This window comes from Paraburkholderia sp. UCT70 (assembly GCF_050434085.1).
GTDB classification, from domain to species: domain Bacteria; phylum Pseudomonadota; class Gammaproteobacteria; order Burkholderiales; family Burkholderiaceae; genus Paraburkholderia; species Paraburkholderia tuberum.
In genome coordinates this window covers 114,539-171,871 of sequence record NZ_JBNPVZ010000004.1, presented here as the reverse complement: position 1 = coordinate 171,871, position 57,333 = coordinate 114,539, and the positions used below count along the sequence as shown (strand labels likewise).

Annotated in this window: 53 protein-coding genes, 1 tRNA gene and 1 pseudogene (2 of these 55 only partly in view); 17 read left to right on the top strand and 38 right to left on the bottom strand. The window is 64.5% G+C overall.

Annotation, left to right across the window (positions count from 1 at the left end; all coding sequences use genetic code 11):
• The 17 genes from OKW41_RS26380 to OKW41_RS26300 all read right to left on the bottom strand — a co-directional run.
• On the bottom strand, positions 1-80 hold the beginning of the coding sequence (locus OKW41_RS26380) for an NADH-quinone oxidoreductase subunit J (protein ID WP_184010205.1). 613 nt of this gene lie to the left of the window's left edge; the window shows 80 of its 693 coding nt (coding positions 1-80); it begins with the start codon at positions 78-80; the stop codon falls past the left edge of the window.
• Positions 81-272: 192 nt separating this feature from the next.
• Positions 273-761 carry an NADH-quinone oxidoreductase subunit NuoI gene (nuoI, locus tag OKW41_RS26375; protein ID WP_175150600.1) on the bottom strand — a complete coding sequence of 163 codons (489 nt, stop codon included), beginning with the start codon at positions 759-761 and terminating at the stop codon, positions 273-275.
• Positions 762-776: 15 nt separating this feature from the next.
• Positions 777-1,841: an NADH-quinone oxidoreductase subunit NuoH gene (nuoH, locus tag OKW41_RS26370; RefSeq protein ID WP_429452077.1), complete on the bottom strand. Its 1,065-nt coding sequence runs from the start codon at positions 1,839-1,841 to the stop codon at positions 777-779.
• A complete protein-coding gene (gene nuoG, locus OKW41_RS26365) occupies positions 1,842-4,175 on the bottom strand; it encodes an NADH-quinone oxidoreductase subunit NuoG (RefSeq protein ID WP_429574464.1) in 2,334 nt (777 codons plus the stop codon).
• 156 nt (positions 4,176-4,331) lie between these two features.
• A complete protein-coding gene (gene nuoF / locus OKW41_RS26360) occupies positions 4,332-5,657 on the bottom strand; it encodes an NADH-quinone oxidoreductase subunit NuoF (RefSeq protein WP_429574463.1) in 1,326 nt (441 codons plus the stop codon).
• Positions 5,654-6,139 carry an NADH-quinone oxidoreductase subunit NuoE gene (gene nuoE / locus OKW41_RS26355; protein ID WP_013088938.1) on the bottom strand — a complete coding sequence of 162 codons (486 nt, stop codon included), beginning with the start codon at positions 6,137-6,139 and terminating at the stop codon, positions 5,654-5,656. The genes nuoF and nuoE overlap by 4 nt, the downstream gene beginning before the upstream one ends.
• A 132-nt stretch (positions 6,140-6,271) precedes the next feature.
• Positions 6,272-7,525, bottom strand: a complete 1,254-nt coding sequence (locus OKW41_RS26350) for an NADH-quinone oxidoreductase subunit D (RefSeq protein WP_429452083.1) — start codon at positions 7,523-7,525, stop codon at positions 6,272-6,274.
• Between the two features lie 9 nt (positions 7,526-7,534).
• Complete coding sequence (locus OKW41_RS26345) at positions 7,535-8,137, bottom strand: NADH-quinone oxidoreductase subunit C (RefSeq protein WP_429452085.1); 603 nt, start codon at positions 8,135-8,137, stop codon at positions 7,535-7,537.
• Between the two features lie 20 nt (positions 8,138-8,157).
• The gene (locus OKW41_RS26340; RefSeq protein ID WP_006052903.1) at positions 8,158-8,637 is read right to left on the bottom strand and encodes a NuoB/complex I 20 kDa subunit family protein; all 480 of its coding nucleotides are present in this window, start codon (positions 8,635-8,637) and stop codon (positions 8,158-8,160) included.
• A gap of 62 nt (positions 8,638-8,699) precedes the next feature.
• On the bottom strand, positions 8,700-9,059 hold the full coding sequence (locus tag OKW41_RS26335; protein WP_018420012.1) for an NADH-quinone oxidoreductase subunit A: 360 nt from the start codon (positions 9,057-9,059) through the stop codon (positions 8,700-8,702).
• A 158-nt stretch (positions 9,060-9,217) separates the two neighbouring features.
• Positions 9,218-9,302: transfer RNA gene (locus tag OKW41_RS26330), tRNA-Leu, on the bottom strand.
• Positions 9,303-9,414: 112 nt separating this feature from the next.
• A complete protein-coding gene (secG, locus tag OKW41_RS26325) occupies positions 9,415-9,801 on the bottom strand; it encodes a preprotein translocase subunit SecG (RefSeq protein WP_184010188.1) in 387 nt (128 codons plus the stop codon).
• Between the two features lie 82 nt (positions 9,802-9,883).
• Positions 9,884-10,660 (bottom strand): triose-phosphate isomerase, encoded by a 777-nt coding sequence (gene tpiA / locus OKW41_RS26320; RefSeq protein WP_429452087.1) that lies wholly within the window; start codon positions 10,658-10,660, stop codon positions 9,884-9,886.
• Positions 10,661-10,827: 167 nt separating this feature from the next.
• Entirely contained in the window at positions 10,828-11,844 is a 1,017-nt protein-coding gene (locus OKW41_RS26315) for an NAD(P)H-quinone oxidoreductase (protein WP_429452089.1), read from the bottom strand.
• 150 nt (positions 11,845-11,994) lie between these two features.
• Positions 11,995-14,130, bottom strand: coding sequence for a polyribonucleotide nucleotidyltransferase (pnp, locus tag OKW41_RS26310; RefSeq protein WP_429452091.1), 2,136 nt, complete (start codon positions 14,128-14,130; stop codon positions 11,995-11,997).
• Between the two features lie 345 nt (positions 14,131-14,475).
• The gene (gene rpsO / locus OKW41_RS26305; RefSeq protein WP_008920609.1) at positions 14,476-14,748 is read right to left on the bottom strand and encodes a 30S ribosomal protein S15; all 273 of its coding nucleotides are present in this window, start codon (positions 14,746-14,748) and stop codon (positions 14,476-14,478) included.
• A gap of 205 nt (positions 14,749-14,953) precedes the next feature.
• Positions 14,954-16,378 (bottom strand): branched-chain amino acid ABC transporter substrate-binding protein, encoded by a 1,425-nt coding sequence (locus OKW41_RS26300; RefSeq protein WP_429574462.1) that lies wholly within the window; start codon positions 16,376-16,378, stop codon positions 14,954-14,956.
• A gap of 188 nt (positions 16,379-16,566) precedes the next feature.
• Between OKW41_RS26300 and OKW41_RS26295 the strand changes: the two genes are divergently transcribed.
• The 3 genes from OKW41_RS26295 (at position 16,567) to OKW41_RS26285 (ending at position 19,655) form a co-directional block, all read left to right on the top strand.
• The gene (locus tag OKW41_RS26295; protein ID WP_429452095.1) at positions 16,567-17,118 is read left to right on the top strand and encodes a hypothetical protein; all 552 of its coding nucleotides are present in this window, start codon (positions 16,567-16,569) and stop codon (positions 17,116-17,118) included.
• A 228-nt stretch (positions 17,119-17,346) separates the two neighbouring features.
• The gene (locus tag OKW41_RS26290; protein WP_018420005.1) at positions 17,347-17,982 is read left to right on the top strand and encodes a carbonic anhydrase; all 636 of its coding nucleotides are present in this window, start codon (positions 17,347-17,349) and stop codon (positions 17,980-17,982) included.
• A 110-nt stretch (positions 17,983-18,092) separates the two neighbouring features.
• On the top strand, positions 18,093-19,655 hold the full coding sequence (locus tag OKW41_RS26285; protein ID WP_429452097.1) for a SulP family inorganic anion transporter: 1,563 nt from the start codon (positions 18,093-18,095) through the stop codon (positions 19,653-19,655).
• 126 nt (positions 19,656-19,781) lie between these two features.
• Here OKW41_RS26285 and OKW41_RS26280 read toward each other — a convergent pair whose 3' ends face one another.
• The 6 genes from OKW41_RS26280 to OKW41_RS26255 form a co-directional block, all read right to left on the bottom strand.
• Positions 19,782-21,329, bottom strand: a complete 1,548-nt coding sequence (locus OKW41_RS26280) for a 2-isopropylmalate synthase (protein WP_018420003.1) — start codon at positions 21,327-21,329, stop codon at positions 19,782-19,784.
• A 368-nt stretch (positions 21,330-21,697) separates the two neighbouring features.
• Positions 21,698-22,570 (bottom strand): CDP-diacylglycerol--serine O-phosphatidyltransferase, encoded by an 873-nt coding sequence (gene pssA / locus OKW41_RS26275; protein ID WP_429574461.1) that lies wholly within the window; start codon positions 22,568-22,570, stop codon positions 21,698-21,700.
• Positions 22,571-22,594: 24 nt separating this feature from the next.
• Positions 22,595-23,233, bottom strand: coding sequence for a phosphatidylserine decarboxylase (locus OKW41_RS26270; RefSeq protein WP_115102455.1), 639 nt, complete (start codon positions 23,231-23,233; stop codon positions 22,595-22,597).
• 133 nt (positions 23,234-23,366) lie between these two features.
• The gene (ilvC, locus tag OKW41_RS26265; RefSeq protein ID WP_008920617.1) at positions 23,367-24,383 is read right to left on the bottom strand and encodes a ketol-acid reductoisomerase; all 1,017 of its coding nucleotides are present in this window, start codon (positions 24,381-24,383) and stop codon (positions 23,367-23,369) included.
• Positions 24,384-24,488: 105 nt separating this feature from the next.
• Positions 24,489-24,980 carry an acetolactate synthase small subunit gene (gene ilvN / locus OKW41_RS26260; protein WP_018420000.1) on the bottom strand — a complete coding sequence of 164 codons (492 nt, stop codon included), beginning with the start codon at positions 24,978-24,980 and terminating at the stop codon, positions 24,489-24,491.
• Between the two features lie 124 nt (positions 24,981-25,104).
• Positions 25,105-26,868: an acetolactate synthase 3 catalytic subunit gene (locus OKW41_RS26255; protein WP_184028488.1), complete on the bottom strand. Its 1,764-nt coding sequence runs from the start codon at positions 26,866-26,868 to the stop codon at positions 25,105-25,107.
• Between the two features lie 356 nt (positions 26,869-27,224).
• On the opposite strand from OKW41_RS26255, the gene OKW41_RS26250 reads away from it, so the two are divergent.
• From OKW41_RS26250 to OKW41_RS26200, 11 genes are all read left to right on the top strand, one after another.
• Positions 27,225-27,788 carry an RNA polymerase sigma factor gene (locus OKW41_RS26250; protein ID WP_090803748.1) on the top strand — a complete coding sequence of 188 codons (564 nt, stop codon included), beginning with the start codon at positions 27,225-27,227 and terminating at the stop codon, positions 27,786-27,788.
• Positions 27,785-28,216, top strand: coding sequence for a DUF3619 family protein (locus OKW41_RS26245; RefSeq protein WP_429452103.1), 432 nt, complete (start codon positions 27,785-27,787; stop codon positions 28,214-28,216). Before OKW41_RS26250 ends, OKW41_RS26245 begins: the two co-directional genes overlap by 4 nt.
• A 16-nt stretch (positions 28,217-28,232) precedes the next feature.
• Positions 28,233-29,000: a DUF3106 domain-containing protein gene (locus OKW41_RS26240; RefSeq protein ID WP_429452104.1), complete on the top strand. Its 768-nt coding sequence runs from the start codon at positions 28,233-28,235 to the stop codon at positions 28,998-29,000.
• A 20-nt stretch (positions 29,001-29,020) separates the two neighbouring features.
• On the top strand, positions 29,021-29,545 hold the full coding sequence (locus tag OKW41_RS26235; RefSeq protein ID WP_429452106.1) for an RDD family protein: 525 nt from the start codon (positions 29,021-29,023) through the stop codon (positions 29,543-29,545).
• A gap of 771 nt (positions 29,546-30,316) precedes the next feature.
• On the top strand, positions 30,317-31,258 hold the full coding sequence (locus OKW41_RS26230) for a UDP-2,3-diacylglucosamine diphosphatase (protein WP_429452108.1): 942 nt from the start codon (positions 30,317-30,319) through the stop codon (positions 31,256-31,258).
• A 48-nt stretch (positions 31,259-31,306) separates the two neighbouring features.
• Positions 31,307-32,338 carry a glycosyltransferase family 4 protein gene (locus OKW41_RS26225; RefSeq protein ID WP_184059774.1) on the top strand — a complete coding sequence of 344 codons (1,032 nt, stop codon included), beginning with the start codon at positions 31,307-31,309 and terminating at the stop codon, positions 32,336-32,338.
• A gap of 20 nt (positions 32,339-32,358) precedes the next feature.
• Positions 32,359-33,042, top strand: coding sequence for a diacylglycerol kinase (locus tag OKW41_RS26220; RefSeq protein ID WP_184059352.1), 684 nt, complete (start codon positions 32,359-32,361; stop codon positions 33,040-33,042).
• Positions 33,043-33,325: 283 nt separating this feature from the next.
• Entirely contained in the window at positions 33,326-34,051 is a 726-nt protein-coding gene (locus OKW41_RS26215; protein ID WP_018419991.1) for a TetR/AcrR family transcriptional regulator, read from the top strand.
• A gap of 2 nt (positions 34,052-34,053) precedes the next feature.
• Positions 34,054-34,641 carry a TIGR00730 family Rossman fold protein gene (locus OKW41_RS26210; protein WP_429452112.1) on the top strand — a complete coding sequence of 196 codons (588 nt, stop codon included), beginning with the start codon at positions 34,054-34,056 and terminating at the stop codon, positions 34,639-34,641.
• A gap of 65 nt (positions 34,642-34,706) precedes the next feature.
• Positions 34,707-35,453 (top strand): SDR family oxidoreductase, encoded by a 747-nt coding sequence (locus OKW41_RS26205; protein WP_429574460.1) that lies wholly within the window; start codon positions 34,707-34,709, stop codon positions 35,451-35,453.
• A 281-nt stretch (positions 35,454-35,734) separates the two neighbouring features.
• Positions 35,735-37,786, top strand: coding sequence for an ArnT family glycosyltransferase (locus tag OKW41_RS26200; RefSeq protein WP_429574459.1), 2,052 nt, complete (start codon positions 35,735-35,737; stop codon positions 37,784-37,786).
• A gap of 54 nt (positions 37,787-37,840) precedes the next feature.
• On the opposite strand, the gene OKW41_RS26195 is transcribed toward OKW41_RS26200, so the two are convergent.
• The 15 genes and pseudogenes from OKW41_RS26195 to OKW41_RS26125 form a co-directional block, all read right to left on the bottom strand.
• Positions 37,841-38,485, bottom strand: coding sequence for a DUF924 family protein (locus tag OKW41_RS26195; RefSeq protein ID WP_429452120.1), 645 nt, complete (start codon positions 38,483-38,485; stop codon positions 37,841-37,843).
• Positions 38,478-38,891 carry a group II truncated hemoglobin gene (locus tag OKW41_RS26190; RefSeq protein ID WP_429452122.1) on the bottom strand — a complete coding sequence of 138 codons (414 nt, stop codon included), beginning with the start codon at positions 38,889-38,891 and terminating at the stop codon, positions 38,478-38,480. The genes OKW41_RS26195 and OKW41_RS26190 overlap by 8 nt, the downstream gene beginning before the upstream one ends.
• Positions 38,892-38,928: 37 nt before the next feature.
• Positions 38,929-41,418 (bottom strand): ABC transporter permease, encoded by a 2,490-nt coding sequence (locus OKW41_RS26185; protein WP_429576482.1) that lies wholly within the window; start codon positions 41,416-41,418, stop codon positions 38,929-38,931.
• Positions 41,419-41,519: 101 nt separating this feature from the next.
• The gene (locus tag OKW41_RS26180) at positions 41,520-42,131 is read right to left on the bottom strand and encodes a DUF4126 domain-containing protein (protein ID WP_090805650.1); all 612 of its coding nucleotides are present in this window, start codon (positions 42,129-42,131) and stop codon (positions 41,520-41,522) included.
• Positions 42,132-42,363: 232 nt separating this feature from the next.
• Positions 42,364-42,684 (bottom strand): quaternary ammonium compound efflux SMR transporter SugE, encoded by a 321-nt coding sequence (gene sugE, locus OKW41_RS26175; protein ID WP_184072024.1) that lies wholly within the window; start codon positions 42,682-42,684, stop codon positions 42,364-42,366.
• A gap of 102 nt (positions 42,685-42,786) precedes the next feature.
• Complete coding sequence (kdpE, locus tag OKW41_RS26170; RefSeq protein WP_429574458.1) at positions 42,787-43,485, bottom strand: two-component system response regulator KdpE; 699 nt, start codon at positions 43,483-43,485, stop codon at positions 42,787-42,789.
• The gene (locus tag OKW41_RS26165; RefSeq protein WP_429574457.1) at positions 43,478-46,372 is read right to left on the bottom strand and encodes a DUF4118 domain-containing protein; all 2,895 of its coding nucleotides are present in this window, start codon (positions 46,370-46,372) and stop codon (positions 43,478-43,480) included. Before OKW41_RS26165 ends, kdpE begins: the two co-directional genes overlap by 8 nt.
• A 151-nt stretch (positions 46,373-46,523) precedes the next feature.
• Positions 46,524-47,102: a potassium-transporting ATPase subunit KdpC gene (gene kdpC / locus OKW41_RS26160; protein WP_429574456.1), complete on the bottom strand. Its 579-nt coding sequence runs from the start codon at positions 47,100-47,102 to the stop codon at positions 46,524-46,526.
• Between the two features lie 39 nt (positions 47,103-47,141).
• Positions 47,142-49,253: a potassium-transporting ATPase subunit KdpB gene (kdpB, locus tag OKW41_RS26155; protein ID WP_429574455.1), complete on the bottom strand. Its 2,112-nt coding sequence runs from the start codon at positions 49,251-49,253 to the stop codon at positions 47,142-47,144.
• A gap of 93 nt (positions 49,254-49,346) precedes the next feature.
• Positions 49,347-51,153, bottom strand: a pseudogene (kdpA, locus tag OKW41_RS26150) (potassium-transporting ATPase subunit KdpA).
• Entirely contained in the window at positions 51,150-51,242 is a 93-nt protein-coding gene (gene kdpF / locus OKW41_RS26145) for a K(+)-transporting ATPase subunit F (protein WP_013088901.1), read from the bottom strand. Before kdpF ends, kdpA begins: the two are co-directional and overlap by 4 nt.
• Positions 51,242-51,352: a potassium ABC transporter ATPase gene (locus OKW41_RS26140; protein WP_429574454.1), complete on the bottom strand. Its 111-nt coding sequence runs from the start codon at positions 51,350-51,352 to the stop codon at positions 51,242-51,244. The genes kdpF and OKW41_RS26140 overlap by 1 nt, the downstream gene beginning before the upstream one ends.
• A 180-nt stretch (positions 51,353-51,532) precedes the next feature.
• Positions 51,533-52,507 carry a quinone oxidoreductase family protein gene (locus OKW41_RS26135; protein WP_429574453.1) on the bottom strand — a complete coding sequence of 325 codons (975 nt, stop codon included), beginning with the start codon at positions 52,505-52,507 and terminating at the stop codon, positions 51,533-51,535.
• 46 nt (positions 52,508-52,553) lie between these two features.
• Positions 52,554-52,943 (bottom strand): methylglyoxal synthase, encoded by a 390-nt coding sequence (locus tag OKW41_RS26130; protein ID WP_013088898.1) that lies wholly within the window; start codon positions 52,941-52,943, stop codon positions 52,554-52,556.
• An 86-nt stretch (positions 52,944-53,029) separates the two neighbouring features.
• The gene (locus tag OKW41_RS26125; protein WP_429472201.1) at positions 53,030-53,809 is read right to left on the bottom strand and encodes an SDR family oxidoreductase; all 780 of its coding nucleotides are present in this window, start codon (positions 53,807-53,809) and stop codon (positions 53,030-53,032) included.
• A gap of 214 nt (positions 53,810-54,023) precedes the next feature.
• Between OKW41_RS26125 and upp the strand changes: the two genes are divergently transcribed.
• The 3 genes from upp to purD all read left to right on the top strand — a co-directional run.
• On the top strand, positions 54,024-54,674 hold the full coding sequence (gene upp / locus OKW41_RS26120) for a uracil phosphoribosyltransferase (protein ID WP_026225693.1): 651 nt from the start codon (positions 54,024-54,026) through the stop codon (positions 54,672-54,674).
• Between the two features lie 597 nt (positions 54,675-55,271).
• Positions 55,272-56,000 carry a YebC/PmpR family DNA-binding transcriptional regulator gene (locus tag OKW41_RS26115; RefSeq protein ID WP_018419973.1) on the top strand — a complete coding sequence of 243 codons (729 nt, stop codon included), beginning with the start codon at positions 55,272-55,274 and terminating at the stop codon, positions 55,998-56,000.
• Positions 56,001-56,104: 104 nt separating this feature from the next.
• Positions 56,105-57,333, top strand: the 5' portion of a protein-coding gene (gene purD, locus OKW41_RS26110) for a phosphoribosylamine--glycine ligase (protein ID WP_429452136.1). The gene runs 55 nt beyond the window's last position; 1,229 of the gene's 1,284 nt are visible here — the first part of the coding sequence; its start codon is at positions 56,105-56,107; its stop codon lies off the right edge, out of view.

Sequence of the window (57,333 nt, the reverse complement as noted above, 5' to 3'; positions counted from 1 at the left end):
TTGCGCGAGGTGATCACCTTCAGCCCTGAAACCACCAGGAGCAGCGCGAAGATGTAGAACAGTACGGTCGTGAATTCCATGATTACCGGTTCATCGTTAGGCCATCGTCAGGCATTGTTCTTTGGCACGCGTGGTTAGCAAAAGCGGACGAAACCGCCAGAACCGCCACACAGGTGCGCCGTGCCGCGGCGTTCAGGCCGCGGCGGTCGGCCCGACAGCAGGCCGTGTTACTGATTTTATTGCCGCAATTAATGCATCAGCGGGAAAGCGCTTCAACGATACGGTGCGTCGGCTGCCTTGTTGGCGGCGATTTCTGCTTCGTAGCGGTCGCCAACGGCCAGCAGCATGTCCTTCGTGAAGTAAAGGTCGCCGCGCTTCTCGCCGTGATACTCGAGAATGTGCGTCTCGACGATCGAATCGACCGGGCAGCTTTCTTCGCAGAAACCGCAGAAGATGCACTTGGTCAGGTCGATGTCGTAGCGCGTCGTGCGGCGCGTGTTGTCCGCGCGCGTTTCCGATTCGATTGTGATCGCGAGCGCCGGGCACACTGCTTCGCACAGCTTGCACGCGATGCAGCGCTCTTCGCCGTTTTCATAGCGGCGCAGCGCATGCAGACCGCGGAAACGCGGCGAGATCGGGGTCTTCTCTTCAGGGAACTGCACGGTGACCTTGCGCTGGAACGCGTAGCGTCCGGTCAGCGCGAGGCCTTTCAGCAGTTCCGTGAGGAAGAAAGTCTTGAAGAAGTTTTGGATTGCGGTCATAGGTTCATCCGCCCTTTATTTCCAGATGTTCAACGGCGACATGATCCAGAAGCCGACCACCACGAGCCACACCACGCAAACCGGAATGAAGATCTTCCAGCCGAGACGCATGATCTGGTCATAGCGGTAGCGCGGGAACGTGGCACGCGCCCAGATGAACACCGACAACAGGAAGAAAACCTTGGCGACGAGCCAGACGATGCCCGGGATGAACGACAGGAACCCGAACGGTGCGCTCCAGCCACCGAGGAACAGAGTTGCAGCCAATGCCGAGATGACGATCATGTTGATGTACTCGGCGAGGAAGAACAGCGCGAACGCCATACCCGAGTAATCGATCATGTGGCCCGCGACGATTTCCGATTCGCCTTCCACCACGTCGAAAGGGTGGCGGTTCGTTTCGGCGATGCCCGAGATGAAGTACACGACGAACATCGGCAGCAGCGGCAGCCAGTTCCAGGAGAGGAAGTTCAGGCCGTGCGAGGCGAAGAAGCCCTGCTCCTGCGAGCCGACGATGCCCGACAGGTTCAGCGTGCCGGCCGTCATCAGCACGACCACCAGCGCGAAGCCCATCGAGATTTCGTACGAGACCATCTGCGCGGCGGCGCGCATCGCGCCGAGGAACGCGTACTTCGAGTTCGACGCCCAGCCGGCCAGAATCACGCCATACACGCCGATCGACGAGATCGCCATCGCGTATAGCAGACCCGCGTTGATGTCACCGAGCACCGCGCCCGCCTGGAAAGGAATCACCGCCCAGACCGCGAAGGCCGGCACCACCACCATGATCGGCGCGATCAGGTAGATCCAGCGGCTTGCCTGGGCGGGCTGGATCACTTCCTTCAGCAGCAGTTTCAGCACGTCGGCGATCGGCTGCAAGAGCCCGGCGGGACCGACGCGGTTCGGACCGAGACGCACATGCATCCAGCCGATCAGCTTGCGCTCCCACAGGATCAGGTAAGCGACGCACAGCAGGATCGCGACGGCCACCACCAGGATGCGCACGAGCGCCCACACCGTGGGCCATGCCACACCGAGAAGTTGGGCGCCGCCCGAGTTGATCGTATCGAACAAGCTCATTTACGCCTTCTCCACCACCAGTTCACCGAACAGGCTGCCCAGCGCTGCACCGGCAGGCGTAGCCGCCGATACGCGGACGACCGTCTCCGCAAGATTCGCATCGCGCACGGCCGGCAACTGCACCGCTTGCTCGCCCTGACGAACGCGCACCGCGTCGCCCTCTTTCAAACCCAGTTTGTCGAACAGCCCAGCCGGCAGGCCGACCGAATTCGCCGTACGGGCCGCCGCGGTCAGATGCAGCGACTCCGCGCGACGCACGAGCGCATCGGCATGATAGATCGGCACGTTCGCGAGACGCTCGAACTTGCCTTCCGCCGCCTTCGCGGCCTGGCCGCGCGTCACCGCGACGCTGGTGCGGTTCGATAGACGCGACTTCATCTCGCCGTCGCCGAGCGCGGCCGCACGCACTTCTTCGACCGTGTCATATTCGAAGCCCGGCGCGCCGAGCAAGCTGCCCAGCACGCGCAACACCTTCCAGGCCGGACGTGTGTCGCCGAGTGGCCGCACGACGCCGTTGAACGCCTGCACCGTGCCTTCGGCGTTGACGAACGTACCGCCCGATTCGGTGAATGGCGCAATCGGCAGCAGCACGTCGGCGTAGTCGGCGCCGGTCTGGAACGGCGACATCACGACGACCATTTCGGCCTGCTTCAGCGCCGCAAGCGCCCGCGCCGGATTGGCCGTGTCGAATTCCGGCTCGAGATTCAACAGCAGATAGCCTTTGCGCGGCTGCTCGAACACTTCGCGCGCGTTCAGACCGCCTTCGCCCGGCAGTGCGTTCACGAGGTGCGCGCCGACCGTGTTGGCCGCTTCGGTCAGGAAACCGAGCGTTGCACCGGTTGCCTCGGCAATCCATTGCGCCGCGGCGTGGATCGCCGCGAAGTCCGGATGACGGACCGCTTCGTTACCGAGCAGCACGACGCGGCGCTCGCCGGTAGTCAGCGATTTCGCTATCTGCTTGTGCGCGTCCGTCGGCTGCGTGCCCGCGAATGCTTCCGGCAGCGCGACGCCCTTCGCTTCGCCCACCGCGCCGGCGATGCCTGCCAACACCTCGAGCCATGCCGACGGCGCCGCGACCACGCGTTGCGCCTGAGGGATCATCGCGTCGTCGTTGGTGGCCTGGAGCAGCGTAAGTGCCGAACCGCCTCGTGCGACCTGGCGCAAACGCGCGGCGAACAGCGGATGGTCACGGCGCAGATCCGAGCCGATCATGAGCGCCGCATCGACATTCGACAGATCGGCGATCGTGCCGCCGAGCCACGGCGCGCCAGTAACGGGCGCCGAGAAATCCGACTGACGCAGACGGAAGTCGACGTTCGGCGTGCCGACCGCTTGCGCGATCTGCTTCAACAGGAACAGTTCTTCGACGGTGCTGTGCGCGCTCGACAGCGCGGCAAGGGCGTTCGCGCCGTGGTCACTCTTGATGCCCTTCAGACCCTTGACCACGTATTCGAGCGCGGTCTGCCAGTCGGTTTCGACCCACTGGCCGCCTTGCTTGAGCATCGGTTTGGTCAGACGCTCGGGGCTGTTCAGGCCTTCGTACGAGAAGCGGTCCTTGTCCGAGATCCAGCACTCGTTGATCGCTTCGTTTTCGAACGGCAGAACGCGCATCACGCGATTGTTCTTCACCTGCACGATGAGGTTCGCACCGACGGAATCGTGCGGGCTCACCGACTTGCGGCGTGACAGCTCCCACGTACGGGCGCTGTAGCGGAACGGCTTGCTCGTGAGCGCGCCGACCGGGCACAGGTCGATCATGTTGCCCGACAGTTCGGAGTCGACCGTCTTGCCGACGAACGACGTGATTTCCGAGTGCTCGCCGCGGCCCAGCATGCCGAGTTCCATCACGCCGGCGATTTCCTGGCCGAAGCGAACGCAACGCGTGCAGTGAATGCAGCGCGACATCTCTTCCATCGAGATCAGCGGGCCCACGTTCTTGTGGAACACCACGCGCTTTTCTTCGCTGTAGCGCGACGACGACTTGCCGTAACCAACGGCCAGATCCTGCAGCTGGCATTCGCCGCCCTGGTCGCAGATCGGGCAATCGAGCGGATGGTTGATCAGCAGAAATTCCATCACGGCTTGCTGGCCCTTCACCGCCTTGTCCGACTTGGTGCGCACGATCATGCCGGCCGACACCGGCGTCGCGCACGCGGGCACGGCCTTCGGCATCTTTTCGACATCGACCAGGCACATCCGGCAATTGGCCGCAATCGACAGCTTCTTGTGATAGCAGAAGTGAGGAATGTAGGTGTCGACCTTATGCGCAGCCTGGATCACCATGCTGCCTTCAGGCACCTCGACTTTCTTGCCGTCTATTTCCAGTTCAACCATGATGGTCAATCTTCCTTAACCTGTTACCGCTCAATCGTTCGCCTGTTCATCGCCCGCTTCGGGCCATGAATCCTGCGGTTGAGGTGTTCGTCTGGTAGTTATCCGTCAGCCGAACCTGGCGGGCCGACTCAGGCAGCCACCGTCAGGCAGCCACCGTCAGGCAGCCACTGTTTCGAGCGCCGCCGTGCCGGCATGACCGCCGACGAGGCAATGCTTGTGGGCGACGTGATATTCGAATTCGTCCCAGTAGTGCTTGAGCATGCCCCGAACCGGCATAGCGGCCGCGTCGCCGAGCGCGCAGATCGTGCGGCCCATGATGTTTTCCGCGACGGAGTTCAGCAGATCCAGATCTTCCTGGCGGCCGAGACCATGCTCGATTCGATGCACGACGCGATACAGCCAGCCCGTGCCTTCACGGCAAGGCGTGCATTGACCGCACGACTCTTCGTAATAGAAGTACGACAGGCGCAGCAGCGAGCGCACCATGCAGCGCGTCTCGTCCATCACGATCACTGCGCCTGAGCCAAGCATCGAGCCGGCCTTCGCGATCGAGTCGTAATCCATGTCGGTCTGCATCATCATCTCGCCCGGAATCACCGGCGCCGACGAACCACCAGGAATCACAGCCTTGATCTTCTTGCCGCCGCGCATGCCGCCGGCGAGTTCCATCAGCGTCGCGAACGGCGTGCCGAGCGGAATTTCGTAATTGCCCGGACGCTCGACGTCGCCCGACACCGAGAAAATCTTCGTGCCGCCGTTGTTCGGCTTGCCGATTTCAAGGTAATTCTGCGGGCCGATGGCGAGCAGGAACGGCACCGCCGCGAACGTTTCGGTGTTGTTGATCGTGGTCGGCTTGCCGTACACGCCAAAGCTCGCCGGGAACGGCGGCTTGAAGCGCGGCTGCCCCTTCTTGCCCTCGATCGATTCGAGCAGCGCGGTTTCTTCGCCACAGATGTACGCGCCGTAACCGTGATGCGCATGCAGCTGAAACGATAAGCCAGAGCCCATGATGTTGTCGCCGAGGAACCCGGCGCGGCGAGCTTCTTCCAACGCTTCTTCGAAGCGCTTATAGACTTCCCAGATTTCGCCGTGAATATAGTTGTAGCCGACCGTGATGCCCATCGCGTACGCGCCGATCGCCATACCTTCGATCAGCGAATGCGGATTGAAGCGCAGAATGTCGCGATCCTTGAACGTACCCGGCTCGCCCTCGTCCGAATTGCAGACGAGGTACTTCTGGCCCGGGAACTGACGCGGCATGAAGCTCCACTTCAGACCGGTCGGGAAGCCCGCGCCGCCGCGGCCGCGCAGGCCCGACGCCTTGACGTCGGCGATTACCTGCTCGGGCGCGATTTTTTCTTCCAGGATGCGGCGCAGCTGCGCGTAACCGCCGCGCGCAACGTAGTCTTCGAGATGCCAGTTGTCGCCGTTCAGGCCGGCGAGAATCAGCGGTTTGATGTGACGATCGTGTAAAGACGTCATTTCGAAAGTTCCTCGAGCAGCTGGTCGATCTTCTCGCGGCTCATGAAGCTGCACATGCGTTGGTTGTTCACCAGCATCACCGGCGCGTCGCCGCACGAACCCATGCATTCACCTTCTTTCAGCGTGAATTTGCCATCGGGCGTGGTTTCGCCGAAGTCGATGCCGAGCTTCTGCTTCAGGTATTCAGCGGCGCTTTCGGAACCGCCGTCCGGGCCGAGCTGGCACGGCAGGTTCGTACAGAGCGTGATCTTGAACTTGCCGACCGGCGAGGTCTCATACATCGTGTAGAAGGTCGCTACCTCCTGCACGGCGATTGCCGGCATGCCGAGATAATCCGCGACGAACTGCATGAGTTCGGGCGACAGCCAGCCATGCTCCGTTTGAGCAGTGGCCAACGCCGACATCACGGCGGACTGTTTCTGATCGGCGGGGTACTTTGCGACCGCACGATCGATTTCTTTCAGGCCTTCAGCTGAGATCATTTTCAGACACGACTCTTTCAATTCCTACCGAACGAAAACCCGTCGCTGACGTCATACTGCGACAGACCCGGCGTTCCTTTACTTGACGCGCTGGCGGTGCGATGACCGCAGACACGCGTCGATGAATACGTCCTAGCGATCTATTTCGCCGAACACGATGTCCTGCGTGCCGATGATCGTTACTGCGTCGGCGATCATGTGACCGCGCGCCATTTCATCGAGCGTGGACAAGTGCGCATAGCCCGGTGCGCGAATCTTCAGGCGATACGGCTTGTTGGCGCCGTCCGAGATCAGATAGATGCCGAACTCGCCCTTCGGATGTTCGACTGCGGCGTACGCCTCGCCTTCCGGTACATGGAAGCCTTCGGTGAACAGCTTGAAGTGATGGATCAGATCTTCCATGTTCGACTTCATGCCGACGCGCGACGGCGGCGCAACCTTGTGATTGTCCGTCATCACCGGGCCGGGATTTTTGCGCAACCACTCAATGCACTGTTTCGCGATACGCGTGGACTGACGCATTTCTTCGACGCGCACCAGATAGCGGTCATAGCAGTCACCATTCACGCCGACCGGGATGTCGAAGTCGAGCTTGTCATAAACTTCGTACGGCTGCTTCTTGCGCAGGTCCCACTCGATGCCAGAGCCACGCAGCATCGCCCCGGTCATGCCGAGTTGCAGCGCGCGTTCCGGGCTCACCACGCCGATGCCGACCAGACGCTGCTTCCAGATCCGATTGTCGGTGAGCAGCGTTTCGTATTCGTCGACGTACGTCGGGAAACGCGTGAAGAAGTCGTCGATGAAGTCGAGCAGTGAACCCTGCCGGTTCTCGTTCATCCTCGACAACGCTTTCGCATTGCGAATCTTCGATGCCTTGTATTGCGGCATTGCGTCAGGCAGATCGCGATAGACGCCGCCCGGACGATAGTAAGCCGCGTGCATCCGCGCACCCGACACCGCTTCGTACACGTCCATCAGGTCTTCGCGCTCGCGGAACGCGTAGAGGAACACCGCCATCGCGCCGACGTCGAGCGCGTGCGAGCCGATCCACATCAAGTGATTCAACACGCGCGTGACTTCGTCGAACAGCACGCGGATGTATTGCGCGCGCAGCGGCACGTCGATGCCGAGTAGCTTTTCAATGGCCAGCACATAGCCGTGCTCGTTGACCATCATCGACACGTAGTCGAGACGATCCATGTACGGCACCGACTGGATGAACGTCTTGCTTTCGGCGAGCTTTTCAGTCGCGCGATGCAGCAGACCGATGTGCGGATCGGCGCGTTGGATCACTTCGCCGTCGAGTTCGAGCACGAGACGCAGCACACCGTGCGCTGCCGGGTGCTGAGGGCCGAAGTTGAGCGTGTAGTTCTTGATCTCTGCCATGACGTTCTCTTAATGTTTCAGACCGCCATAGCGATCCTCGCGGATCACGCGCGGTGTGATTTCCCGCGGCTCGATCGTCACCGGTTGATAGACGACGCGCTTCTCTTCCGGGTCGTAACGCATCTCGACGTAGCCGGAGACAGGGAAATCCTTGCGGAACGGATGACCGATGAAACCGTAGTCGGTCAGAATGCGGCGCAGGTCCGGGTGACCTTCGAAGACGATGCCATACAGGTCGAACGCTTCGCGCTCGTACCAGTTGACCGAATTCCAGATGTCGACGACGGACGGCAGGATCGGCATGTCGTCATCCGGTGCGAACACGCGCAGACGCAGACGCCAGTTGTTTTGTACCGACAGAAGATGCAGCACGGCCGCAAAACGCGGACCGTCGTAAGCGCCTTCGGCGTAGGTCTGATAATCGACGCCGCACAGGTCGACACACTGCTCGAAACCGAGCGAGCGGTCGTCGCGCAGACGCTTTGCCACGTTGAGGTAGTCGCCTACCTTGACGACGATCGTCAATTCACCGACCGACTCGGTCACGCTCAACAGGAGGCCGCCAAAGGCCGCCTCGAGGTTCGCTTTCAGGGTCTCGAGTTTGCTTGCCATATTGTGGGGAGGCGTTGGCCTTATTGACGGGCGATGGTGTTAGTGCGGCGAATCTTGGCTTGCAGCTGGATCACGCCGTATACCAGCGCTTCCGCCGTGGGCGGACAACCCGGCACGTACACGTCGACCGGGACGATCCGGTCGCAGCCGCGCACCACCGAGTACGAGTAGTGGTAATAGCCACCGCCGTTCGCGCATGAGCCCATCGAGATCACCCACCGCGGCTCCGCCATCTGGTCGTAAACCTTGCGCAGAGCGGGCGCCATCTTGTTGCACAGCGTGCCGGCGACGATCATCACGTCCGACTGACGCGGACTCGGACGAAACACCACGCCGAAACGGTCGAGATCATAACGGGCAGCGCCCGCATGCATCATCTCGACCGCGCAGCACGCAAGACCGAACGTCATCGGCCACAGCGAGCCGGTGCGCGTCCAGTTGATCAGTTTGTCCGCCGTAGTGGTGACAAACCCTTCCTTCAAGACCCCTTCGATACTCATTTGCTTTCCACTCCAGACGGGGCGACAAGCCTGGCCACCCACGCAAACCGGCGATTAATCCATCATTCCCAGTCGAGGCCGCCCTTCTTCCAGATGTAGGCAAAGCCAAGCAGGAACTCGAGCAGGAAAATCATCATTGCCGTGAACCCAGCCCAGCCGATGTCACGCAACGCCACGCCCCACGGGAACAGGAACGCGGTCTCAAGGTCGAAAATGATGAAGAGAATGGCGACGAGGTAGTAGCGCACGTCGAATTTCATGCGCGCATCTTCGAATGCTTCGAAGCCGCACTCGTACGGTGCGTTTTTCTCGGTGTCGGGCTTGTTGGGACCGAGGAGCTTGCCAATACTGACCAGTGCTACGCCTAAACCGGTGCCCACAATAAGGAACAGCAAAACGGGGAAATAGGCTGCGAGGTTCAAGACAATCCTCAATCGGTTGGTTCTGAGTGCCGTCAGGAGCATAGCACCCCTGACGCGAAATCACTTCCTCAACGCGCATGACGTAAGCCGTACAGCGATACGCCAGAAGTGAAAATGCCAGCCGAAGCGAAGCAAACGGCTGGCATTTAGATAACATTTGGTGCCGACGGCGAGACTCGAACTCGCACAGCTTTCGCCACTACCCCCTCAAGATAGCGTGTCTACCAATTTCACCACGTCGGCACTATATGCAATCCGGGAAAACAACTTGCAAAACCCGCGAATCGCTTCAAGACTTGAATTGTAACTTGCTTAAGCAGATTGTTCAACGCACAAGACCACGTCCACCGAAAATTTATTTCGGCACGCCCGTCGCCGGAACCGACGCAGGCGAAGCCGGCGCTGCAGGCGATGCCGCCACCGGGGCCGAGCCCGCAGCCGGCGCCGAAGCCGCGACCGGCGCAGTAGCTGCCGCGCCCAGCACGCCTGCCGACGGCTTCACGTGATACGCACCAAGGTAAGTGAGTGCCAGTGTCGTGGCAAAGAACAGCGCTGCGAGCACTGCCGTGGTACGCGACAGGAAGTTCGCCGAACCCGTCGCACCGAACAGGCTACCCGACGCGCCGCTGCCGAAAGCCGCGCCCATATCGGCACCTTTGCCGTGCTGCAGCAACACAAGTCCGATGACCCCGAACGCCGACAACAACTGAACGACGATAATCAATGTTTTCAAATACAGCATCACACTCACCTGAGTCTTTATTTAACCGCGCCGCACACTGTGTGTTGCGCGAAATGGAGTCATCCTCGCCGAGACGCCCAGCTTAACCAGCCACGCTGGTCGCAGCGGCCGCCTTGCAGATCGCCAGGAAATCCTGATCTTTCAACGACGCGCCGCCGATCAGGCCGCCGTCGATATCGAGCTGACGGAACAGTTCTTCCGCGTTGTCCGGCTTAACGCTGCCGCCGTATAGCAACGGCACGTCCGCCGCACCCTTGGCCGCGAGACGTGCGCGCAGGAACCCATGCACGGCCTGCGCCTGTGCCGCCGACGCGCTCTTGCCGGTGCCAATTGCCCACACCGGCTCATATGCGACGACGAGGCGAGCCGCTTCCTGAGCCGACAGCTTCGCGAGCACCTCATCGAGCTGACCGCCGACGACCTGCTCGGTCCAACCCGCTTCGCGTTCTTCGAGCGTTTCGCCGACGCATACGATCGGCGTCAAACCCGCCTCGAGCACACGCTGCGCTTTCACCGCGACCAGTTCGGCGCTTTCGCGGTGATACGCGCGGCGCTCCGAGTGCCCGACGATTGCAAACGTGGCGCCGAAGTCCGTCACCATCGGCGCAGCCACTTCGCCGGTATAGGCGCCATGCGTGAACGCGGACACGTCCTGCACGCCCCACACGACCGGGCTGCCTTCGAGCAGCGACTGAGTCTGCCCGAGATAGAGGCTCGGCACGCACACACCGACGCGCACGTCGGCCGGCAATTCACTGGCGCCCTGTGCCACTGCCTGCAGCAACGCGGCGTTCGCGGCGAGCCGCCCATGCATCTTCCAGTTACCGACTACCAGTTTGGCTCGTTGTTGATTCGACATCGTCTTGTATTGTCCTGTCTTGCCAGTCCGGCCTGCTCTACCGGCGGACTTCGCTCGCGCCTCGCTGCAGTTTGTTCCTGCGCTCGCGGCCCGCCCGTTGGATTGATCCGGCGCGCGCAAAACGCGCAATTTTACTGCGTGGGGTGGATCGGGTCAAACCGATGACGTCAACCCTCCTGACCCCACGCCAACACGATCTTGCCGACGTGCGTACCGCTTTCCATCAGCGCATGCGCGTCGGCAGCCTGGGCGGCCGGAAACACGCGATGCACGACCGGCTTGATGCGCCCAGCTTCGAGATGCGGCCACACGCGCTCCTTCAGTTGCGCGGCGATCTGCGCCTTGAACTCGATCGGCCGTGGTCGCAGCGTCGAACCGGTCACCGTCAGACGGCGGCGCAGCACTTCGTTCAGGTTCAGCTCCGCCTTCGCGCCGCCGAGCAGCGCAATTAGTACGATACGGCCACCATCGGCGAGAGCCGACAATTCACGCGGCACGTAGCTGCCTGCCACCATGTCGAGGATCACGTCCACGCCGCGATCGTTGGTCAGCGACTTGATGACTTCGACGAAATCCTCAGTCCTGTAGTTGATCGCGCGTTCGGCGCCGAGCGTTTCGCACGCGCGGCACTTTTCGTCCGAGCCCGCGGTCGCGAACACACGCAAGCCGAGCGCGTGCGCAATCTGGATCGCCGTCACGCCGATGCCGCTCGAACCACCCTGCACGAGCAGCGTTTCATTCGCACCGCCCTCGCCCTGGCCGAGTTGCGCGCGATTGAAGACGTTGCTCCACACCGTGAAAAAAGTCTCGGGCAGCGAAGCCGCTTCGATATCCGACAACCCCGCCGGCACCGGCAGGCATTGCAGCAGCGGCGCGGCCGCAAATTCCGCGTAGCCGCCGCCCGCGAGCAGCGCGCACACGCGATCGCCGATCTTCAGACCGAACGGGTTGTTCTTCGCGTCGATCGTGCCGCCGACGATCTCGCCCGCCACCTCCAGCCCCGGCAGATCCGACGCTCCCGGCGGCGGCGCATAGCCGCCCTTGCGCTGAAACACGTCCGGACGATTGATGCCGGATGCCGCCACCTTGATCAGCACCTCGCCAGCCTTGAGCTGCGGCGTCGGACGCTCCGCCAGCTTGAGGACTTCCGGCGCACCGAATTCAGTGATTTCGATCGCTTTCATCTGCGTCAACTCCAAGATTGGATTGCGTTACCTACCCGTTGCTGCCGTCTGCCGTAGCGCCGCGCTGCGATTTGAATGCGCAACGCAATCCATCCTGCATGAAAAACGGCCGGCGCGCATGACACGGCCGGCCGTTTGTCCGCTACCGCCTTACTGCGGCGTCGGCTCGCCTTGCGGCGCGTCGTTCAGCAATGCCTTCGCCGACAGACGCACACGACCCTTCTCGTCCGTCTGGATGACCTTGACCTTCACCTGCTGGCCATCCTTCAGATAGTCGTTGATGTCCTTGATGCGCTCGTTCGCGATCTCGGAGATATGCAACAGACCATCCTTACCCGGCAGGATGTTCACGATCGCGCCGAAGTCGAGCAGCTTGAGCACGGTGCCTTCGTACACCTGGCCCACTTCGACTTCCATCGTGATCGCTTCTATACGACGCTTCGCTTCGGCCATGCCTTCGCTGTTCGTGCTCGCGATCGTGACGACGCCGTCATCCGAAATGTCGATCGTCGTGCCGGTTTCTTCGGTGAGCGCGCGGATCACCGAGCCGCCCTTGCCGATCACGTCGCGAATCTTTTCCGGGTTGATCTTGATCGTGATCATGCGCGGTGCGAACTCCGACAGTTGGGTGTTCGCGCCGGCCACGGCCGAGGTCATCTTGCCGAGGATGTGCATGCGGCCTTCCTTCGCCTGCGCGAGCGCGACCTGCATGATTTCCTTCGTGATGCCCTGAATCTTGATGTCCATCTGCAGCGCGGTCACGCCTTGCTCCGTACCCGCGACCTTGAAGTCCATGTCGCCAAGGTGATCTTCGTCGCCGAGGATGTCGGTCAGCACCGCAAAGCGATTACCTTCGAGGATCAGGCCCATCGCGATACCGGCGACGTGCGCCTTCATCGGCACGCCGGCGTCCATCAGCGCGAGGCAGCCGCCGCACACCGAAGCCATGGACGACGAACCGTTCGACTCGGTGATTTCCGACACGACGCGGATCGAGTAGCCGAATTCGTCGGCGCTCGGCAGGCACGCGACGAGCGCGCGCTTGGCGAGACGGCCGTGACCGATTTCACGGCGCTTCGGCGAACCGACGCGGCCCGTTTCGCCCGTCGCGAACGGAGGCATGTTGTAGTGGAGCATGAAGCGTTCGCGGTACTCGCCTTCGAGCGCGTCGATGTTTTGCTCGTCGCCCTTCGTGCCGAGCGTCGCGACCACCATCGCCTGCGTCTCGCCGCGCGTGAACAGCGCCGAGCCGTGGGTACGCGGCAGCACGCCGGTGCGGATTTCGATCGGGCGCACGGTGCGCGTGTCGCGGCCGTCGATACGCGGCTCGCCGTTCAGGATCTGCGTACGGACGATCTTCGCTTCGATGTCGAACAGCACATTGCCGACCGACGCCTTGTCGGCCGCCACGGTGCCCGCTGCCGCCGCTTCTTCCTCGAGCTTCGCCGAGGTCGCCGCGTAGACTTCCTTCAGCTTGGTCGAGCGAGCCTGCTTGTCGCGGATCTGGTACGCGGCGAGCAGATCGGCTTGCGCAAATTCGGTCACACGCGCGATCAGCGCTTCGTTCTTTGTGGCCGGCTGCCAGTCCCACTCGGGCTTGCCGCCTTCGCGGACCAGTTCGTGGATCGCGTCGATCGCGGTCTGCATCTGTTCATGACCGAACACGACGGCACCGAGCATCACTTCTTCGCTCAGTTGCTGCGCTTCCGATTCGACCATCAGCACCGCGCGTTCCGTGCCGGCGACGACGAGGTCGAGCGCCGATTCCTTCATCTGCGGACGCGTCGGGTTCAGCATGTATTCGTTGTTGATGTATGCCACGCGCGCCGCGCCGACCGGGCCGTTGAACGGCAGACCTGACACCGCGAGCGCCGCCGAGGCGCCGATCAGCGCAGGGATGTCGGCGGGGATTTCCGGATTCAGCGACAGCACGTGAATCACGACCTGCACTTCGTTGTAGAAGCCTTCCGGGAAGAGCGGACGCAGCGGACGGTCGATCAGGCGCGAGATCAGCGTCTCGCCTTCCGACGGACGGCCTTCGCGGCGGAAGAAGCCGCCCGGGATCTTGCCGGCGGCGTAGGTCTTTTCGATGTAATCGACGGTGAGGGGGAAGAAGTCCTGGCCCGGCTTCGCGGTCTTCGCGCCGACCACGGTGGCGAGCACCACGGTATCTTCGACGTCGACGATCACCGCGCCGCCCGCCTGGCGAGCGATTTCACCGGTTTCGAGGCGAACGTTGTGCTGCCCCCACTTAAACTCTTTGACGATCTTATTGAACATAGTCATTGCTTTTCCTCATCTTAATGCCGCGCGGACCGGAGCGGCGCGGCAACGCCAGGGCCGGCGCCGCATGGGAAGAGTCGTGCTATGCCATTCCAGAGGGTCACGTGCTGCGACTGCGCGCGAACCGCTGGAATGACACAAAACTCTGCCCTGAAGCCCAGCCTTGTTCCTGTTACTGCTTCTTCTACTGCTGTTCTGCTACTGCTACTGCGCTTGCCCGTGGACGCCGCGCGAACCGGCATACGCCGCGGATCACAGGCGGTGCGCGTTACACGAAGCGCGCCGCGCAAAAACAAAATGCCTGTATCAGCGAAACTGACACAGGCATCTTGCTGAACGACTGGCCGATTACTTACGCAGACCCAGCTTCTCGATCAGGCTGCGGTAACGATCCGCGTCCTTACCCTTCAGGTAGTCGAGCAGCTTGCGACGGCGGCTCACCATGCGCAGCAGACCGCGGCGGCTGTGGTGATCCTTCGTGTGCTCCTTGAAGTGGGAGGTCAGTTCGTTGATACGGGTCGTGAGCAGCGCGACCTGAACTTCGGGGGAGCCGGTGTCGTTGGCTGCGCGTGCGAATTGCGCGACGACTTCGGACTTCTTGCTTGCTTCAACTGCGGACATGTCAATTTCCTTGATAACTGGACAGGCGGTCACGGAAGAAAGGCCGTGCCGTGGGATACCCGTTTCACAATTTACTGAGTCCCGTTCGTGGCTGAATTAACTGAATCAGAACCCAGCGCCAACAACGGGACGCGTATTGTAGCACAGCCGATTCCGGCCGCGAACCCCGGGCCAGCAAGGCGGATTGAGTGTCGCTCGCGGGCGCTCAGGGACGCCGCATCCGGCAGACCGTCGGCAATAGTGTGCGCTCGGCTGGTAGCGCCAGCACCGTGCGAAAGCCATAGCCCGACCCTTCGTTATCGAAATGCACGCCGGGTGTGCCGGCTTTGTCCATCTGCATCACGTAGAGGGGCTGGATCAGCTGATGGTCATCGGCGCGCATCCACGATGCGTGAATACCGTTGTCGAAGCGGATGCCCTCGAGCGCTTTCGCGACCGCCGTCGGATCGGCGCTGCCGGCGCGGGTCATCGCGGCAGCGAGCGTTTCGATCATCAGTGGCATACGCAGCACCGGATAGTCGTCCTGGGCGGCCGGAAAGCGCGCGCGGAACGCCGCGTACCACGCGTCGGAGGCCGCGCCACCGACATTCGGATGCCACTCGGCCACCGCGATCACGTGACCCACGCCTGCGTCGCCAAGCGCGGCCGGCGCGCCGAGGCTGTTGCCGTAGAACGTGTAGAACTTCGCGTCGAGGCCCTGCTCGCGCGCCGCCTTCACGAGCAGCGTCAGGTCGTTGCCCCAGTTGCCGGTGATCACGGCGTCCGCGCCGCTCGCGCGGATCTTCGCGATGTACGGCGCGAAATCCTTCACGCGGCCGATCGGGTGAAATTCGTCGCCGACCACCGCGATGTCGGGACGCTTCGCCGCGAGCGTCGAACGCGCGAGGCTGCTCACGTCGTGTCCGAAGCTGTAATCCTGGTTCAGCAGGTACACCTTTTTCACCGCCTTGTCGCGCTCGATCACCTCGGCGAGCGCGGCCATCCGCATGCCGGCGTGCGCGTCGAAGCGGAAGTGCCAGAAGCTGCAGTCCGCGTTGGTGAGCGCGGGGTCGTCGGCGGAGTAGTTGAGGAACAGTTCGCGGTTGTCCGGCTCGCGGCTGTTCTGCTTCTCGATCGCGCCGATCAGCGCCGCGGCGACCGCCGAGCTATTGCCCTGCAGGATGTAGCCGATATGGCGATCCGCGGCCGCGCGCAATTGCGTCAGCGCTTCCTCCGTGCTGCCCTTGCTGTCGAGCACGACGAGTTCGAACGGATGCGCGCCGTCCGCGAGCTCCACGCCGCCGTGCGCGTTGACCTGCTCGACACCGAAACGCAGATTGCGCTCGACTGCCGCGCCCGCGTTCGCGAACGGGCCGGACATGCCTTCGATCAGCGCGAGCTGGATTGGCGTACCGGTGAGTTTGCCGGCCGGCAGGCTCGCGGACTTGCTTGCGTGATTACCGGCCGGGCTTGCCGCCAGCGTGGCCGCGCGGCTCCCCGGCTTGCCGGTGGGCGGAACGGTCCCCTGCGCGGACGCCTGACTCGCGCCCGTCGAGGCCGGATTCGCCGCCTCAGCCACGCCAACTCCCGCCACCGCCATCGAAATCGCCGTCAGCGCGACCGCCGCCGCCCCTCGCCACATCGCCGTCATGGTCGTCCCCGCCTGAATCTTCGAAGCGCGGATCATAGGATGACGCGCACGGAATAGGCAAGCCGGCGCATCCGTTACCGTTTGGTGGCGACGCACGTTCAGGCAACGTCGTTCTTTCGCCACAGCGCGTGTCAAAATAGTGCGTTTCGATGATAAGAACCGCTATTCAAACGCCATCGGAGGAATACATGCCGAACCGCCACCACCCCACGGCGGCTGCTATCACAGCCCCGGCCGGCGCCAGTCTGCGCCGCGCCGCGCTCGTTTGCCTGTGCGTGCTCGCGCTCGCCGGCTGCGCCCAGCCGTGGCAGCAGTATCAACAGGGAGCGGACGCATCGACGGTCATCGCGCGCCTCGGTCCGCCGCGCGAAACTTATGATCTGCCCGACGGCGGCAAGCGTCTGATGTGGCCGACCCAACCGATGGGCGAAACCACCACCGCCGCCGACATCGACGCGGGCGGCAAGATCATCAACATGCGCCAGGTGCTGCAGCCCAACGAGTTCTACCGCGCCGAGATCGGCAAATGGACGCGCGGCGACGTGCTGGTGAACTTCGGCCGCCCGGTCGAAACGTCGTACTTCCCGATGATGAGGCGCGAAGTCTGGACCTATCGCTATCTCGAAGACAACGTCTGGTACATGATGTACAACTTCTACTTCGATGACCAGGGCATCTTGCGCCTCACGCAGAAGACCCCCGACCCGCTGCACGACCCCGACCGCCGCAACCTGTTCTGAGCACTGAGCGCCCTCTTCGGAAGAAGTACCAAATCTCAAAAAAGCCGCCTTCGATAGGCGGCTTTTTTATTGCTTAAGCATAAAACAGAATTTTATCCTGTTTACGTCACCAATTTTGCGAAGGAAAGGTTATTGTAAACACCATTCGGGCACCGGCTCGCAATCGACCGTGCAGGCGCGGTTTCGGTCCGGTGCCAGGTCAATTGCCTCTCATACGGAGTTGCTACGATGAACCGACCCAAACACCTGCTGGTCGCCAACGTCGCGTGGGCCCATGAAACCGCGACGCGTAATCCGGCATTTTTTCGCGACCTGATGCGCGGACAGAATCCACACATTCTGTGGATCGGCTGCGCGGACAGCCGCGTGCCCGCCGAAACGATCACGCATTGCGAGCCCGGCGATCTGTTCGTCCATCGCAACATCGCCAACCTGTTTCATCCCGGCGACGACAACGTCGCAAGCGTCCTTGAATACGCGGTGCGGGTGCTCAAGGTCGGCCATGTGATCGTCTGCGGCCACTATGGCTGCGGCGGCGTGCGCGCCGCGCTGCTGCCGCCGGACCCCGCGCTGCCCCATGTGAACCGCCGTATCGCGCCGCTCTGCGCACTCGCCAAAACGCATCACTCGGAGCTGGACGGCGCGGCGACCGAGCCGGATCGCGTCAATCGCCTCGCCGAGCTGAACGTGCTCGAACAGGTGCGGCAGCTACGGGCGAGCCCGATCGTGCACGAGGCTGAGCCGGCGCCGCTCGTGCATGGCTGGATCTTTGCGCTCGACGACGGGCGCATCAAGGTTCTCACCTCCGGCTATACCGCCGACGACGCGATGACCTGCACGACCGCGGCGCACAGCGCGGCCTAGCGAAGCGCGTCGGCCGTCCCATTCGAACCGCGGGACGGAGCCGACAGCGGAATCGTCATCGGGCCATACCTGTTCGTCGCCCATCGTCCCACCTCTCGCTCTTCGACACCATGGATAATCAAACCTCTTTCTCCGCGCTCCAGAGCGACGTGCTCGCCGGAACGGCCGTTTTTCTGGTGGCCCTGCCGCTTTGCCTCGGCATTGCTCACGCATCGGGCGTCGACCCGTTTGCCGGACTGGTGTCCGGCATCATTGGCGGGCTCGTGGTTGCCGCGCTGAGCGGCTCGCGTCTGAGCGTGAGCGGCCCGGCCGCGGGCCTCGTCGTGATCGTCGTCGACGGCATCGCACGGCTTGGCGGCTTTTCCGCTTTCCTGCTGGCCGTACTGCTGTCGGGCGTCATCCAGTTCGGCTTCGGCATGCTCAAGGCCGGCCGGTTCGCCGCCTACGTGCCGTCGCCGGTGATCAAGGGGATGCTCGCGGCCATCGGCGTGCTGTTGATCCTCAAGCAGCTCCCCGTTGGGCTGGGGCTGTCCGGCACCGCCGACTCCGGCCAGTCGGCGGCGGCGGTCGCAACGCCGCTCGGCCCAATCTCACTGACCGCCGTGCTGATCACACTGCTGTCGCTCGCGATCCTCGCCGGCTGGGAGACGCGCGCGCTGCGCCGCTTCGCTGTCGTGCGCATCATGCCCGCGCCGCTTGCGGTGGTGCTGCTCGGCATCGGCGCGACGCTCGCCCTCAATCTCGTCGCGCCATCGTTGGCACCGCCCGCCGAAGGGCGGGTCGCGTTGCCGTCGCTGGAGTCGTTCGCGGCACTGCAGGCCGTGCTCGCGTCGGCCGACTTCGGCCCACGGTTCGCCCAGCTCATCAATCCCGACATATGGCGCGTTGCGATCACGATCGCCATCCTCGCAAGTCTCGAAACGCTACTGAGCCTCGAAGCGGTCGAACAGATCGATCCGGAGCGCCGCCGCGCGCCTCCCGATCGCGAGCTGAAGGCGCAGGGCGTGGGCAATCTGATCGCGGGTGCGATCGGCGGCCTGCCGATCACCGCGGTGATCGTGCGTAGCTCCGCGAACGTCCATGCCGGCGCAAAAAGCCGACTCTCGGCGATCGTTCACGGCGTGTTGCTTCTCGTCAGCGTGTTCGCGCTCACGAGCGTGATCAACCTGATCCCGCTCGCCTGCCTTGCCGCGATCCTGATCTTCACCGGGTTCAAACTCGCCAAGCCGTCGTTGTTCGCCGGGCTCGCGCGGCAGGGATTCGCGCCATTCGCACCATTTATCGTCACAGTCGTCGGTGTGCTCGTCACCGATCTGCTGATCGGTATCGTGCTCGGCATCCTGTGCAGCATGCTGTTCGCGCTGTACGCAAACCTGCGCGGCCCGATCGTGCTCGCGCAGCATGGCGATCACTACCTGCTGTCGTTTCGCAAGGACGTGTCGTTTCTCGGCAAGGTGCCGCTCAAGCACTATCTGCAGCAGATTCCGGATGGCGCCACCGTTATCGTCGATGCGACACGCGCCGATTTCGTCGATCACGACGTGCGCGAACTGCTGGACGCGTTCGTCGCCGATGCGCCTCGCCGTGGGATTACCGTCGACGTCAGATTTCAAGTCCGCGAGCAGGCCCGCGCAACGCGCGGCTGGTCGCTGCGGCGCACGACGGCGGAGTAGTTTCGTCATATCGCGCCGCCGCAGCTGCGCGATGACGGCAGAAAAAAGCCCCGTGTGCCGAGCACCACGGGGCTTCTCCTCCGATCCACACAAGCGATCGCGCGCTACCGGCGCGCCATGCTCGCGTTACTCCGAGCGCTGCGGATTCACCTTGTCCGCATTCGAATACAGCTTGTTGAGCGCCGAAAAATATGCCTTCGCGGATGCCGCGACGATATCCGGATCAGTGCCCGTGCCGTTGACGATGCGCCCGCTCTTCGACAACCGCACGGTCACTTCGCCCTGCGCCTGCGTGCCGGTCGTGATCGCGTTGACCGAGTACAGCAGCAGCTCGGAGCCGCTGCCCACTTCCGTTTCGATCGCGTTGAGGGTGGCGTCGACCGGTCCGTTGCCGCGCGCTTCGCCGGTGATCTCTTTACCCTCTACCGAGAACACGACCTTCGCGTGCGGCTGCTCGCCGGTTTCGGAATGCTGCGACATCGACAGAAACTTGTAGTGCTCCTTCTCGTGCGCTTCCGCCGATTCCTCGTTGACGATGGCGATGATGTCTTCGTCGAAGATCTCCGCCTTGCGATCGGCGAGTTCCTTGAAGCGCGCGAACGCGGTGTTCAGTTCGGCTTCGCTGTCGAGCGCGATGCCAAGCTCCTGCAGACGCTGTTTGAACGCATTGCGGCCCGACAGCTTGCCGAGCACGATCTTGTTCGCGGCCCAACCCACGTCTTCCGCGCGCATGATTTCGTAGGTATCGCGCGCCTTCAGGACGCCATCCTGATGGATGCCCGACGCGTGCGCGAAAGCGTTCGCGCCGACCACGGCCTTGTTCGGCTGCACGACGAAGCCAGTGATCTGCGACACGAGCTTCGAGGCCGGCACGATCTGAGTCGTGTCGAGGCCGACGTCGAGTCCGAAGTAATCCTTGCGGGTCTTCACCGCCATTACGATTTCTTCGAGCGACGTATTGCCCGCGCGCTCGCCGAGACCGTTGATCGTGCATTCGACCTGGCGCGCGCCGCCAATCTGCACGCCGGCGAGCGAATTCGCGACCGCCATGCCGAGGTCATTGTGGCAATGCACGGAGAACACCGCCTTGTGCGAGTTGGGAATGCGCTCGCGCAGCGTCTTCACGAGTTGGCCATAGAGTTCCGGCACGCCGTAGCCGACGGTGTCCGCGATGTTGATCGTGGTCGCGCCTTCGGCGATCACCGCTTCCAGCACACGGCACAGGAAGTCCAAATCCGAGCGGCTGCCGTCTTCCGGCGAGAATTCGACGTCGTCGGTGAACTTGCGCGCGAAACGCACCGCAAGCCTGGCCTGCTCGAATACCTGCTCGGGCGTCATCCGCAGCTTCTTCTCCATGTGCAGTGGCGACGTTGCGATGAACGTGTGGATGCGGAAATGATCGGCCGGCTTCAGTGCGTCGGCGGCCTTCTGTATGTCCTTGTCGTTCGCGCGCGCAAGCGAGCAGATCGTGCTGTCTTTCACGAGGCCGGCGATCGTATGGATCGCGTCGAAGTCGCCGTTCGAGCTGGCCGCGAAGCCCGCTTCGATCACGTCGACTTTCATCCGTTCGAGTTGTCTGGCGATGCGGATCTTCTCTTCCTTCGTCATCGACGCGCCGGGCGATTGCTCGCCGTCACGCAGCGTGGTGTCGAAAATGATCAGTTTGTCGGACATGTCGGGCCTCCTCGGGAGTCGTTCAGATGTGGGACTTGGTTTTGGAATGAGACGATGGGCGCCGCCGCTGGCAAGGTAGGGCGATCACGATGATCGCGGCCGGTGCGGACGGAATGCAAAAACGCATAAGGGCGTGAACGAAACATGATGGCGCGGCGCAGCAAATGGCCTCGCCGACACGGCAAAATCGGCCACGCCCACGCACTGATCCGACGACTATAGCGGCATTCCAGCCACCGCGCAATGCACGCCGGGGCGGCCTGCGGTGCTGTCCGAAGCGACCTCGTGACGGCACCAACCAACGAAAAACGGCAGCCCGTAGGCTGCCGTATTTCGTACATCGCTGCGATGCAGCACGCTTCAAATCCTCAGCGGTCGTGCGACATCGAACGCGCCGGATTGGCCCGGCCGCGCACCGCCTGATACGCCCAGAACACGTAGCCGGACAGACCGTACAGCACGAACAGACCGAACAGCATCAGCGGCGGATCGGACGACACAAGCACGAAGCCGACCACCACCAGCAGGATCACGCCGAACGGCACGCGATGCCGTACGTCGAGCGCCTTGCCGCTATAGAACGGCGCGTTCGACACCATCGTTACGCCCGCGTAGATGGTCAGCACGAAGGCGACCCACGGCAGCCACACGAGCTTCAGCGGCACGCGGTTGTCGGTGGCGAGCCACACGAAACCGGCGATCAGTGCCGCCGCTGCCGGGCTCGGCATGCCCTGGAAAAAACGCTTGTCGACCACGCCGATATTCGTGTTGAAACGCGCGAGCCGTAGCGCCGCGCCGGAACAATAGACGAACGCAGCGAGCCAGCCCCACCGGCCGAGGTCCTTCAGGATCCACTCGTACATCACGAGCGCGGGCGCAACACCGAACGACACCATGTCCGACAGGCTGTCGAACTGCTCGCCGAACGCGCTTTGCGTATGCGTCATGCGCGCGACGCGGCCGTCCATGCCATCGAGCACCATCGCGACGAAGATCGCGATCGCTGCGATCTCGAAGCGCACGTTCATCGCCTGCACGACGGCGAAGAAGCCGCAGAACAGCGCGGCCGTGGTGAACGCGTTCGGCAGCAGGTAGATGCCGCGTTTTCTGAGGAACTGCTGACGCTGCGCGCGCCGGCTGTCGGCGGCGGGCGACTCCATGACCACCGGCGGCTTGTTGCGACGAAACGGCCGCGGCAGCGGTCCACTGCTGCGGGGTCGACGCGGTTTGAATGCGGCCATTCGGACAACCTCCTGTATGCCGCTTTACAGCTCGGCAAGGATCGTGGACGACGCCGACACCTTCTCGCCGATCGACACGCGCGGACGGCTGCCCACCGGCAAATACACGTCGACGCGAGAACCGAAGCGGATGAATCCGTAACGCTGGCCGCGGGTCAGCGGCTCGCCTGCACGGACGTAGCAAAGAATCCGCCGCGCGATCAGCCCGGCAATCTGCACCGACGTGACCGTCTGGCCGCCGGCCATTTCGATCACGACCGCGTTGCGCTCGTTTTCGAGCGAGGCTTTATCGACCGCCGCGTTCAGATAGGCGCCAGGAAAGTATTCGACTTTCGAGATCGCACCGTCGACGGGCGAGCGCTGCGAGTGCACGTTGAATACGTTCATGAACACGCTGATCTTCAGCGCTTCGCGATTCGCATAAGGATCATGCGCGGTTTCTACCGCGACGATACGACCGTCGGCAGGACACAGCACCGCGTTGGCCTGCGTCGGAATCGGACGCGCCGGGTCGCGGAAGAACTGCACGACGAAGATCAGGATCAGCCAGAACAGCCACGCAAAGCCGAACCCCGCGAAGGCGTGAACCAGTAATGCAACGACGGCCGCGATGGCGATGAACGGCCAACCTTCTCGCGCGATGATCGGATGAGGGTAATTCATGGATGGCTTCTGTATTTTTGTAAAACCGTAGGATAGCAAAAGCCGCCCAGGGTTCAGCACCCTTGGACGGCTTTTTGACTGGTCCGGGCCGCCGCGCCGAAGCGCCGCGCCGGAACTCGTTACGTCAAGACGCTTAGTTCTTCGACTGGTCGACTAGCTTGTTCTTCGCGATCCACGGCATCATCGCGCGCAGCTTCGAGCCAACCTGTTCGATCTGGTGCTCGGCCGTCAGACGGCGACGCGATTGCAGCGTCGGTGCGCCCGCCTTGTTCTCGATGATGAAGCTCTTCGCGTATTCGCCGGTCTGGATGTCGGTCAGCACGGCCTTCATCGCCTTCTTCGTTTCAGCGGTCACGATGCGCGGCCCCGTCACGTACTCGCCGTACTCGGCGTTGTTCGAGATCGAGTAGTTCATGTTCGCGATGCCGCCTTCGTAGATCAGGTCGACGATCAGCTTCAGTTCGTGCAGGCACTCGAAGTACGCCATTTCTGGCGCGTAACCCGCTTCGACCAGCGTTTCGAAGCCGGCCTTGATCAGGTCGACGGTACCGCCGCACAGCACAGCCTGCTCGCCGAACAGGTCGGTTTCGGTTTCTTCGCGGAAGTTCGTTTCGATGATGCCGGCCCGGCCGCCGCCGTTAGCCGCTGCGTACGACAGCGCGATGTCGCGCGCCGCGCCCGACTTGTCCTGCGCAACCGCGATCAGGTGCGGCACGCCGCCACCTTGGGAGTAGGTGCCGCGAACCGTGTGGCCCGGCGCCTTCGGCGCGATCATGATGACGTCGAGGTCGGCACGCGGGATCACCTGGCCGTAGTGAACGTTGAAGCCGTGCGCGAACGCGAGCGCTGCGCCCTGCTTGATGTTCGCGTGGACTTCCTTCGCGTACACGTCGGCGATCTGCTCGTCCGGCAGCAGCATCATGACGACGTCCGCGCCCTTCACCGCTTCCGCGACTTCCTTCACTTGCAGGCCGGCGTTTTCAGCCTTGCTCCACGATGCGCCGCCCTTGCGCAGACCGACCGTGATGTTCACGCCGCTTTCCTTCAGGTTCAGCGCGTGCGCATGACCTTGCGAGCCATAGCCGATGATGGTGACCTGCTTGCCCTTGATGAGGGAGAGATCGGCGTCCTTGTCGTAGAAAACTTTCATGTCGGTTCCTTGGCTAGATTCGATGATTCAGAGAAATTCAGGTACTGCGAATGTTGTTATTGCCAGCCGGGCGATACCGCGTTGCCCGGCCTTGCGATCGCGACGTCAGACCTTCAGAATGCGCTCGCCGCGACCGATGCCCGAGCTGCCCGTGCGGACCGTCTCGAGAATCGCCGTGGAATCGAGCCCCTCGATGAAGGCGTCGAGCTTGTCGCTCGCCCCCGTCAATTCGATCGTGTAGGTCTTTTCGGTGACGTCGATGATGCGGCCGCGGAAAATGTCCGCCATCCGCTTCATCTCCTCACGTTCCTTGCCGACCGCCCTCACCTTGATCAGCATCAGCTCGCGTTCGATGTGGGCGCCCTCGGTAAGGTCGACCACTTTCACCACCTCGATCAGGCGGTTCAGATGCTTCGTGATCTGTTCGATCACGTCGTCCGAGCCAACGGAGACGATGGTCATGCGCGACAGCGAACGGTCTTCGGTCGGAGCCACCGTCAAGGTTTCAATGTTGTAGCCGCGTGCGGAGAACAGACCCACCACGCGCGACAGCGCGCCTGGTTCGTTTTCCAGCAAGACGGAAATGATGTGTCTCATGTTTCGCTTCTTCCAGATGATGTGTCGATGCCTGCGAGCGGAGCGGCGCCGCTTCGTCTGCCCTCGCCTTTTTTGAAGGCGCGCATCACGAAGCCGGCGCTGGAGTTATCCAGACGCTCCGTCGTTAAAGATCTTCCGAACCCATGAGCATCTCGGTGATGCCCTTGCCGGCCTGAACCATCGGCCAGACGTTTTCGGTCGGATCGGTCTGGAAGTCGAGAAACACCGTACGATCCTTCAGGCGCAGCGCTTCCTTCAGCGCCGGTTCCACATCGGCCGTGCGCTCGATGCGCATGCCCACGTGTCCGTACGCTTCGGCGAGCTTCACGAAGTCCGGCAGCGCATCCATGTACGAATGCGAATAGCGTTTGCTGTATTCGATCTGCTGCCACTGGCGCACCATGCCCAGATAGCGGTTATTCAGCGAAATAATCTTGATCGGCAGGTCGTACTGCTTGCAGGTCGACAGCTCCTGGATGCACATCTGGATCGAGCCTTCGCCCGTGATGCACAGCACGTCGTCGTCCGGATGGGCCATCTTCACCCCCATCGCGGCCGGTAAGCCGAAGCCCATCGTGCCGAGGCCACCGGAATTGATCCAGCGACGCGGCTTGTTGAACTTGTAGAACTGCGCGGCCCACATCTGGTGCTGGCCCACGTCGGAGCACACGAACGCGTTGCCGTCGGTCAGCTCCCACGCCTTTTCGACCACGTACTGCGGCTTGATGATGTCGCTCTTGCGGTCGAACTTCAGGCAATCTTTCGCGCGCCAGCCTTCGATGTCCTTCCACCAGTCGGCGAGCGCCGCGGCGTCGGGGCCATGCTCGGCCGTCTGCAACTGCTCGATCAGTTCCTTCAGCACTTCCTTCACGTCGCCGACGATCGGAATGTCGACCTTGACGCGCTTGGAAATGGAAGAGGGATCGATGTCGATATGGATGATCTTGCGCGGCCGCGACGCGAAGTGGCTCGGATCGCCGATCACGCGGTCGTCGAAGCGCGCGCCGATCGCGATCAGCACGTCGCAGTGCTGCATCGCCATATTGGCTTCGTACGTGCCGTGCATGCCGAGCATGCCGAGGAATTTCTTGTCGCTCGAGCGGTAGCCGCCCAGACCCATTAGCGTATTGGTGACCGGATAGCCGAGAAGATCGGCGAACTGGTTCAATTCACGCGACGCATCCGCGAGCACGATGCCGCCGCCGGTGTAGATATACGGACGCTTCGCCGACAGCAGCAGCGACACCGCCTTGCGGATCTGACCGGAGTGGCCCTTCGTGACCGGGTTGTATGAGCGCAGCGAAACGCTCTTGATCGGCTCGTATTGGCACGGCGTCTTCGACACGTCCTTCGGAATGTCGATCAGCACTGGGCCGGGACGGCCGGTACGGGCGATGTAGAAAGCTTTCTTGACGGTGGCGGCGAGATCGCGCACGTCCTTCACGAGGAAGTTGTGCTTTACGCAGGGACGCGTGATGCCGACCGTGTCGCATTCCTGGAATGCATCCTGACCGATCGCGGCAGTCGGCACCTGGCCGCTGATCACAACCAACGGGATCGAATCCATATAGGCGGTCGCGATGCCGGTCACCGCGTTGGTGACGCCGGGGCCGGAGGTCACGAGACACACGCCGACCTTGCCGGTGGAGCGCGCGTAGGCGTCCGCGGCATGCACGGCGGCCTGCTCGTGGCGCACGAGCACATGCTGGAACTTGTCCTGCTTGTACAGCTCGTCGTAAATGTAGAGTACCGAGCCGCCGGGATAGCCCCAGATGAACTCGACGTCTTCGTCGGCCAGTGCCTTCATGAGCACGGTGGCGCCGATAGAGTCTGCTTCGTGATGGGGGGTCGTATCCGACGTGGAGAATTCCGCGCTGGGCATATTCATTGATTCACCTTTCGAATTTTCGGCAAAAAATTGATCGGGTGCTCTCTGCCGGGCTTGTGGCTCGGGTTCAAGCGGCGCGTCCAGTTGACAGGCGGGCTTCTTGGGCCACACCTCAATTGAGACAACTCACTTATGTTGCGAACCAGCGACGATAGCTTCAGACGCGCTCGTGGTCAAGAAAATATTGCCGTTGGCTCGCGCGTAGGAGCGCGCGACCGGACGGAATGTCGACTGTCATGCAAATGCAAGCTTGAGCAGGTTTCACCCCTTTCGGAGCAAAAGTTTGTTAGCATCCGCGAGTTTTACGACATTTTTCGACCGATTACGCGCACGCTTGCTGCGCCGACCCCAACCGGATGGCATCAGACAAGGAACTCGCCGATTTTCTGGCGGGCGTCGAAAGGCGCGCATTCAAGCAGACGGTCTACGCCGTGCGGGACGACGATGCGTCCCTCGACATCGTGCAAGACGCGATGATCAAGCTCGCCGAGAAATACGGCGACCGTCCGGCGGCCGAGCTACCGCTGCTGTTTCAGCGTATTCTGCAGAATGCGACGCACGACTATTTCCGCCGTGCCAAAGTACGCAACACCTGGGTTAGTCTATTCTCGTCGCTCGGCAACGCCGACGACGACGAGTTCGATCCGCTGGAAACCTTCGAGGCCGAGGCGGGTTCGGCTGGCGCCGAGAGCAACGAACAGAAGCTCGAACGAGAGCAGGTCCTGCAGTCGATCGACAACGAGATCCAGAAATTACCGGCACGTCAACGGGAGGCGTTTCTCATGCGTTATTGGGAGGATATGGATGTCGCCGAGACTGCCGCCGCAATGGGCTGCTCCGAAGGCAGCGTGAAAACGCACTGCTCCCGGGCCACTCACACGCTGGCGCAAGCGCTCAAGGCGAAAGGAATCACGCTATGAGCTCCCTTGAAAACACAGAACTCGAGTTTGCGCGTCAACTGCGCCGCGCGCTCGACGAAAACACCGCCAGCCTCCCTCCGGCCACCGTCGGCCGGCTCGCTGCCGCGCGTCGTGCCGCGTTGGCGCGCAAAAAGCCCGAAGCCGTCAGCGCGCCGGGGTTCGTGCCTGCGTTCGCCGGCATACCGGCCGGGATAGCGGGGCTACCACAGGGAGGCTTCGAGCCGCGCCGCCGCTGGCCGCTGCGCCGCTTCGCGCTAGCGTGGCCGCTGGCCGCGCTGGTCGTGAGCCTGATCGGCATCGCGTACTGGGAAGATCACCAGCGCACCGCCGAACTTGCCGATATCGATGCCGCCATGCTAAGCGACGACCTGCCGCTCAATGCCTATCTCGACCACGGCTTCAACGCGTATCTTTCACGCGCCCACTGAGCGGGAGATTCCTCGGGTGAGTTACAAGCGCGGCCTGGCCGTTGTTTTCGGATGCGCGATCGCGGCCCTGGTGTCGTTTGTCGCGACCTATCCGCGCTTTCATCCGAGCCCATCGTCGGCGGGCAATCCGTCGCCCGGCGTCAACGTCGCCGCGCCCGCGCCCGCCCCGGCACTTTCCGTCGAATTGCCCGGCCTGCCGGGCAGCAATAGCCCCCTCGCGTGGTCACGCCTGAGCGCCGCCGACCACGCCGCGCTGGCCCCATTCGCATCGCAATGGGATTCGTTTAGCGACGAACGCAAGCGAAAGTGGATCAAGATTGCGTCGCGATACGCAAAGATGTCGCCGGATGCGCAAAAGCGTCTGCATGAGCGCATGAGTGAATGGGTGCGCATGACGCCCGATCAGCGCCGCATCGCGCGCGAAAACTACCAGGTTTCGAAGGAGTTGCCGCGCGAAGCGCGCCAGAACGCGTGGAAAGCGTACCAACAACTGCCCGAAGAAACGAAGGAGCGACTCGCCGCGAGCGAACACAAGCGTCGCCCCAGCGTCGTCAGCGCGCCGCCATCGGCTCGCAACGAGATCAAGGGCATCGACCGGTTCGTGAATGCGCGCGAGCACGGCGCCAGTGCTGCCGCGGCGGCGAGCGCCGCGCCGGCTGCCTCCGCGCCGGCCACGGCCTCGCTGCCGGCAACGCCTGCGATTCCGGCGGCGGGCAGCTTCGTACCGGCGACGCCGGTGCCCGTGTCGCCTGCCGAAGCGCCGGCAATCTTCCACGGCTCCTGATTCCGACCCGAACCCATTACGTGTCCCAGCCGCTCGCCACCCCCACCCTGGCTGCCGCCGCACCCGGCGGCACGGCGCCCACCGTCCGGCGACGGCTCGCGGCACTGCTCTACGAAGCGGTCATTCTGTTCGGCGTCGTGTTTCTCGCCGGCTATCTATTCAGCACGCTGACGCAGCAGCGTAACGGGCTCGCGCATCACAACCTGCTCGCCGGCTGGATCGGCCTCGTGGTTGGCGTGTACTTCGTCTGGTTCTGGACGCACGGCGGCCAGACGCTGCCGATGAAAACCTGGCGATTTCGGGTTGTTGGCGCTGATGGCGCGCCGGTTTCGGTTGGGCGGGCGATTGCGCGGTATGTGTTCGCCTGGTTGTGGTTTTTGCCGCCGCTGGCGTTGCATCCACTTCTTGGGTTGCGGGTGCCGCAGACGCTTGTTATTGCGGGCGTCTGGTTCGCGGTGTGGGCCGCGAGTGGGCGTTTTGATCCGCAGCGGCAGTTTTTGCATGATCGGCTCGCGGGGACGCGGGTGGTAGCGGTTGGGCGCTAGCGCGCGTGGGCGATGGGCCGAATGCGTTGCTCTCCTTGGGCGGGGTGAGGCCGGGGCTTTTTTCGTTGTTCTGGCTTTGTTGGCCTTTCCTTGTTGGCTTATCGGTCTATTAGCGTTGCCCCTGTGCGGGGCGGCACCTACTTTCTTTGCTGCTGCAAAGAAAGTAGGCAAAGAAGACAGCTAAAACCGCAAACTCTTAAGCGGGTCCTCGGTCTGCATGAGGTAGTGGTGCATCTGGAATCCGTGCTCCCGCACATTCGGCGCCAGTGACAAGGCCGTCATTCTTCCGGCAGCGCTACGCGCGCCGAAACCCCTTTTCAAAAAACCACCGGTTGTTGCGGCGCATCGCCGAGGCGCAGCCGAGGGTCCCCGCTGCGCGGGCAAAACCATTGGTTTCCCAGGCAGACCCGTCCGCGACGCACGTAGTGCGGAGTGGGAGGGATGACGGCTTTGTCACGAACGCGGAATGTGCGGAAGCCCGGATTCCAGATGCACCACTACCCCTTCCAAGCCAGGGGACCCGCTTAAGAGTTGGCGGTTTTAGCTGTCTTCTTTGCCTACTTTCTTTGCAGCAGCAAAGAAAGTAGGTGCCGCCCCGCACAGGGGCAACGCTAATAGACCGATAAGCCAACAAGGAAAGGCCAACCAGGCCAGAACAACGAAAAAACAGGCCCCGCCAAGGCCCCTCCGTAATAAGAACTTCTCATGACTGTCACGCCGAAGTCACGCGCACCCGGCCCAATACGGGCACCGCCACTCGACGCGTGAGCCATGGACCCCAATACGTCCGCGACTTCCCTGTTTCGTCAAACCGGACCAAGCGTCGACCCCGTCGCGTTCCGGCCCGCTCCGGGTTCTACTCATCACGGCCTGCCGCAGCCCGCGACGCCATCACTCGATGCCCGCGCCGATCATCCCGATGACGGCCACGACGATCCGCATCGCTATCGCACGATCTGGCTCTCGGATATCCATCTCGGCTCGAGCGGCTGCCAGGCGGGATATCTGCTCGACTTCCTGCGCCACAACGAATCGGAGTACCTGTACCTCGTCGGCGACATCATCGACGGCTGGCAGTTGAAGAAAGGCTGGTACTGGCCGCAGGCGCACAACGACGTCGTGCAGAAAGTGCTGCGCAAAGCGCGCAAAGGCACTCAGGTCATCTACGTGCCCGGAAATCACGACGAAGCCGCGCGCCAGTTCTGCGACCTCGCGTTCGGCGACATCCACGTACGCGGCGAAGCGTTCCACACGACGCTCGCCGGCAAGCGGCTGTGGATCGTGCACGGCGATCTGTTCGACGGCGTGATCCAGCACGCGAAATGGCTCGCCTATCTCGGCGACACGCTGTACACGATGATCCTCGTGCTGAACCGCTGGTTCAACCGCATTCGCAGCAAGCTCGGATTTCCGTACTGGTCGCTGTCGCAATACCTGAAGCATCAGGTCAAGAACGCGGTCAACTTCATCTCGTCGTTCGAACGCGTAATGACCGACGAAGCGCGTCGCCGCGGCTGCGACGGCGTTGTCTGCGGCCACATCCACAAGGCAGAGATGCGCGAGATCGATGGCGTGCTCTATTGCAACGATGGCGATTGGGTCGAGAGTCTGTCGGCGCTCGTCGAGACTTATGAAGGCGAGCTCAAGGTGATCTTCTGGACTGCGCTGCGCGCGCCCCAGGCGGGCACGCAAAAAGCCCGCGCCACTGCCTGAGCACTTCCACTCTCCACTTCCACAGGGCCCGCAGCGATGAACAACGCGATGAAGATCATGATCGTCACCGACGCATGGGAGCCGCAGGTCAACGGTGTCGTACGCACGCTGAAGAACACCCGGCGCGAACTCACCGCGCTCGGCCATCAGGTCGATCTGCTGACGCCGCTCGAATTCCGCACCATCCCGTGCCCGACTTACCCGGAGATACGGCTGTCGTTGCTGCCGCGCCGCCGGCTGCGCGAGCGCATCGACCGTTTCGCGCCCGACGCGTTGCACATCGCGACCGAAGGTCCGCTGGGCATGGCCGCGCGCGCGTATGCGCTCGAACACAAGCTGCCGTTCACGACCGCGTATCACACGCGCTTTCCCGAGTACGTGCAGGCGCGCTTTCGCATCCCGCTCGCGGCGACCTACAGGTTTCTCCACTGGTTCCACAAGCCGTCGCTCGCGGTAATGGCGCCGACCCCCGTCGTCAAGCAGGACCTCGAGAAGTTCGGCTTCACGAACGTCGTGCTGTGGACGCGCGGCGTCGATCTCGAAATCTTCCGTCCGATGGACTCGAAGGTGCTCAACACCGCGCGGCCGATCTTCCTGTACGTGGGACGCGTGGCGGTCGAGAAGAACGTCGAGGCATTCTTGCAGCTCGACCTGCCCGGCTCGAAGTGGGTCGCGGGCGAAGGTCCGGCGCTCGCCGAACTGAAGTCGCGCTATCCGCAGGTCAACTATCTGGGCGTGCTGTCGCAGGCCGAACTCGCGAAGGTCTACGCCGCCGCCGACGTCTTCGTGTTTCCGAGCCGCACCGACACGTTCGGACTCGTGCTGCTCGAAGCGCTCGCATGCGGCACGCCGGTGGCCGCATATCCGGTCACCGGCCCGATCGACGTGCTCGGCGACGGCGGCGCCGGTGCAATGCACGAAGATCTGCGCGAAGCGTGTCTGGAGGCACTGAAGATCGATCGGTCGCATGCGCGCGCATGGGCCGAGCGCTTCTCGTGGGCAGCGGCGTCCGCACAATTCGCCGCGCATCTGAAGCCCCTGCGCGACACGGCGTATCGTGAGGAAAGCGCCGCTGCGTGATGCGGCGCGCGGAGCCATCCATGCGAAGCAGTCGATCCAGCGCCGAAGGCGCGTCGAACGGCGCACTGCGCGCCGTCGAGTCCACCCGCGACACCACCAGCATCGAACCGTTCGACGACGTACGCGAGCCGGGTATGACCGGGCATGCGGATACCGTGCATCGGGTGAACGGCGCGAGAACCACGACCGGCGGCGCCAGCGTCGCGGGTGGCGTGCAACCTGACGCCACCCAAGACACGACTCGCGACTCAAGCCACGACGCCCCCAACGAACCGCTCAGCCCCGACGACCCGCTCGCCCCGCTGCCCTTCAACCCCTACAAAGGCAACCGCGGCCTCACGCGCGCATGGCACGCGATGAAAAACTCGCTGGCCGGTTTTCGCGTTGCGATTCGCGAGGAAAGCGCGTTTCGTCAGGAACTCACGTTGGCCGCGATCCTGATTCCGTGCGGCCTCGTGGTGCCCGTCGATCCCGTGTCGCGCGTGTTGCTGCTCGGCTCGGTGCTGCTCGTGCTGATCGTCGAGCTGCTCAACTCGAGCGTCGAAGCGGCAATCGACCGGATCTCGCTCGAACGTCACGAGTTGTCGCGCCGCGCGAAGGATCTTGGCAGTGCGGCCGTGATGGTCGCGCTCGGCATGTGTGTGATGACGTGGGGAGTCATCGTCGGGCCGCTGGTCGTCGGCTGGGTTCGCGCGTGGCTTTGAGGTTCGATGCGGGTTGAAGCGCACGCTTCGCCACGCCCCACAGGATGAAAATCCGCGCAGGCGGTTGGGTATTAGAACGCTCGGTTTATAATCGTTTAACGGTCTCACAGGAAAGCGCTCGCGCAAACGGATCCGCGCCTCGCCTCATCCTGCCCTTTCGGGGGGGGGCCCGCCGCGTGTCGGCGGGTTCGGGAGAGCTCAATATACCAACCGCATCCGGGTGGAACACGCAGCAGCGGCACGCCGCCACGCGCCCAGCCCGGCATAACCAGGGCCGGACGACATGGAAGCCAAACCTCCCCGCCGCACGCGCGAACGGATTCTCGAACTGTCGTTGAAGCTGTTCAACGAAATCGGCGAGCCGAACGTCACGACGACGACGATCGCCGAGGAAATGGAAATCAGCCCAGGCAACCTGTACTACCACTTCCGCAACAAAGACGACATCATCAACAGCATCTTCAGCCAGTTCGAGCAGGAGATCGAGAAGCGTCTGCGTTTCCCCGACGACCATCGCGCGACCATCGACGAGATGTGGTCGTATCTGCAGTACATGGTCGATTTCACGTGGCGCTACCGCTTCCTGTACCGCGACCTGAACGACCTGCTCGCGCGCAACCGCACGCTCGAGACGCACTTCAAGCAGATCATCAGCCATAAGGTGCGCTTCGCGAGCCAGTTCTGCGAACAGCTCGTCGCCGACGGCGAAATGGTCGCGACGCCGCAGGAAATGCAGGTGATCGCGACCAACGTCGGCGTGATCGGCACGTACTGGCTGTCATATCAGTTCGTGATGAATCCGCGCAAATACAACGAGCAGGAAGCGATCCGCGAAGAGCTGCATCAGGTCAGCGTGCAGATCGTCTCGCTGATGGCGCCCTACCTGCGCGGCCGTTCGCGGCAGCTGTTCGACGACCTCGTATCGGGCACGCTGCCCAAGCGCGAGTTCTACGACTACCTGCCGCCGCGTGAAGGCGCCGCGCCTCGCAACGAATCGAAGGACAGTTGAGCATGAAGTCGGTGTGTGTCTATTGCGGCTCCTCGATGGGAGCCAAGCCGTTGTATGCGCAGGCGGCGCGCGCGTTCGGCCGTGCGCTGGTCGAGGCCGATCTCGCGCTCGTCTATGGCGGCGGCAAGGTGGGGCTGATGGGCGTGATCGCCGATACCGTGATGGCCGAAGGCGGCCGCGCGATCGGCGTGATTCCCGAGCTGCTCGTCAGCAAGGAAGTGGGGCATAACGGCCTGACCGAACTGCACGTGGTGCCCGACATGCATCATCGCAAGAAGATGATGGCCGAGCTGTCCGATGCGTTCGTCGCGATGCCCGGCGGCGCGGGCACGCTCGAGGAGCTGTTCGAGGTCTTCACGTGGGCGCAGCTCGGCTACCACGGCAAACCGGTTGCACTCCTGAACACCGACGGCTTCTACGCACCGCTGATCGACCTGCTTCAGCACACGGTCGACGAAGGCTTCTTGCGCAAAACCTATCTCGACATGCTGCAGATCGACGCCGATCCGCTCGCGTTGATCGGCAAGCTGCAACGCTACGCGCCGCCCGCGCGCGACAAATGGGCGGCGGTCCGAAGCGACGCGATCTGAATCCCGGGTCCGCCGAACCCGAGCGAAGCGCGCCGCGCACGCACCACCCCAACGACGAGGTTGCGATGACGAAAGCTGTTCTGATCACCGGCGGCAGCCGCGGCATTGGCCGTGCCACCGCGCGTCTGCTTGGCGCGCGCGGCTGGTGCGTCGGCGTGAACTACGTGCGTGACCTCGCCGCCGCGCAGCAGACGGTCGCAGAGGTCGAACACGCGGGCGGCCGCGCGGTGCCGATCGCCGGCGATGTCGCGAACGAAACCGACGTGACCGGCATGTTCGATACGCTGCAGCAATCCTTCGGCCGCATCGATGCGCTCGTCAACAACGCCGGCATCGTCGCGCCGTCGAGCCAGCTCGCCGATATGGACTTCGCGCGTCTGAAACGCGTGTTCGACGTCAACGTGCTCGGCGCCTATCTGTGCGCACGGGAAGCGGCACGGCGCATGTCGACCCAGCGCGGTGGCGCGGGCGGCGCGATCGTCAATGTTTCGTCGGCGGCGGCGCGGCTCGGTTCGCCGAACGAATACGTCGACTATGCGGGGTCGAAAGGCGCAATCGACACGATGACGCTCGGCCTCGCGAAAGAACTAGGCCCGCAGGGCGTGCGCGTGAACGCGGTGCGTCCGGGCCTGATCGACACCGAGATCCATGCGAGCGGCGGCAAGCCCGAGCGCGCCGCGCAACTGGGCGCGACCACGCCGCTCGGCCGCCCCGGCCGCGCCGACGAAGTCGCCGAGGCCATCGTGTGGCTGCTCAGCGACGCGTCGTCGTACGTGGCGGGCGCGCTGTTCGACGTCGCCGGAGGCCGCTGAGCGAATGCCGCACGCAACGGGGCGCAAGCCTTAAATACTCGGCGCGGTCCACTACGGCCGCGCCTTTCCCGCCCGCTCCCCCTTTCCTATTTCTCCACGAACCCGCGTCGATTTCTCATGAAACCGGCACAGCCACGCATCGAATGCGCGCGCGTTCGTTCGTGTGTAATCTTCAGTAATAATGCGGCGCTACAATCGGCCAGATCGTATGCATCCGCAGGCGACGTAAGCAAAACATGGTACGAGGCCAACGCCGCCGCGTACGCTGACCAGAGACTTCCATGCAAGACAAGCAGTCCACGCGCTGGCGCGCGCACAGTGCCAACGCGACGGCCCCGACCTCGACCGCTCCAGCAGGTGGCGCGCACGAGGCCGCGCTTTCCGCCAGCACCGCGCACCCGTTTGCCGGCGCGCAGACCCAGCCGGCGGCCGGGGACCCCGCGGCTTCGGCCGCGGCGGTATACGGCGCCGACACCGCCCATCCATCGGGCTCCGCCGTTTCAGCCGACCGCGCAACGCGCGGCCTGCAGCGTTGGCGCGCGCTCGCGGCGATCCGCCCGCTGCTGTGGCTCGTCGCGCTGGCGATCCTGTGCGCGTGGCTCGCCCCCGGCATTCTCGGCCACGAACCGTGGAAGCAGGACGAAACCTACACATTCGGCATCGTCCAGCACATGCTCGATACCGGCGACCTCGTCGTGCCGACCAATGCCGGCCAGCCCTTCGTCGAAAAGCCGCCGATCTACGATTGGGTCGCCACGGGCCTCGCGTGGATGTTCGGCCGCTATCTGCCGCTGCACGATGCGGCACGGCTCGCGAGTGCGCTGTTCGCGGGCCTGACGGTGTATTACACCGCACGGGTCGCGCGTCGCGCGGTCGCTGCGTCGAGCTGGTTCGACCTGCGCGTGATCGGCACGCTCGCGCTGTTCGGCGGCACGCTCGTCGTCGTCAAGCACGTGCACGACATGATGACCGACGTCGCGCTGATGGCCGGCGCCGCGCTCGGCTTTTGCGGACTGTTCGAACTCGTACTCGTGCATCTGCGTGACGACCCGCGCGCCGCGTCGTATTTGCCGATGCACGCGCAAGCCGCCCGGCAGACCAAACCGCTCGATGCCCGCGAGCGGCGTCACGCGATCATCAGCGGCGCGACGATGTTCGGCGCGGGCGTCGGCGTGTCGCTGCTCGCCAAGGGGCTGTTCGTACCGCTCGTGTTCGGCGCCACCACCTGCGCGGCGCTGCTGCTCTATCCCGCATGCCGCAGCCGCGGCTTCGCCGGCGGGCTCGGCCTCGCCGCGCTCGTCTGCGCGCCGTTCGCGCTGATCTGGCCGATCTGCTTCTACCTGCGCTCAGAGGCACTCTTCAAGGTGTGGCTGTGGGATAACAACGTCGGGCGTTTCTTCGGTTTTTCGGTCGCCGAGCTCGGCTCCGAAAACGAGAGCCACCTGTTCGTACTGCGCACCGTGCTGAGCGTCGGCTTTCCGGTCGTCCCGCTCGCGCTGGCCGCGCTCGCCGGTGGCGCATGGCGGCGCTGGCGTGATCCGCGCGTCGCGTTGCCGGTGCTGTTCGCGGGTATCGGTTTCGCGGTGCTGCAAAGCTCGGCGACGGTTCGCGAGCTATACATCCTGCCGTTCATCGCGCCGCTCGCGCTGGTCGCGATGCAGGGCGTCGAACGTTTGCCGGCGCGCCTGCATACCGGCTGGGATATGGCTAGCCGAGTGCTGTTCGGCAGCGCGGCCGCGCTCGCGTGGATCGTCTGGTCGATCATGACGACCCCCGCGAGCACGCATGCGTCGCTGCATCTGCTCGGCCGCTGGCTGCCGCTCGACTGGGTGCTGCCGATTTCGCCCGCGCTGATCGTCGGCGCGCTTCTGCTGACGATCGGCTGGCTGTGGCTGCTGCCGTCGTTCAAGTACGCGGGCAAATGGCGCGGCGCGCTCAGCTGGTGCGCGGGCGCGATGCTCGTCTGGGGGCTCGTCAGCACGCTGTTGCTGCCGTGGCTCGACTACGCGAAAAGCTACCGCTCGGTGTTCCGGGACCTCCGCGCGAAGATGGATATCCAATGGAACGACGGCGACTGCATGGCAAGCTCCGGACTCGGCGAATCCGAAGCGCCGATGCTCTTCTACTACACGGGCATCGTGCATCAGCCGAGCGAAGATCCGCGCACGACCGCCTGCACCTGGCTCATCGTGGAAAGCCGCCGCGACAACGCGCGGCCGCCGGCCGGCGAATGGCGGCTGTTCTGGTCCGGTGCGCGACCGGGCGATTCGGATGAGCTGTTGCGCGTCTTCGTGCGCACGCCGATGGCGGGCAAGCTGCACGGCGACGAGTAGAGCCGCGCAACGCGTCGCGCCGGCCGAGTGCCTCGCGCGCGCGTCCGCGTCAATTCAGAACGACGAACCGGGCTCGCGCAGGAACGCGATCTCCTCGTCGCTCGATTCACGCCCGAGCAACCCGTTGCGATGTGGAAAGCGGCCAAATCGTTCAATCGCTTTCGCGTGGCGCAGCGCGTACTGATAGTAGCCGTCACCGCCCGGCTCCGCCGCAAGCTGTTTGAACAGACGCAGCGACTCCTGCTGGCTCGCGAGCGTTTCATCGTGCTCGAACGGCAGATACGCGAACGCGCGATGCTGCACGTCCGGCAACAGCCGATCGGCGCCGCTCGCGATGATCCGTTGCGCGGTTTGCAGCGCCTTGCCGTCGGTCGCGAAGGCGCGCGGCGTATTGCGATGGCAGTTGCGGGAAAACTGGTCCAGAACGATGACGAGCGCCAACGCACCCAACGGCGTGCTCTGCCATGCGTCGAGCTCACCCGCGTTCGCCGCATCGATCAGGTTACCGAAACGTACGCGCAGCATCGTATCGACGGCGTCATCGCGCTTGAACCAGAGCTTGCGCTCCGTGCCGTGCTCCGGCGTGCCCGGCGCGCCGAACCAGCAGTCGAGAACCTCGCGCGCCTGCGGCGCGAGCGCCGCATAGTCGGCTTCGACCGAGTACGGTGCCGAGGTGGCGTGCGGCGGCGTGTCAGCCATTGCGGTTGCGCATCCAGTCGGCGGTTTCGAAGAACGAGCCGAGCAGGCGCTCGCGCAGCGGTTCCGGCAAGCCGACATCCTCCATCGCCCATGCCATGCACCTCAACCACTGGTCACGCTCGCTCGACGCGATCGCGAACGGCAGATGCCGCGCGCGCAGACGGGGATGGCCAAAGCGGTCGATGTAATGATCGGGACCGCCGAGCCAGCCGCACAAAAACCAGAATAGCTTGTCGCGCGAACCCTCGAGCGACGCCGGATGCAGCGCGCGAATCCCGGCGAAATCCGCCTCGAGATCCATCAGGTCGTAAAACCGGTCGACCAGGTCGCGCACGCGCGTCTCGCCGCCCACCAGTTCGAAGGCCGTCGGCTTGTCCGAGGACACTTCGTCGTTCAAATCGCTCATACCCTGCTCAACAGCAAAAAGACATCACCAGGAAAACTCACGCATCGCGCAGCGACTGCAGCGCTGGCCGCGCCAACACATGCCGCAAACTCAGCCACCCGCCGACACCGGCACACGCGATGCCGGCCGCAACGCCCACCGGCAGCAGCCACGGATCGAAGGCCAGATAAAACTCGAACACGTGCGTGGCCAGCATCGAGCCGACGATCTGCGCGCCGAGCGCCGCCATCAGGCCGGCAAGCGCGCCGACCGCGACGAATTCGGCCACCTGCACCGCCCGCACCTGACGATGCGATGCGCCCAGCGCACGCAGCAGCGCGGATTCTCGCATACGCTCGTCGCGCGTTCCGGCGAGCGCCGCGTACAGCACCAGCACGCCGGCCGCGAGCGTGAAGGCGAACAGGAATTGCACCGCGCCGATCACCTGCTGCAACACGCGCTGCACCTGCGCGAGGATCGGGCCGGTATCGATCGCGGTCAGATTGGGATAGGCGGCGATCAGGCCATCGATCGTCGACTGTTTGTCCACCGGCAGATGGAAGCTCGTGATGAAAGTCGCCGGAAAATCCTGCAACGAAACCGGCGGCATCAGCACGAAGAAGTTGACCTTGAAAGAACCCCAGTCGAGCTTGCGCACGCTCGTCACCGGCGCCTCGACAGTCAGCCCCGTCACGTCGAAGCGCAGCACGTCGCCGGGCTTCACGTTGATCAGCTTCGCGAGACCCTGCTCGATCGAGATCTGCGGCTTAGTCGTCTCGCCGAACCAGGTTCCCGCGGCGATCCGGTTGTCGTCGGGCAGTTGCGTCGTGTAGGACAGGTTGAACTCGCGGTCGACCAGTCGCCGCGCATCCTCGCCCTTGAACGAATCCGGATCGACCGCCTTACCGTTGATCGCGACGAGCCGCCCGCGCACCATTGGCGACAGCGCCGCGCCGGCGATGCCGTGCGCGTCCAGATACTGCGTGACCGCGTCGCGCTGATCGGGCTGGATGTCGATGATGAACTCGTTGGGCGCATCGGGCGGGGTCGATTTGCGCCAGCCCTGCACGAGGTCGTTGCGCGTCATCGCGATCAGCAGCAGGCACATCAGGCCGATGCCGAGCGCGGTGATCTGCAGCGCGCTGGTACTGCTGCGCCGCTCGAGCGACGCCAGCGCATAGCGCCAGCCGATGCCCGCATTGACGCGCTCGCTGCGCACCACGCGCGCCGCGCCCCACAACGCGAGCCGCGCGATGCCGGCGAACACCAGCAGCCCGCCCGCGAATCCACCCGCGACGATGCCCCCGAGCTTCAATTCCCCCGCGGCGAGTATCAGCAGCCCCGCGAACAGCACGATGCCGAACGCGTAGGCGGCCCACGCAGTGCGTCCCTCCTCGCCCCATTCACGCCGCAGCACGCGCACCGGCGGCACGCGCGTGAGCGGCAACAGCGGCGGCAGCGCGAAGCCGAGCAGCAGCACGAGGCCGGCCGCGATGCCTTCGAGCGCGGGCCACAGCGTCGGCTGCGGCAGCACCACGTCGATCAGGCCGCCGAGCCACGTCAGCAGCGCGAGATGCCCGAGATAACCGAGCGCCACGCCGAGCACGCCGCCGAATACGCCCAGCCCGACGAATTCGAGCGTGAACAGCGCACGCAGCGCGGCCTGGCTCACGCCGAGACAGCGCATCGCCGCGCAGCCGTCGAGATGCCGGCGCATATAGCGGTGCGCGGCCATCGCGATCGCGACGGCCGCGAGCAGCGCGGTCAACAGCGACACGAGCGTCAGGAAATGGCCCGCGCGATCGAGCGTCTGACGGACCTGCGGCTGGCCGTCCTGCAGCGACTCGAGCGCGACGCCGCGCAGCTTGCCGCCGTCGACGCGCTCATGCGCAAACTGCGCGAAGCGCGCGACCGCGTCGTCTGAACCGGCGACCAGCAGCCGGTACGTGACGCGGCTGCCATAGGTGATCAGGCCCGTCGACGGTACGTCAGCGGCATTCAGCATCAGGCGCGGCGAAAAGTTGACGAACGAAAAGCCGCGATCGAGCTCGCGCGTGATCAGCGCGCCGACCGTGAAGTTGCGATTGCCGACCTTCACCGCATCGCCGATCTTCAGCTTCAGCGCGTCGAGCAGCTGCTGGTCGACCCACACGGTGCCCGGCGCCGGAATCGACGTCGCCGGATGATCGGCCGCACCCGGCGCCGCCGCGATGCGCAGCGCCCCGCGCAACGGATAGCCGGGCGACACCGCCTTGACGGCGGCGAGCCGCGACGCCGGCTGCGCGCCGGTCGAATTGATCATGCTGGGAAAGATCGCCGTGGTGGCGGTGCGCAGGCCCAGGGCGTGCGCCTCGGCGGCGAATTGCGGATCGACCGGATGATCGGCGCGCACGATGAAGTCGGCGGCGATCATGCGCCGCGCATCGCGCTCGAGCCCCTGATGCAGCCGATCGCCCAGAAACCCGACGCTCGACAACGCCGCGACCGCCAGCACGAGCGCGAGCAGCAACATCGTCAGTTCGCCCGCGCGCCAGTCGCGCGCCGTCATCCGCATGGCCTGGCGCAACAGATCGATGCCGCCAAGCCGCCGCGCTGGTCTCGTGTCGGCGCGCGTTCTTGAACCCGCCTTGGATCCTGGTAGTGCTTCGCTCAATCGTGCCTGCTCCTCGCAAATCGCGACACCATGTGCGTGGCCATGCCGCGAAAACCGCCCTGCACGCCACGCCACAATCGCGGCAATGCCCACGCCGCGAGCAGCAGGAAGCCTACCATCAAGACCAGAAACACGAGCGGCACGAACAGCGCAAGCAGTACGCCGCCGACCACGAGGCCGTCCTCGGCGGTCGACGTGACGACGTTCGACACCGGCTCCGGCGACAGGTTGATCAGCGCGCGCGTACCCGCCTTCGCGAGATGCGCGGTGCCGGCGAGCGTGCCGCCCGCGAGCGCGGCAACGCTCAGCAGCGTCGGATCGGCGTGGCCGAGCGCGCCGGCGGCCAGCACGGCGCCGGCCGGAATGCGGATGAAGGTGTGGATCGCATCCCACAGCGAATCGAACGCGGGGATCTTGTCGGCGAGGAATTCGGCCAGCGTCAGCACGGCCGCCGCGCCGATCACCCATGGCGATGACAGTGCGGATAACGTGTTCGGCAAGTGAATCAGGCCAAGACGTTCGAAAACGCCGGCCAGGAGGACCGTCAGATAGAGGCGCAGACCGCTGCCCCATGAAAGGCCCGCTGCAAGTGAAAGTGATTCAAGCATGGCCGCCTCCACGCGCTCAGTGCGTGCCAGGCGCCGCGGCGGGAACGAGCGGGCGTTCCGCGCCGAAGCCGTCAGGCTCGCCAGGCCGGCCGCGCCAGCCAGGCCGCGGGCAATCTCAAGGTCGTTTCTGTCTCATTATAGCTACGATAATTCGCAGAACGTAGAGCGGCGAAGCCTTCGCTGTGGCTTGCAGGCAATGGCGGCCGCGCCCCGAGCGGACGTGGCCGCCCGGTCAGTGCCCCGACGACAGCTTCAGGCCGACGAGGCCGATCACGATCAGCGACGCACTGGCGACGCGCGCGACCGTCAACGCCTCGCCCATCATCACGACGCCGAAGATGAACGCGCCGACCGCGCCGATCCCTGTCCAAACAGCATAGGCTGTGCCGAGCGGCAACTGGCGCATCGCGAGCGCGAGCAGCACGAAGCTGCCGAGCGCGGTCACGACCGTGAAGATGGACGGCCACAAGCGGGTGAAACCTTCGGAAGTTTTGAGACCGGCCGCCCACGCGACTTCGAGCAGACCGGCAATCAGGAGAAGAAACCAGGACATCGACACAGCTCCATGAAAAATGGGGCCGTCCCCGATGATCGATGCAGGCGCAAGGCCGTCCTTACGTCGGGAGATTATAACGAAGCGGCATCGCGGACGAATTCACACCGCACCCACCAGCCGGTACCCGACGCCCGTCTCCGTGACGATATGCTCCGGTTGCGCCGGATCGCGCTCGAGCTTGCCGCGCAGATGCGCCATGTAGATGCGCAGATAGTGGTGACTCTCGACGTGCGACGGCCCCCACACGTCGCGCAGCAACTGTCGGTGCGTGAGCACGCGGCCCGCATGGCGCACGAGCGTCGCGAGCAGCCGGTATTCGATCGGCGTCAGATGGACCGCGGCGCCGTCGCGCGTAACCTGGCGCAGCGCGAGGTCGACGGTGACCGCACCGAAGCGCACCTGCGGCGATTCGTTCGCGCCGCCGTGATTGCGCCGCCGCAGATGCGCGCGGATCCGCGCAAACAACTCGGACACGCCGAACGGCTTGGTCAGGTAATCGTCGGCGCCGGCGTCGAGCGCGGCGACCTTTTCGCTTTCCTGGGTGCGCGCCGACAGCACGATCACCGGCAGCTCGCTCCAGCCGCGCAGCTCGCGGATCACGTCGAGGCCGTCGGTGTCGGGCAGGCCCAGATCGACGATCACGAGATCGGGCTTGCGCGTCGCTGCTTCGACGAGCCCCTGCTTGCCGGTCTCGGCGTCGTACACGGCGATGCCCTCGTCTTCGAGCGCCGTGCGCACGAAGCGGCGAATCTGCTTCTCGTCTTCGATCAGAACGACGGTGATGCTCAGGTCACTCATGGGTGGGTCGGGTGAGCGGGTTGAGGTCGGCGGCGGTGTCGGTGTCGGTGGCTGCGCCTTCGTCTTCGAGCGTATCAAACGTCTCGGGTGCGTCGGGCGGCGTCTTGACCGGCAGCGTGAACCAGAAGCGCGCGCCCTCGACGCGGCCATCCGCCGCCATCCGGTTGAGCGCGCCGATTGTACCGCCGTGCGCCTCGACGATCGCGCGGCAGATCGCGAGCCCAAGGCCGATGCCTGGTTTCGCCGACTCCTTCTCGCCGCGCGTGAACTTCTCGAACACGCGCGCTTCCATGCCGGCGGGCAGGCCGGGGCCGTTGTCGTCGATCGTGATGCGCACGAACGGCGTGCCGTCCGCGTCGATCTGCTGCGCGCCGATCGCGAGCGGCGTGCCGGACGCCGTGTATTTGGCCGCGTTCTCGAACAGGTTCGAGAACAAGCGCTCCATCAACACCGCGTCGAGATGCAGCAGCGGCAGATCGGCGGGCAGCGTAACCTGCACCGGATGATCCGCGAGCACACGCTTGCATGCTCGCAGCGCGGCGCCGACGGTCTCCTCGAGCAGCGTCCATTGCTGGTTCAGTTGCAGGCTGCCGGCCTGCAAGCGCGCCATGTCGAGCAGATTCGTGACGATGCCGGTCATGCGCAGCGCTTCTTCGTGGATTGCGTCGACGAGTTCGTCGTCACGCCGCGCGGCGGATTGCGCGTCGGTCCGCAAAGAAGCATCCGCCTCGCCTTCTGTCCGCCCCTGTCCCGCCTGCCGCCCCTGCGCGAGCATCGACGAAAACCCGACGATCGTCGTCAGCGGCGTGCGCAGATCGTGCGAAATCGCCGACAGCAGCGAATTGCGCAGCCGCTCCGACTCCATGTTGACGAGCGCATCGCGCGCGATATCGACGTAGTGCACCCGTTCGAGCGCGAGCGCGATCTGCGCGGCGAACGCATCGAGCATGCGGCGCTGTTCGGGCACGGTCAGCTCGCGCTCGTCACGCACGACCACCGCGAGCACGCCGCGCGTGCGCATCGGCGCCTTCAGCGGCAGATACAGCGCCGCGGCGGCCGGCAGCGTATCGGTGCCGTGGCCGGCCGGCTTCTGCTGATCGTAGACCCACTGGCCGACGTCCAGATCGAGCGCGTCGCCTTCGAGCGTGATCGCCGCGTCGGGGTCCTCGATCTTCTGTTTGACCTGGTCGGCGCTGTCGGGCAGCAGGATCGCGACACGCGCGCCGAACACCTCGCTCACGTGCCGGGTGCCGATGCCGACGATCTGCTCGGTCGCGAGCGCCGCGGCGAGCTCGCGCGCCATCTCGTACATCGCTCCGGTGCGCTGCTCGCGGCGTCGCGCGACGCTCGCCTCGTGGCGCAGGCTCGAAGTCAGATGGCTGATCACGAGCGAGGTCAGCAGCATGCCGAAGAACGTCAGCAGGTATTGCGTGTCGGAGACCGACAGCGACATGCGCGGCGGCACGAAGAAGAAATCGAACGCGGCGACGCTCGCGAACGACAGCACGACACCCGGCCCGCGCCCGAGCTTCACCGCGGTGAAGATCACGCCGAGCAGATACAGCATCACGAGGTTGGTCAGATCGATGCGGTCGATCAACTGGCTCGACAGCAACGTGATCGCCGCGCCGATCGCGAGCGCGAACGCGTACGCGCGCGGCGGCGAGCGACGCTCGCGGGCCGCGCTCAACGCCTCGCGCCACGCGTTCGCGGTCGTGTTCAACAGCCGCCGCTGCTCGCCGCCGTCGCGCTCCGACGACACGCGAATCAGCGTGAGATCGAGATCGCCGCTCTTCTCGGCGATGCGCTCGCCCAGCGGCCGGCGCAGCCAGCGGCTCGCGGCCGTGCGCGACGATGCGCCCGCCACCAGCTTCGATACGTTGCGCGCCTGCGCGTAACCGATCAGCGCGTCGAGCGCATCGGTGGCGGCGAGCGTCGCAGTTTCGGCGCCGAGTTCGGCGGCGAGCTTCAGCGCGTTCAGCGTGCGTTCGCGTCGGGCGTCGGGCAGGCGCTGCAACGCGGGCGTTTCGACATAGACCGCGAGCCAGTCGGCCCTCAGGCTCGCGGCGAGGCGCGCCGCCGAGCGCACCAGCGCCGGCGCCTCCGGACCGGGACCGACGCACACCAGCAGCCGCTCGCGCGCCTGCCAGATACGCTGGATCGAACGATCGGCGCGGTACTCGCGCATCTGCGCGTCGACCCGATCGGCGGTGCGGCGCAGCGCGAGCTCGCGCAGCGCGATCAGGTTGCCCTTGCGAAAGAAGTTGCGCACCGCGCGCTCGGCCTGCTGCGCCATGTAGACCTTGCCGTCGCGCATGCGGTCGAGCAGTTCCTCGGCCGACAGATCGACGAGCGTGACTTCGTCGGCATGGTCGAACACGCGATCGGGGACCGTCTCCCACACGCGGATGCCGGTGATCTGGCCGACCACGTCGTTCAGACTCTCGAGGTGCTGCACGTTGACGGTCGTATAAACGTCGATGCCCGCATCGAGCAGTTCGTAGACGTCCTGCCAGCGCTTCAGATGGCGCGCGCCGTGCACGTTCGAATGCGCGAGTTCGTCGACGAGGATCAGTTGCGGCTTGCGCGCGAGCGCGGCGTCGAGATCGAACTCGCCGAGCTTGCGGCCGCGATACTCGATATGCACGAGCGGCAGCACGTCGAGCCCCTCGAGCAACGCGGCGGTTTCGCTGCGCCCGTGCGTTTCGGCGATGCCGACCAGCACGTCGACACCCTCTTCCTGGCGGCGGCGCGCGGCCTGCAGCATCGCATAGGTCTTGCCGACGCCGGCCGACGCGCCGAAGAAAATCTTCAGCCGGCCGCGCTGGCGTTTTTCTTCGTCGCGCTGCAACTTGTCGAGCAGTTCGTCAGGATCGGGGCGGTTCATGCTCAGTGGTTGTCATAGTCGTGCGAGCGGCGGTGTCTGCATGGTCGCACGGCCCGCGCCGACCCGCAAATGGCGGCGCGGCGCCACGCGGACGCCGCTGTTTCAGCGATGAACCGCAAACGCGGCTGGTGCGTCGTCGATGCGTTCAGTCTCAGCCGCGCTTCATTTCATCGAGCGCGAGATTGAGCTTCAGCACATTCACGCGCGGCTCGCCGAGCACGCCGAACTGGCGCCCCGTCGTGTAGCGCTCGACGAGCGCCTGCACGTCGCTCGGCGCGAGGTGACGGGCCTGCGCGACCCGCTCGAGCTGATACGCGGCCGCGGCCGGACTGATCTCCGGATCGAGCCCGCTGCCCGACGACGTGACCAGATCGACCGGCACCGGCTTCGACATGTCGGTGCCCGCCGCCTTCAGCGCCGCGAGACGGCCCTTGATCTCGTCGAGCAGCGCGGGGTTGTTCGGCCCGAGGTTCGAGCCGCCCGAGCTTTGCGGGTTGTACGGCATCGGGCTCGTCGCCGACAGCCGGCCCCAGAAGTACTGGGGCGCGTCGAACTGCTGGCCGATCAGCTGTGAGCCGACCACCTTGCCGTTCTGCTCGATGAGGCTGCCGTTGGCCTGTTCGTGGAACGCCGCCTGGCCGAACGCGGTCATCACGGCGGGATATGCGAGTCCTGTGACCGCGGTCAGCACCGCGAAGATCACGATCAGCGGACGGAACAGATTTTTCATGATGGGTCTCTTTCCCTTTTCATCACATGGTCACTGCGCTCAAACCCAGCCGAACGCGGCGAGTACCATATCGATCAGCTTGATGCCGATGAACGGCACGATGATCCCGCCAAGGCCATAGATCAGCAGATTGCGGCGCAGCAGGATCGCAGCGCCTAGCGCGCGATAGCGCACGCCCTTCAGCGCCAGCGGAATCAGCAGCACGATGATCAGCGCGTTGAAGATCACCGCCGACATGATTGCCGAGGTCGGCGTCGCCAGATGCATCACGTTCAGCGCATTCAACGCCGGGTACGTCGTCGCGAACGCGGCCGGGATGATCGCGAAGTACTTGGCGAGGTCGTTGGCGATCGAGAATGTGGTCAACGACCCGCGCGTCATCAACATCTGCTTGCCGATCTCGACGATCTCGATCAGCTTGGTCGGATTCGAATCGAGGTCGACCATATTACCGGCCTCTTTTGCCGCCTGCGTGCCGGTGTTCATGGCGACCGCGACGTCGGCCTGCGCGAGCGCGGGCGCGTCGTTGGTGCCGTCGCCGGTCATCGCGACCAGACGCCCTTCGGCCTGGTGCGCGCGGATCGTCGCGAGCTTCGTCTCGGGTGTCGCTTCGGCGAGGAAGTCGTCGACGCCCGCTTCGGCCGCGATCGCGGCGGCGGTCAGGCGGTTGTCGCCCGTCACCATCACGGTCTTGATGCCCATCTTGCGCAGTTCGGCGAAGCGCTCCTTGATACCACCCTTCACGACGTCCTTCAACTCAATCACGCCGAGCACGCGCGCGCCCTGCTCGCCTTTCTCGGCGACCACCAGCGGTGTGCTGCCGCGGCGCGCGACATCGGCGACCGCGTTGCTGACTTCATTCGGGAAACGGCCGCCGTTCGCTTCGACATAGTGCTTGACCGCATCGGCCGCGCCCTTGCGGATTTCACGGCCATGAGTCCCGCAGGGAGTCCCTTGAGGAGACAGATCGACGCCGCTCATGCGGGTCTGCGCCGTGAACGCGAGAAACACCGCATGCAGCGAGGCCATATCGCGCTGACGGATATTGAAGCGCTGCTTCGCGAGCACGACGATGCTGCGGCCTTCCGGCGTTTCGTCGGCGAGCGACGACAGCTGCGCGGCATCGGCAAGCGCCTCTTCGGTCAGACCTGGCGCCGGCAGAAACTGCGACGCCTGGCGGTTGCCGAGCGTGATCGTGCCGGTCTTGTCGAGCAGCAGCACGTCGACGTCGCCGGCCGCTTCGACGGCACGGCCCGAGGTCGCGATCACGTTCGCCTGCATCATGCGGCTCATCCCGGCCACGCCGATCGCCGACAACAGGCCGCCGATCGTCGTCGGGATCAGACACACGAGCAGCGCGGCGAGCGCGGTGATCGTCACCACGTGGCCCGCTTTCGCGGCTTCGACGGAGAAGATCGAGAACGGCAGCAGCGTCGCGGTGGCGAGCAGCATCACGATGGTCAGCGCGACGAGCAGGATGGTGAGCGCGATTTCGTTCGGCGTCTTCTGACGCTTCGCGCCTTCGACCATCGCGATCATGCGGTCGAGGAACGCCTCGCCCGGATTGGCCGTGACGCGCACGACGATCCAGTCCGACAGCACCCGCGTGCCGCCCGTCACCGACGAAAAGTCGCCGCCCGACTCGCGGATCACCGGCGCCGATTCACCGGTGATCGCCGATTCGTCGACCGAAGCGACGCCCTCGATCACTTCGCCGTCGGCCGGGATCACGTCGCCGGTCTCGACCAGCACGACGTCGCCACGGCGCAGATCGGTCGCGGTCGTGATGCGGATCGGCGACTTCGGATGCGGCTCGTTGAGCTTCTTCGCCATCACGTCTTTCTTCGCGCTGCGCAGCGACGCGGCCTGCGCTTTCGAGCGGCCTTCGGCGAGCGCCTCCGCGAAATTCGCGAACAGCACCGTGAACCACAGCCACAGCGTGACCGCGAGGATGAAGCCTGCGGGCGCCTCGGCCTGACCGCCGAGCGCGGCGATCCACAGAATGGTCGTCAGGATGCTGCCGACGTACACGCAGAACATCACCGGGTTGCGAAACTGCGTGCGCGGCGTCAGCTTTTTAAAGGAGTCCACGATCGCCGGGCGCAGCAGCGCCGGGTCGAACATGGACCGGGTAGCGTTATGTTCAGTCATTGAATCCTCGAATGTCCGTGGGCGCTTGCAGGCTTGCGGCGTGCAAGCGCCTGTTCGGTCGTTGGCTCCGCGGCCGTGGGTCACTGCCGTGGGTCAGTGCACGCCGATCATCATCAGTTGCTCGACGCCGGGACCGAGCGCGAGCGCCGGGACGTAGGTCAGCGCGCCGACCAGCAGCACCGTGCCGAGCAGCAGCACGACGAACAGCGGTCCGTGCGTCGGCAGCGTGCCGCCGGTGACGGCGATGCGCTTCTTCGCGGCGAGCGAACCGGCGATCGCGAGCACCGGCACGATCGTGCCGAAGCGCCCGAACCACATCGCGATCGCGGTGAGCCAGTTGTAGAACGGCGTATTCACCGTGAGACCCGCGAACGCGCTACCGTTGTTGTTCGCCGCCGAGCTGAACGCATAGAGGATCTCGGAGAAGCCGTGTGCGCCGGGGTTTGCGATGCCGGCCTTGCCCGCCTCGCTGAGCACCGCGATCGAGGTGCCCACCAGCACGAGCAGCGGCGTGAGCAGCACGACGATCGACACCATCTTCATCTCGTAGGCCTCGATCTTCTTGCCGACATACTCAGGAGTACGCCCGATCATCAGTCCCGCGACGAACACCCGCGAGCAGCGCGAACACGAGCATCCCGTACATGCCGGAACCGACACCGCCGAAGATCACTTCGCCGAGCTGTATCAGCAGCATCGGATACAGGCCGCCGAGCGGCGTCAACGAATCGTGCGTGTTGGCGACCGCGCCGCACGAAGCCGCCGTCGTCGCGACCGTGAAGATGCCCGACTGCGCGATGCCGAAGCGCGTTTCCTTGCCCTCCGCATTGCCGCCCGCCTGCAGCGCGTTCGCCGACTGATCGACGTGGAGCGCCGTGAACGCGGGATTGCCGCTCTGCTCGGCGCTGATCTCGCCAAACACGCAAACGCCGAACGCGATCGTCATCGCCGCGAGCACCGCGACGCCCTGCCGCCGGTCGCCGATCACGCGGCCGAACACGAGCGCGAGCGCCGCCGGGATGATCAGGATCGAGAGGATCTGCACGAAGTTCGAGAACGGCGTCGGGTTTTCGTACGGATGCGCGGAGTTGCCGTTGAAGAAGCCGCCGCCGTTGGTGCCGAGCATCTTGATCGCTTCCTGCGACGCGACCGGGCCCATCGCGATGGTCTGCGTCTTCACGGGCGTGTCGAGCGTCACCGGATCGCCCTTCGCGTCCTTCACCGGATTGCCTTGCGCGTCGAGCTTCGGCGCGGCGTAGGTGGTGGTCTGCAGCGTCGGCACCTCCTGATATGCCTTGAAGTTCTGGATCACGCCCTGGCTCATCAGCAGGGCGGCGATGATCGCCGCCATCGGCAGCAGGACGTACATCGTCACGCGCGTGATGTCGACCCAGAAGTTGCCGATCGTCTGCGCGGTATGACGCGCGAAGCCGCGCATCAACGCGAACACGACGACGATGCCGGTCGCCGCCGACAGGAAGTTCTGCACGGTCATGCCGAGCATCTGCGTCAGATAGCCGACGGTCTGCTCGGGCGTGTAGTCCTGCCAGTTGGTGTTGGTCACGAAGCTGACCGCGGTGTTGAACGCGCTGTCGACCGACATCGCGCCGAACTGCTGCGGATTGCCTGGCAGCCACCCTTGCACGCGCAGCAGCACGTACAGGAACGCCGCGCCGAGCACGTTGAACGCGAGCGTGGCGACCGCGTAGTGCCTCCAGCCCATCTCCGCCGCTGGATCGACGCCCGCGATACGGTAAAGCAGCCGTTCGAGCGGCGCGCCGAAGCGCACCACGCGCGAACTGCCGTCCATCACGGCGCCGAGATAGCTCGCCACCGGCACCGCCGCGGCCAGTAGCACGACGATAAAAAGACTCGCCTGCAGGACATCGTTCGTGTTCATTCGATGTCCTCCGCGCGCAGCAGCGCATACACGAGATATACGAACAGCAGCGCGGTGGACGCGCCGGCCAGCCACAGCATCCAGGTCATCAGCGCGCTCCTTGTCCGCGGCGCGACTGCATCAGCTTCTCGCAGCCGCCGATCAGCCCAAAGGTCAGCAAGGCAAACAGCGCCAGGCCCCCGACATACAGCACATCCATTCTGGTTCTCCATTCACGGACTTTGGATGGATAGAACGGTATGCCGATCGGCCTAAAGGGCTGGTCAAAGATTGCGGGGTGCGCGTAAAAATCGCGTAAACGGACAGGGCCGTTTCATCTCACGATGAAACGGCCCTGATGGATGACGTGCAGCGCAGCCCGAGGCCGCGCCGCCACTTTTTATGGCAGCAGGATCGTCGACCCCGTCGTGCGGCGCCCTTCGAGGTCCGCATGTGCCTGCCCGACGTCCGGCAGCGCATAGCGCTGATTGATGCTCGTCTTGACCTTGCCCGAGCTCAGCACGTCGAACAGCTCGGCCGACATCGCCTCGTAGTCGCTGCGTTTCGCCATATAGGTGAAGAGCGTCGGTCGTGTAAAGAACAGCGAGCCGCGTCCCGCGAATTCCGACGAGTCGATCGGCGGCAGCGGACCCGACGCGTTGCCGAAGCTCACGAACAGGCCGAGCGGCGCGAGACAGTCGAGCGATTTTTCGAAGGTGTCCTTGCCGATCGAATCGTAGACGACCGGCACGCCCGCGCCGTTGGTGATCTCGCGTACGCGCTTCGTGAAGTTCTCGCGCGTATAGACGATCGCGTGATCGCAGCCGTGCGCTTTCGCGATCTCGGCTTTCTCGTCGGAACCGACCGTGCCGATCACCGTCGCGCCGAGCGCCTTCGCCCACTGGCACACGAGCAGGCCGACGCCGCCCGCCGCGGCCTGAATGAGGATCGTGTCACCGGCCTTCACGCGATACGTGCGGCGCAGCAGATATTGCGCAGTCAAGCCTTGCAGCATCACCGACGCGGCCTGCTCGTCACTGATCGCATCGGGCAGCTTGACGACCTGCACGGCCTGCAGCACGCGCTCCTGCGCATACGCGCCGGGCGGCCGCGTGACATACCCGACGCGATCGCCGACCTTCAGACCGGTCACGCCCGAGCCCACCGCGCTGACCTCGCCGGCCGCTTCCATGCCGAGCCCGCCCGGCAGCGGCAGCGGATACAGACCGGTGCGGAAATACACGTCGATGTAATTGAGGCCGACCGCCGTCTGGCGAATGCGGATCTCGCCCGCGCCGGGCTCGCCCGCCTCGACGTCGACCCATTTCATGACTTCGGGGCCGCCGGTTTTGTCGAATCGGATCGCCTTGGTCATCATGTCTCCTTCATCTGTATGGATGTGGGTGCGGCGACGCGCGCGCTCACGCCTCGCCGGACAGGCGCAGCGTCAGCACGTCGAGCACCATGCGGGCGGTCGAAATGTTCGTCGCGCACGGAATGTTGTGCACGTCGCACGCGCGCACTAGCGCGTTGATGTCCGGCTCGTGGGGCTGCGGCGTCATCGGGTCGCGCAGGAAAATCACCATGTCGACGCGCCCTTCGGCGAGCTGTGCGCCGATCTGCAGGTCGCCGCCGTGCGGGCCCGACAGCATGCGCTCGACCGTGAGGCCGTGCGCGTCGCTGATGCGTCCGCCGGTCGTGCCGGTTGCGACGATCTCGCAGCGCGCGAGCGTGTCGACGTATTCGCCGGCCAGTTTGACGATGTCGTCCTTCTTGTGGTCGTGCGCGATCAGCGCAATGCGGGTGCTCATGACGTGAGACTCCTCAAACCCTTGTGACTATCGTTGTTGTGATGTGACGGGTGTCGTTCGCGCGCGGCGGCTCGGTACGTGCCTGCTCAGTACGTACCAGGATAGGCGCCGCCGTCGATCAACCAGTTCTGCCCGGTGATGTAACCCGCGTGCGTGCTGCACAGGAACGCGCAGGCGCGGCCGAATTCTTCGCGATTGCCGAAACGGCCGGCGGGGATCGTCTTCATGCGCTGCTTGCGCGCTTCGTCGATCGAAATGTTGTGCGTCTTCGCCTGCGCCTCGAAGGTGACCGCGATACGGTCCGTGTCGAACAGGCCCGGCAGCAGGTTGTTGATCGTCACGCCGGTCGGCGCGACCTTGCGCGCGAGCCCCGCGACGAAACCGGTCAGGCCGGAGCGCGCGCCGTTCGACAGACCGAGCACGTCGATCGGCGCCTTCACCGCCGAGCTCGTGATGTTGACGATGCGCCCGAAGCCGCGCGCGCTCATCGTGTCGATGGTCTGACGGATCAGCTCGATCGGCGTCAGCATGTTGGCTTCGAGCGCGCGGATCCAGTCCTCGTGCGTGAAGTTACGGAAATCGCCCGGCGGCGGCCCGCCCGCGTTATTGACGAGAATGTCCGGCTGCGGGCAGGCTGCGAGCGCGGCCGCGCGCCCTTCAGGCGTGGTGATGTCGCATGCGACGGTCTTCACCTCGACGCCGCTCTGCTTGCGGATCGCCTCGGCGGTCGCTTCGAGCGTTTCGGCGGTGCGCGCGACGATCGTCAGGTTGACGCCCTCGGCGGCGAGCGCTTCCGCGCAGCCGCGTCCCAGACCTTTGCTCGCCGCGCAAACCAGCGCGCTACGTCCTGCGATTCCCATGTCCATGTGTATGCCCTCCTGGAAGTTTCTCCAGATTCTAGAAGAATCGGTGCCGGACTGTGCCGCGTCGCTGCAATCTCAGGTATCGCCGGGCGGTACTCTTTCGGTAAACTTGCGCGGTAGTGCGCTTTTCCACCGTTCGCCCGACCTTCGGGCGCGGACGGAGCCAACGGATGAGCGCCCCGAACCGATCCACCTTGCCGCCGCGCGCGAGCCCGCCATGACCCAGGACAGCCGTTTCCCCAATCTCTTCATCCTCGATCACCCGCTGATCCAGCACAAGCTGTCGCACATGCGCGACCGGGACACGTCGACGCGCACGTTCCGCGAACTGCTGCGCGAAATCACGCTGCTGATGGGCTACGAAATCACCCGCAACCTGCCAATGACCACGCGCCGCATCACCACGCCGCTCGTCGAGATCGACGCGCCGGTGATCGCCGGCAAGAAGCTCGCGATCGTGCCGGTGCTGCGCGCGGGGGTCGGCATGTCGGACGGCCTGCTCGAGCTGGTGCCGTCGGCGCGCGTCGGCCACATCGGCGTGTATCGCGCGGAGGATCATCGGCCGGTCGAATACCTGGTGCGGCTGCCGGACCTCGAAGACCGCGTGTTCATCCTCTGCGATCCGATGGTGGCGACCGGCTACTCGGCCGTGCACGCGGTCGATGTGCTCAAGCGCCGCAACGTGGCCGCCGAGAACATCATGTTCCTCGCGCTCGTCGCCGCGCCCGAGGGCGTGCAGGTGTTCCAGGACGCGCACCCGGACGTCAAGCTGTTCATCGCGTCGCTCGATTCGCATCTGAACGAGCATGCGTACATCGTGCCGGGCCTGGGCGACGCGGGCGACCGGTTGTTCGGTACGAAGAACTGACGCGCCGAGGGCCAGGGGGTGGCCTGGCGATGCCGCCGCCCCGGAACCGGCCCCGCTTTCGCCCGCATCCGGCCCTCCCGGCGACACATCCGCGCCGCCTCCATTCATTTTCGCGTCGATTTCATTGCATTTGCGGCCGGTTTCGCGGCGCGGCCCCCTCTGCCGCACCCCCGCGGCATGATAAAATTCGCATCCGCTCGACGGAGCGACTCGACCCGCACGATCACTCGCGCCACCGCCTGCAATTTCGACTGGCGCCCCGCGCTTTCGCATCAGGTCATGCGGCGCCTGGCCGCACAAGCTGCCCCGCCGCGCGGCCGCCCTGCGGCCCTGCGGCCCCGCCTGGCCGGCCGGTCATGCATGAGCCGGCACGAACGCCTACCGGCGGGCAAGCGCGGAACGACGCGCGGGAACGGCCGGGCTGAGATCGGCGGCACAGGTGGCCACCTCGACGGGCCAACACGAGCGACAAGCACGAGCGGCCGGCAGCCTTTCACCTGACGGTTTGACATCGAGGCGCAACACGCGAGGCGCCCGACATCGCAACGACAATTGCACTATGCGTGCGCCCCGCTGGCGCGCGCGACGGAGAAAAGTATGGCGGGTCATTCGAAATGGGCCAACATCAAGCATAAGAAAGCAGCGGCCGATGCCAAGCGCGGCAAGGTCTGGACGCGGCTCATCAAGGAAATCCAGGTTGCGGCCCGTCTGGGCGGCGGCGAAATCGACTCGAACCCGCGTCTGCGGCTCGCGGTCGACAAGGCGTACGACGCCAACATGCCGAAAGACAACATCAACCGCGCGATCCAGCGCGGTGTCGGCGGCGCGGACGGCGCGAACTACGAGGAAATCCGCTACGAAGGCTATGGCATCGGCGGCGCGGCGGTGATCGTCGACACGATGACCGACAACCGCACCCGCACGGTCGCGGAAGTGCGTCACGCGTTCTCGAAGAACGGCGGCAACATGGGCACCGACGGCTCGGTGTCGTTCATGTTCGATCACGTCGGCCAGTTCCTGTTCGCTCCCGGCACCGCCGAAGACGCGCTGATGGAAGCCGCGCTCGAAGCGGGCGCCGACGACGTCGTGACGAACGAGGACGGCAGTATCGAGGTGCTGTGCCCGCCGAACGATTTTTCGAAAGTGAAGGCTGCACTCGAAACGGCGGGCTTCAAGGCCGAACTGGCCGAAGTCACGATGAAGCCGCAGACCGAAGTCGAATTCACCGGCGACGATGCCGTGAAAATGCAGAAGCTGCTCGACGCGCTGGAAAATCTGGACGACGTGCAGGAAGTCTATACAAACGCGTCGATCGCCGGCGAGTGATGGCGCGCCGGGCTCTGACATCGTTTGCCCTTGCTGTTGATGGTTTATTGCACGGCTGAGCACACCGCTCGGCCGTTTATGGTTTTCAAGTCTCGGGGATTCACATGAAGTTACTCGTCGTCGGTTCCGGCGGTCGCGAACATGCGCTGGCATGGAAGCTCGCGCAATCGCCGCGGGTCCAGCTCGTCTACGTCGCGCCGGGCAACGGCGGCACCGCTCAGGATGAGCGTCTGCTCAACATCGACATCACCGAGCCGGCCGCGCTCGCTGATTTCGTCGAAAAAGAACAGATCGCGTTCACGCTGGTCGGGCCGGAAGCGCCGCTCGCGGCAGGCATCGTCAACCTGTTCCGCTCGCGCGGTCTGAAGATCTTCGGGCCGACCAAAGAGGCCGCCCAGCTCGAAAGCTCGAAAGATTTCGCCAAAGCGTTCATGAAGCGCCACGGCATCCCGACGGCCGAGTACGAAACCTTCGCCGACCTCGCCGCCGCGCACGCGTATCTGGACGCCAAGGGCGCGCCGATCGTGATCAAGGCCGACGGCCTCGCCGCCGGCAAGGGCGTGGTGGTCGCGCAAACGCTGGAAGAAGCGCACGCCGCGGTCGACATGATGCTGTCGGACAACAAGCTCGGCGACGCCGGCGCGCGCGTCGTGATCGAGGAGTTCCTCGCCGGCGAGGAAGCGAGCTTCATCGTGATGGTGGACGGCAAGCACGTGCTCGCGCTCGCGTCGAGCCAGGATCACAAGCGTCTGCTCGACGGCGACCAGGGCCCGAACACGGGCGGCATGGGCGCCTACTCGCCCGCGCCGATCGTCACGCCGCAGCTGCATGCGCGCGTGATGCGCGAAATCATCCTGCCGACCGTGCGCGGCATGGAGAAGGAAGGCATCCGCTACACCGGCTTCCTGTACGCGGGCCTGATGATCGACGCGCAAGGCAACCCGAAGACGCTCGAATTCAACTGCCGGATGGGCGACCCCGAAACGCAGCCGATCATGGCGCGTCTGAAGGGCGACTATTCGAAGGTGGTGGAACACGCGATCGCCGGCACGCTCGACACCGTCGAGCTCGAATGGGACCGCCGCACCGCGCTCGGCGTCGTGCTCGCCGCGCACAACTACCCGGACACGCCGAGGAAGGGCGACCGCATCAACGGCATTCCCGCCGAAACCGCGGATTCGGTCACGTTCCACGCCGGCACCACGCTGACGGACGGCAAGCTGACCACCTCGGGCGGGCGCGTGCTGTGCGTCGTCGGTCTCGCGGATTCGGTGCGCACCGCGCAGGCGGCCGCGTACCAGACGATCAACCAGATCGCGTTCGACGGCATGCA

Coding starts and splice junctions, on each gene's coding strand:
- OKW41_RS26250 (WP_090803748.1), top strand. CDS start 27,225: ATGGCATCAGACAAGGAACTCGCCGATTTTCTGGCGGGCGTCGAAAGG.
- nuoE (WP_013088938.1), bottom strand. CDS start 6,139: ATGATCTCAGCTGAAGGCCTGAAAGAAATCGATCGTGCGGTCGCAAAG.
- OKW41_RS26215 (WP_018419991.1), top strand. CDS start 33,326: ATGGAAGCCAAACCTCCCCGCCGCACGCGCGAACGGATTCTCGAACTG.
- OKW41_RS26125 (WP_429472201.1), bottom strand. CDS start 53,809: ATGGACATGGGAATCGCAGGACGTAGCGCGCTGGTTTGCGCGGCGAGC.
- OKW41_RS26180 (WP_090805650.1), bottom strand. CDS start 42,131: ATGCTTGAATCACTTTCACTTGCAGCGGGCCTTTCATGGGGCAGCGGT.
- nuoI (WP_175150600.1), bottom strand. CDS start 761: ATGACCGCAATCCAAAACTTCTTCAAGACTTTCTTCCTCACGGAACTG.
- OKW41_RS26285 (WP_429452097.1), top strand. CDS start 18,093: ATGGATAATCAAACCTCTTTCTCCGCGCTCCAGAGCGACGTGCTCGCC.
- OKW41_RS26245 (WP_429452103.1), top strand. CDS start 27,785: ATGAGCTCCCTTGAAAACACAGAACTCGAGTTTGCGCGTCAACTGCGC.
- OKW41_RS26345 (WP_429452085.1), bottom strand. CDS start 8,137: ATGGCAAGCAAACTCGAGACCCTGAAAGCGAACCTCGAGGCGGCCTTT.
- OKW41_RS26130 (WP_013088898.1), bottom strand. CDS start 52,943: ATGAGCACCCGCATTGCGCTGATCGCGCACGACCACAAGAAGGACGAC.
- OKW41_RS26295 (WP_429452095.1), top strand. CDS start 16,567: ATGCCGAACCGCCACCACCCCACGGCGGCTGCTATCACAGCCCCGGCC.
- OKW41_RS26255 (WP_184028488.1), bottom strand. CDS start 26,868: ATGAATATGCCCAGCGCGGAATTCTCCACGTCGGATACGACCCCCCAT.
- OKW41_RS26190 (WP_429452122.1), bottom strand. CDS start 38,891: ATGAGCGATTTGAACGACGAAGTGTCCTCGGACAAGCCGACGGCCTTC.
- nuoF (WP_429574463.1), bottom strand. CDS start 5,657: ATGACGTCTTTACACGATCGTCACATCAAACCGCTGATTCTCGCCGGC.
- pssA (WP_429574461.1), bottom strand. CDS start 22,570: ATGGCCGCATTCAAACCGCGTCGACCCCGCAGCAGTGGACCGCTGCCG.
- OKW41_RS26290 (WP_018420005.1), top strand. CDS start 17,347: ATGAACCGACCCAAACACCTGCTGGTCGCCAACGTCGCGTGGGCCCAT.
- OKW41_RS26225 (WP_184059774.1), top strand. CDS start 31,307: ATGAAGATCATGATCGTCACCGACGCATGGGAGCCGCAGGTCAACGGT.
- OKW41_RS26165 (WP_429574457.1), bottom strand. CDS start 46,372: ATGAACCGCCCCGATCCTGACGAACTGCTCGACAAGTTGCAGCGCGAC.
- kdpE (WP_429574458.1), bottom strand. CDS start 43,485: ATGAGTGACCTGAGCATCACCGTCGTTCTGATCGAAGACGAGAAGCAG.
- OKW41_RS26340 (WP_006052903.1), bottom strand. CDS start 8,637: ATGAGTATCGAAGGGGTCTTGAAGGAAGGGTTTGTCACCACTACGGCG.
- OKW41_RS26315 (WP_429452089.1), bottom strand. CDS start 11,844: ATGAAAGCGATCGAAATCACTGAATTCGGTGCGCCGGAAGTCCTCAAG.
- upp (WP_026225693.1), top strand. CDS start 54,024: ATGACCCAGGACAGCCGTTTCCCCAATCTCTTCATCCTCGATCACCCG.
- nuoH (WP_429452077.1), bottom strand. CDS start 1,841: ATGAGCTTGTTCGATACGATCAACTCGGGCGGCGCCCAACTTCTCGGT.
- sugE (WP_184072024.1), bottom strand. CDS start 42,684: ATGTCCTGGTTTCTTCTCCTGATTGCCGGTCTGCTCGAAGTCGCGTGG.
- kdpF (WP_013088901.1), bottom strand. CDS start 51,242: ATGACCTGGATGCTGTGGCTGGCCGGCGCGTCCACCGCGCTGCTGTTC.
- OKW41_RS26205 (WP_429574460.1), top strand. CDS start 34,707: ATGACGAAAGCTGTTCTGATCACCGGCGGCAGCCGCGGCATTGGCCGT.
- kdpC (WP_429574456.1), bottom strand. CDS start 47,102: ATGAAAAATCTGTTCCGTCCGCTGATCGTGATCTTCGCGGTGCTGACC.
- ilvC (WP_008920617.1), bottom strand. CDS start 24,383: ATGAAAGTTTTCTACGACAAGGACGCCGATCTCTCCCTCATCAAGGGC.
- tpiA (WP_429452087.1), bottom strand. CDS start 10,660: ATGTCGAATCAACAACGAGCCAAACTGGTAGTCGGTAACTGGAAGATG.
- ilvN (WP_018420000.1), bottom strand. CDS start 24,980: ATGAGACACATCATTTCCGTCTTGCTGGAAAACGAACCAGGCGCGCTG.
- OKW41_RS26115 (WP_018419973.1), top strand. CDS start 55,272: ATGGCGGGTCATTCGAAATGGGCCAACATCAAGCATAAGAAAGCAGCG.
- OKW41_RS26200 (WP_429574459.1), top strand. CDS start 35,735: ATGCAAGACAAGCAGTCCACGCGCTGGCGCGCGCACAGTGCCAACGCG.
- pnp (WP_429452091.1), bottom strand. CDS start 14,130: ATGACTATGTTCAATAAGATCGTCAAAGAGTTTAAGTGGGGGCAGCAC.
- OKW41_RS26230 (WP_429452108.1), top strand. CDS start 30,317: ATGGACCCCAATACGTCCGCGACTTCCCTGTTTCGTCAAACCGGACCA.
- rpsO (WP_008920609.1), bottom strand. CDS start 14,748: ATGTCCGCAGTTGAAGCAAGCAAGAAGTCCGAAGTCGTCGCGCAATTC.
- OKW41_RS26220 (WP_184059352.1), top strand. CDS start 32,359: ATGCGAAGCAGTCGATCCAGCGCCGAAGGCGCGTCGAACGGCGCACTG.
- OKW41_RS26140 (WP_429574454.1), bottom strand. CDS start 51,352: ATGGATGTGCTGTATGTCGGGGGCCTGGCGCTGTTTGCCTTGCTGACC.
- OKW41_RS26210 (WP_429452112.1), top strand. CDS start 34,054: ATGAAGTCGGTGTGTGTCTATTGCGGCTCCTCGATGGGAGCCAAGCCG.
- OKW41_RS26350 (WP_429452083.1), bottom strand. CDS start 7,525: ATGGCAGAGATCAAGAACTACACGCTCAACTTCGGCCCTCAGCACCCG.
- nuoG (WP_429574464.1), bottom strand. CDS start 4,175: ATGGTTGAACTGGAAATAGACGGCAAGAAAGTCGAGGTGCCTGAAGGC.
- secG (WP_184010188.1), bottom strand. CDS start 9,801: ATGCTGTATTTGAAAACATTGATTATCGTCGTTCAGTTGTTGTCGGCG.
- OKW41_RS26270 (WP_115102455.1), bottom strand. CDS start 23,233: ATGAATTACCCTCATCCGATCATCGCGCGAGAAGGTTGGCCGTTCATC.
- OKW41_RS26185 (WP_429576482.1), bottom strand. CDS start 41,418: ATGACGGCGCGCGACTGGCGCGCGGGCGAACTGACGATGTTGCTGCTC.
- OKW41_RS26280 (WP_018420003.1), bottom strand. CDS start 21,329: ATGTCCGACAAACTGATCATTTTCGACACCACGCTGCGTGACGGCGAG.
- OKW41_RS26195 (WP_429452120.1), bottom strand. CDS start 38,485: ATGGCTGACACGCCGCCGCACGCCACCTCGGCACCGTACTCGGTCGAA.
- kdpB (WP_429574455.1), bottom strand. CDS start 49,253: ATGACTGAACATAACGCTACCCGGTCCATGTTCGACCCGGCGCTGCTG.
- OKW41_RS26300 (WP_429574462.1), bottom strand. CDS start 16,378: ATGACGGCGATGTGGCGAGGGGCGGCGGCGGTCGCGCTGACGGCGATT.
- OKW41_RS26135 (WP_429574453.1), bottom strand. CDS start 52,507: ATGACCAAGGCGATCCGATTCGACAAAACCGGCGGCCCCGAAGTCATG.